At 55.4% G+C, this 57,671-nt stretch carries 54 protein-coding genes (1 of these 54 running past the window's edge); 26 read left to right on the top strand and 28 right to left on the bottom strand.

Annotation, left to right across the window (positions count from 1 at the left end):
* The 6 genes from ETG88_RS14125 to cpxP all read right to left on the bottom strand — a co-directional run.
* A protein-coding gene (locus ETG88_RS14125; protein WP_129035616.1) for an SLC13 family permease crosses the window boundary here: on the bottom strand, positions 1-836 show its 5' portion. It extends 469 nt beyond the left edge of the window; 836 of the gene's 1,305 nt are visible here — the first part of the coding sequence; the start codon lies at positions 834-836; the stop codon falls past the left edge of the window.
* 73 nt (positions 837-909) lie between these two features.
* Entirely contained in the window at positions 910-1,653 is a 744-nt protein-coding gene (locus ETG88_RS14120; protein ID WP_129035615.1) for a CDP-diacylglycerol diphosphatase, read from the bottom strand.
* Positions 1,654-1,758: 105 nt separating this feature from the next.
* The gene (locus ETG88_RS14115) at positions 1,759-2,748 is read right to left on the bottom strand and encodes a sulfate ABC transporter substrate-binding protein (RefSeq protein ID WP_102105682.1); all 990 of its coding nucleotides are present in this window, start codon (positions 2,746-2,748) and stop codon (positions 1,759-1,761) included.
* Between the two features lie 212 nt (positions 2,749-2,960).
* Positions 2,961-3,923, bottom strand: coding sequence for a 6-phosphofructokinase (pfkA, locus tag ETG88_RS14110; protein WP_100778363.1), 963 nt, complete (start codon positions 3,921-3,923; stop codon positions 2,961-2,963).
* Between the two features lie 175 nt (positions 3,924-4,098).
* Positions 4,099-5,004 carry a CDF family cation-efflux transporter FieF gene (gene fieF / locus ETG88_RS14105; RefSeq protein WP_102105683.1) on the bottom strand — a complete coding sequence of 302 codons (906 nt, stop codon included), beginning with the start codon at positions 5,002-5,004 and terminating at the stop codon, positions 4,099-4,101.
* A 152-nt stretch (positions 5,005-5,156) separates the two neighbouring features.
* Complete coding sequence (gene cpxP / locus ETG88_RS14100) at positions 5,157-5,657, bottom strand: cell-envelope stress modulator CpxP (RefSeq protein ID WP_100778361.1); 501 nt, start codon at positions 5,655-5,657, stop codon at positions 5,157-5,159.
* Between the two features lie 150 nt (positions 5,658-5,807).
* Here cpxP and cpxR point away from each other — a divergent pair, with 150 nt between their 5' ends.
* The gene (cpxR, locus tag ETG88_RS14095; RefSeq protein ID WP_006179159.1) at positions 5,808-6,506 is read left to right on the top strand and encodes an envelope stress response regulator transcription factor CpxR; all 699 of its coding nucleotides are present in this window, start codon (positions 5,808-5,810) and stop codon (positions 6,504-6,506) included.
* Entirely contained in the window at positions 6,503-7,876 is a 1,374-nt protein-coding gene (gene cpxA, locus ETG88_RS14090) for an envelope stress sensor histidine kinase CpxA (RefSeq protein ID WP_100778360.1), read from the top strand. The genes cpxR and cpxA overlap by 4 nt, the downstream gene beginning before the upstream one ends.
* 86 nt (positions 7,877-7,962) lie before the next feature.
* Here cpxA and yiiM read toward each other — a convergent pair whose 3' ends face one another.
* Positions 7,963-8,637 (bottom strand): 6-hydroxyaminopurine reductase, encoded by a 675-nt coding sequence (gene yiiM, locus ETG88_RS14085; protein ID WP_129035614.1) that lies wholly within the window; start codon positions 8,635-8,637, stop codon positions 7,963-7,965.
* Positions 8,638-8,711: 74 nt separating this feature from the next.
* Entirely contained in the window at positions 8,712-9,332 is a 621-nt protein-coding gene (gene sodA, locus ETG88_RS14080; RefSeq protein WP_010436906.1) for a superoxide dismutase [Mn], read from the bottom strand.
* 289 nt (positions 9,333-9,621) lie between these two features.
* On the opposite strand from sodA, the gene rhaT reads away from it, so the two are divergent.
* A complete protein-coding gene (gene rhaT, locus ETG88_RS14075; RefSeq protein WP_102105684.1) occupies positions 9,622-10,656 on the top strand; it encodes an L-rhamnose/proton symporter RhaT in 1,035 nt (344 codons plus the stop codon).
* On the opposite strand, the gene rhaR is transcribed toward rhaT, so the two are convergent.
* Positions 10,657-11,505, bottom strand: coding sequence for an HTH-type transcriptional activator RhaR (gene rhaR / locus ETG88_RS14070; RefSeq protein ID WP_100778357.1), 849 nt, complete (start codon positions 11,503-11,505; stop codon positions 10,657-10,659). It lies immediately after the preceding gene.
* Positions 11,506-11,577: 72 nt separating this feature from the next.
* Positions 11,578-12,414, bottom strand: a complete 837-nt coding sequence (rhaS, locus tag ETG88_RS14065) for an HTH-type transcriptional activator RhaS (RefSeq protein ID WP_100778356.1) — start codon at positions 12,412-12,414, stop codon at positions 11,578-11,580.
* Between the two features lie 301 nt (positions 12,415-12,715).
* Here rhaS (ETG88_RS14065) and rhaB point away from each other — a divergent pair, with 301 nt between their 5' ends.
* The 9 genes from rhaB (at position 12,716) to rhaM (ending at position 22,582) form a co-directional block, all read left to right on the top strand.
* The gene (gene rhaB / locus ETG88_RS14060) at positions 12,716-14,185 is read left to right on the top strand and encodes a rhamnulokinase (protein ID WP_129035613.1); all 1,470 of its coding nucleotides are present in this window, start codon (positions 12,716-12,718) and stop codon (positions 14,183-14,185) included.
* On the top strand, positions 14,182-15,441 hold the full coding sequence (rhaA, locus tag ETG88_RS14055; protein ID WP_100778354.1) for an L-rhamnose isomerase: 1,260 nt from the start codon (positions 14,182-14,184) through the stop codon (positions 15,439-15,441). Before rhaB ends, rhaA begins: the two co-directional genes overlap by 4 nt.
* A gap of 97 nt (positions 15,442-15,538) precedes the next feature.
* Complete coding sequence (gene rhaD / locus ETG88_RS14050) at positions 15,539-16,369, top strand: rhamnulose-1-phosphate aldolase (protein WP_100778353.1); 831 nt, start codon at positions 15,539-15,541, stop codon at positions 16,367-16,369.
* 83 nt (positions 16,370-16,452) lie between these two features.
* A complete protein-coding gene (gene rhaS / locus ETG88_RS14045; RefSeq protein WP_100778352.1) occupies positions 16,453-17,439 on the top strand; it encodes a rhamnose ABC transporter substrate-binding protein in 987 nt (328 codons plus the stop codon).
* A gap of 68 nt (positions 17,440-17,507) precedes the next feature.
* Complete coding sequence (locus tag ETG88_RS14040; protein WP_129035612.1) at positions 17,508-19,019, top strand: sugar ABC transporter ATP-binding protein; 1,512 nt, start codon at positions 17,508-17,510, stop codon at positions 19,017-19,019.
* Positions 19,019-20,023 (top strand): ABC transporter permease, encoded by a 1,005-nt coding sequence (locus ETG88_RS14035; protein ID WP_129035611.1) that lies wholly within the window; start codon positions 19,019-19,021, stop codon positions 20,021-20,023. The genes ETG88_RS14040 and ETG88_RS14035 overlap by 1 nt, the downstream gene beginning before the upstream one ends.
* Positions 20,020-21,024: an ABC transporter permease gene (locus ETG88_RS14030; protein WP_100778349.1), complete on the top strand. Its 1,005-nt coding sequence runs from the start codon at positions 20,020-20,022 to the stop codon at positions 21,022-21,024. Before ETG88_RS14035 ends, ETG88_RS14030 begins: the two co-directional genes overlap by 4 nt.
* A gap of 98 nt (positions 21,025-21,122) precedes the next feature.
* Positions 21,123-22,271, top strand: a complete 1,149-nt coding sequence (fucO, locus tag ETG88_RS14025) for a lactaldehyde reductase (RefSeq protein ID WP_129035610.1) — start codon at positions 21,123-21,125, stop codon at positions 22,269-22,271.
* Entirely contained in the window at positions 22,268-22,582 is a 315-nt protein-coding gene (gene rhaM, locus ETG88_RS14020; RefSeq protein WP_100778347.1) for an L-rhamnose mutarotase, read from the top strand. The genes fucO and rhaM overlap by 4 nt, the downstream gene beginning before the upstream one ends.
* A gap of 40 nt (positions 22,583-22,622) precedes the next feature.
* Here the strand turns inward: rhaM and ETG88_RS14015 are convergent, their stop codons facing one another.
* The 4 genes from ETG88_RS14015 to ETG88_RS14000 all read right to left on the bottom strand — a co-directional run bounded on the left by ETG88_RS14015 (position 22,623) and on the right by ETG88_RS14000 (position 27,725).
* Positions 22,623-23,888, bottom strand: a complete 1,266-nt coding sequence (locus tag ETG88_RS14015; protein WP_129035609.1) for an MFS transporter — start codon at positions 23,886-23,888, stop codon at positions 22,623-22,625.
* Positions 23,889-23,932: 44 nt separating this feature from the next.
* Positions 23,933-26,056: an alpha-galactosidase gene (locus ETG88_RS14010; protein WP_129035608.1), complete on the bottom strand. Its 2,124-nt coding sequence runs from the start codon at positions 26,054-26,056 to the stop codon at positions 23,933-23,935.
* A gap of 104 nt (positions 26,057-26,160) precedes the next feature.
* Positions 26,161-27,156 carry a LacI family DNA-binding transcriptional regulator gene (locus ETG88_RS14005; protein ID WP_102105693.1) on the bottom strand — a complete coding sequence of 332 codons (996 nt, stop codon included), beginning with the start codon at positions 27,154-27,156 and terminating at the stop codon, positions 26,161-26,163.
* Between the two features lie 20 nt (positions 27,157-27,176).
* Entirely contained in the window at positions 27,177-27,725 is a 549-nt protein-coding gene (locus tag ETG88_RS14000; RefSeq protein ID WP_100778343.1) for a helix-turn-helix domain-containing protein, read from the bottom strand.
* A 102-nt stretch (positions 27,726-27,827) separates the two neighbouring features.
* Here ETG88_RS14000 and ETG88_RS13995 point away from each other — a divergent pair, with 102 nt between their 5' ends.
* Both ETG88_RS13995 and ETG88_RS13990 read left to right on the top strand, forming a co-directional pair.
* Positions 27,828-28,487, top strand: coding sequence for an AzlC family ABC transporter permease (locus ETG88_RS13995; RefSeq protein ID WP_107702601.1), 660 nt, complete (start codon positions 27,828-27,830; stop codon positions 28,485-28,487).
* On the top strand, positions 28,487-28,810 hold the full coding sequence (locus ETG88_RS13990; RefSeq protein ID WP_129035607.1) for an AzlD domain-containing protein: 324 nt from the start codon (positions 28,487-28,489) through the stop codon (positions 28,808-28,810). Before ETG88_RS13995 ends, ETG88_RS13990 begins: the two co-directional genes overlap by 1 nt.
* 158 nt (positions 28,811-28,968) lie before the next feature.
* Here ETG88_RS13990 and ETG88_RS13985 read toward each other — a convergent pair whose 3' ends face one another.
* Both ETG88_RS13985 and fdhD read right to left on the bottom strand, forming a co-directional pair.
* Positions 28,969-29,181 carry a YdgH/BhsA/McbA family protein gene (locus tag ETG88_RS13985; RefSeq protein ID WP_129035606.1) on the bottom strand — a complete coding sequence of 71 codons (213 nt, stop codon included), beginning with the start codon at positions 29,179-29,181 and terminating at the stop codon, positions 28,969-28,971.
* Between the two features lie 112 nt (positions 29,182-29,293).
* Positions 29,294-30,130, bottom strand: a complete 837-nt coding sequence (fdhD, locus tag ETG88_RS13980) for a formate dehydrogenase accessory sulfurtransferase FdhD (protein WP_102105695.1) — start codon at positions 30,128-30,130, stop codon at positions 29,294-29,296.
* 502 nt (positions 30,131-30,632) lie between these two features.
* Between fdhD and fdnG the strand changes: the two genes are divergently transcribed.
* The 5 genes from fdnG (at position 30,633) to ETG88_RS13955 (ending at position 37,258) form a co-directional block, all read left to right on the top strand.
* Positions 30,633-33,683, top strand: coding sequence for a formate dehydrogenase-N subunit alpha (gene fdnG, locus ETG88_RS13975; RefSeq protein ID WP_100778338.1), 3,051 nt, complete (start codon positions 30,633-30,635; stop codon positions 33,681-33,683).
* A gap of 12 nt (positions 33,684-33,695) precedes the next feature.
* On the top strand, positions 33,696-34,598 hold the full coding sequence (gene fdxH, locus ETG88_RS13970) for a formate dehydrogenase subunit beta (protein ID WP_100778337.1): 903 nt from the start codon (positions 33,696-33,698) through the stop codon (positions 34,596-34,598).
* Positions 34,595-35,230 (top strand): formate dehydrogenase cytochrome b556 subunit, encoded by a 636-nt coding sequence (fdoI, locus tag ETG88_RS13965; RefSeq protein ID WP_100778336.1) that lies wholly within the window; start codon positions 34,595-34,597, stop codon positions 35,228-35,230. The genes fdxH and fdoI overlap by 4 nt, the downstream gene beginning before the upstream one ends.
* Positions 35,227-36,156, top strand: a complete 930-nt coding sequence (gene fdhE / locus ETG88_RS13960) for a formate dehydrogenase accessory protein FdhE (protein ID WP_100778335.1) — start codon at positions 35,227-35,229, stop codon at positions 36,154-36,156. Before fdoI ends, fdhE begins: the two co-directional genes overlap by 4 nt.
* A gap of 169 nt (positions 36,157-36,325) precedes the next feature.
* Complete coding sequence (locus ETG88_RS13955) at positions 36,326-37,258, top strand: alpha/beta hydrolase (protein WP_129035605.1); 933 nt, start codon at positions 36,326-36,328, stop codon at positions 37,256-37,258.
* Between the two features lie 3 nt (positions 37,259-37,261).
* Here the strand turns inward: ETG88_RS13955 and fabY are convergent, their stop codons facing one another.
* The 5 genes from fabY to typA all read right to left on the bottom strand — a co-directional run bounded on the left by fabY (position 37,262) and on the right by typA (position 42,137).
* The gene (gene fabY, locus ETG88_RS13950) at positions 37,262-38,203 is read right to left on the bottom strand and encodes a fatty acid biosynthesis protein FabY (protein WP_157809219.1); all 942 of its coding nucleotides are present in this window, start codon (positions 38,201-38,203) and stop codon (positions 37,262-37,264) included.
* A 44-nt stretch (positions 38,204-38,247) separates the two neighbouring features.
* Positions 38,248-38,685: a D-aminoacyl-tRNA deacylase gene (gene dtd, locus ETG88_RS13945; RefSeq protein WP_100778332.1), complete on the bottom strand. Its 438-nt coding sequence runs from the start codon at positions 38,683-38,685 to the stop codon at positions 38,248-38,250.
* Positions 38,682-39,554: a virulence factor BrkB family protein gene (locus ETG88_RS13940; RefSeq protein WP_100778331.1), complete on the bottom strand. Its 873-nt coding sequence runs from the start codon at positions 39,552-39,554 to the stop codon at positions 38,682-38,684. The genes dtd and ETG88_RS13940 overlap by 4 nt, the downstream gene beginning before the upstream one ends.
* Positions 39,548-40,147 carry a glucose-1-phosphatase gene (gene yihX / locus ETG88_RS13935; protein WP_129035604.1) on the bottom strand — a complete coding sequence of 200 codons (600 nt, stop codon included), beginning with the start codon at positions 40,145-40,147 and terminating at the stop codon, positions 39,548-39,550. Before yihX ends, ETG88_RS13940 begins: the two co-directional genes overlap by 7 nt.
* A 166-nt stretch (positions 40,148-40,313) precedes the next feature.
* Entirely contained in the window at positions 40,314-42,137 is a 1,824-nt protein-coding gene (typA, locus tag ETG88_RS13930; protein ID WP_100778329.1) for a ribosome-dependent GTPase TypA, read from the bottom strand.
* Positions 42,138-42,526: 389 nt separating this feature from the next.
* Here typA and glnA point away from each other — a divergent pair, with 389 nt between their 5' ends.
* From glnA to glnG, 3 genes are all read left to right on the top strand, one after another.
* On the top strand, positions 42,527-43,936 hold the full coding sequence (gene glnA / locus ETG88_RS13925) for a glutamate--ammonia ligase (RefSeq protein WP_095284040.1): 1,410 nt from the start codon (positions 42,527-42,529) through the stop codon (positions 43,934-43,936).
* A gap of 196 nt (positions 43,937-44,132) precedes the next feature.
* Positions 44,133-45,182, top strand: a complete 1,050-nt coding sequence (gene glnL / locus ETG88_RS13920; protein ID WP_129035603.1) for a nitrogen regulation protein NR(II) — start codon at positions 44,133-44,135, stop codon at positions 45,180-45,182.
* Between the two features lie 11 nt (positions 45,183-45,193).
* Positions 45,194-46,606, top strand: coding sequence for a nitrogen regulation protein NR(I) (gene glnG / locus ETG88_RS13915; protein ID WP_102105701.1), 1,413 nt, complete (start codon positions 45,194-45,196; stop codon positions 46,604-46,606).
* Between the two features lie 77 nt (positions 46,607-46,683).
* On the opposite strand, the gene hemN is transcribed toward glnG, so the two are convergent.
* Positions 46,684-48,057: an oxygen-independent coproporphyrinogen III oxidase gene (hemN, locus tag ETG88_RS13910; protein WP_129035602.1), complete on the bottom strand. Its 1,374-nt coding sequence runs from the start codon at positions 48,055-48,057 to the stop codon at positions 46,684-46,686.
* Positions 48,058-48,245: 188 nt separating this feature from the next.
* Complete coding sequence (gene yihI / locus ETG88_RS13905; RefSeq protein WP_100778324.1) at positions 48,246-48,761, bottom strand: Der GTPase-activating protein YihI; 516 nt, start codon at positions 48,759-48,761, stop codon at positions 48,246-48,248.
* Between the two features lie 582 nt (positions 48,762-49,343).
* Between yihI and yihA the strand changes: the two genes are divergently transcribed.
* The gene (gene yihA, locus ETG88_RS13900) at positions 49,344-49,970 is read left to right on the top strand and encodes a ribosome biogenesis GTP-binding protein YihA/YsxC (RefSeq protein WP_102105704.1); all 627 of its coding nucleotides are present in this window, start codon (positions 49,344-49,346) and stop codon (positions 49,968-49,970) included.
* A 98-nt stretch (positions 49,971-50,068) separates the two neighbouring features.
* Here the strand turns inward: yihA and spfP are convergent, their stop codons facing one another.
* Together spfP and polA are read right to left on the bottom strand one after the other, a co-directional pair.
* On the bottom strand, positions 50,069-50,116 hold the full coding sequence (spfP, locus tag ETG88_RS22700; RefSeq protein WP_071892919.1) for a small protein SpfP: 48 nt from the start codon (positions 50,114-50,116) through the stop codon (positions 50,069-50,071).
* A gap of 166 nt (positions 50,117-50,282) precedes the next feature.
* Positions 50,283-53,075 carry a DNA polymerase I gene (polA, locus tag ETG88_RS13895; protein WP_129035601.1) on the bottom strand — a complete coding sequence of 931 codons (2,793 nt, stop codon included), beginning with the start codon at positions 53,073-53,075 and terminating at the stop codon, positions 50,283-50,285.
* Between the two features lie 438 nt (positions 53,076-53,513).
* Here polA and yihG point away from each other — a divergent pair, with 438 nt between their 5' ends.
* Positions 53,514-54,422: a 1-acylglycerol-3-phosphate O-acyltransferase, YihG family gene (yihG, locus tag ETG88_RS13890; protein WP_100780791.1), complete on the top strand. Its 909-nt coding sequence runs from the start codon at positions 53,514-53,516 to the stop codon at positions 54,420-54,422.
* 15 nt (positions 54,423-54,437) lie between these two features.
* On the opposite strand, the gene dsbA is transcribed toward yihG, so the two are convergent.
* The 3 genes from dsbA to ETG88_RS13875 all read right to left on the bottom strand — a co-directional run bounded on the left by dsbA (position 54,438) and on the right by ETG88_RS13875 (position 56,419).
* Positions 54,438-55,061 (bottom strand): thiol:disulfide interchange protein DsbA, encoded by a 624-nt coding sequence (gene dsbA, locus ETG88_RS13885; RefSeq protein ID WP_102105706.1) that lies wholly within the window; start codon positions 55,059-55,061, stop codon positions 54,438-54,440.
* Between the two features lie 26 nt (positions 55,062-55,087).
* Positions 55,088-56,074: a serine/threonine protein kinase gene (locus ETG88_RS13880; RefSeq protein ID WP_129035600.1), complete on the bottom strand. Its 987-nt coding sequence runs from the start codon at positions 56,072-56,074 to the stop codon at positions 55,088-55,090.
* Positions 56,075-56,149: 75 nt separating this feature from the next.
* Entirely contained in the window at positions 56,150-56,419 is a 270-nt protein-coding gene (locus ETG88_RS13875; protein ID WP_102105708.1) for a YihD family protein, read from the bottom strand.
* 68 nt (positions 56,420-56,487) lie between these two features.
* On the opposite strand from ETG88_RS13875, the gene mobA reads away from it, so the two are divergent.
* Positions 56,488-57,072: a molybdenum cofactor guanylyltransferase MobA gene (gene mobA / locus ETG88_RS13870; protein WP_129035599.1), complete on the top strand. Its 585-nt coding sequence runs from the start codon at positions 56,488-56,490 to the stop codon at positions 57,070-57,072.
* Positions 57,069-57,575 carry a molybdopterin-guanine dinucleotide biosynthesis protein MobB gene (mobB, locus tag ETG88_RS13865; RefSeq protein WP_129035598.1) on the top strand — a complete coding sequence of 169 codons (507 nt, stop codon included), beginning with the start codon at positions 57,069-57,071 and terminating at the stop codon, positions 57,573-57,575. Before mobA ends, mobB begins: the two co-directional genes overlap by 4 nt.
* The last annotated feature ends 96 nt before the right edge of the window (positions 57,576-57,671 follow it).

Below are 57,671 nucleotides of genomic sequence, written 5' to 3'. Positions count from 1 at the left end.
TCTTCGCCGGTAATAAAGCCAATGCGCGGCAGCATGACGATCACTGACGCCGCCAGCCCCGTCCAGGCCGGGCCTACGCCGTGCCAGCTCTCCGTCACCCACATCACCAGCACTACCGCCAGCAGCCACGCCAGGCGCTTCTCATCACGCCCCATTGGGGCGGATGGCGCAAGATCCCGCGCGGGTTTTGGCGAGCCAGGGAACAGCCAGCAGATCAGGCCAATCAGAATCAGTCCTTTGAGAATGCCGAGCACCGGCGTGTGCAGCAGCAGGTAGGGCACGTAGTTCAGGTGAATGCCGTAAGAGCCTTCCGCCGCGCCGCTCATCACCAGATTGGGCACGTTAGCGGGAAGGATGGTCGCAGAGAGCTGAAAAGTACCGAATCCGACCGCCAGCGCCAGGCCAAACCACGCCCGCGAGCCGTCCGCAATGCTGGCCCGCTTCGCCATCGCCGCCACAATCGGCATAAGCAGCGCGATGCGCCCCATGTTTGATGGCATCACGAACGCCAGGGCATAGCTCAGCAACACCACGCTTGCCACCATCAGCGGCCACGAGTCGGTGAGTTTCGCCGAGAGCGCCCGCGCGGCCCTGTCCGCCAGCCCGGTTTTGCGGATCGCGACGCCAAGCACAAAGCCGCTGAACACCAGCCAAAATGCAGATGAGGCAAAGCCGCCGAAAATGACGTCCGGTGGCGCGATTTTGGCGGTCATCGCCGCCGTGAAGAACAGCAGCGCGGTGATAAATTCCGGCAGGAGCGAGGTGGCCCACAGCACGATGGTGACACCAACGATAGCTGAGGGCAGAAACAGAGGGTGAGCAAACCAGAGCGACATACCTGTCTCCTGTAGATTTTTTCAGCAAGTCTACGGCGACAGGCAGCGCGAGTAAACGCTATTTATGGTGGGGTCACTGGAGGATATGACATTGATGATCCTGCAATTCCTCAGCGGAAGCGCGGTTAAGCGTCAGCAGATTGCGCTCCGTTGCCAGCAGCACAAATGACCCGTCGGACTGCTGGGCCATCGCCAGCGCAAAGCGGCCCATATGCTCGCGCGCTTGCGGCAGTTCGTCGGCCAGCATCATAAATGGGCTGCGCTGCACCAGCTCATTTTCTGTCACCCGTCGCGCCAGATATTCATGCCCTTCCAGCCCACCCGGGAAAGGCAGCCATTGAGTGCTGATTTCCCCCTGATGCGCATTGAGCTTTTCACGCACATCGGGACGCAGGCAGGAGATATGGATGTGGAAATGATTTTGCGTGCGCCCGGTTGGGGAGTTGATGGTCAGGGAGACGGCGCTGTCAGGCACATCCGCGCCGCGCTTCATGCTCATAAAATTGCGCGACTGCCACGCCAGCCAGAAGAAATTCGGCGTTTGCGGCTCGGTGAGCAGCGGGCTTTCGGTGCCGTTGATGCGGTAGGTGGGCATCAGGAGATACTGTAGCGGCCCGTTGCGGTCTTTGAAGACCACATAACCGGCGTCCGGTTTCACCTGCGCACAGGGCGCTGGCTGGCGGTTATTCAGCTGATTCGGCAGGCACTGGTCGAGAACGATATGGCGTAACGCGTCCGGATTGCCGGATTTTATCCAGATCCAGCCGCCTGCGGCGAGGAGAATGGCGACCGCCATCAAGACCATCAGTTTTTTCATTACGCGTTCCCTGTTGTCGTCAGAGGCGAAAGAGTAACGCAAAAACATGACCAAATAAAAAAGCCCGGCGGATTTCTCGCGCCGGGCCACCGTGTCATGCGTTGATTAGCGTTTGCTGATCTGGTCGAAAGTGCCGCCGTTAGAGAAGTGCTCTTTCTGTGCTTTCGCCCAGCCGCCAAACTCCTCGTCGATGGTGAACAGCTTCAGTTTCGGGAACGCGCTGTCATATTTCTTCGCCACAGCCTCATCGCGTGGACGATAGAAGTTCTTCGCGGCGATCTCCTGGCCTTCCGGGGAGTAGAGATACTTCAGGTAAGCTTCTGCCACCGCTTTGGTATCTTTCTTCTCGACCACTTTGTCGACGATGGAAACCGTCGGTTCAGCCAGAATCGATTCGCTCGGGGTTACGATTTCAAACTTGTCTTTGCCCAGCTCGTTAGTCGCCAGCAGCGCTTCGTTTTCCCACGCAATCAGTACGTCGCCAATGCCGCGCTCAACGAAGGTATTGGTCGAGCCGCGCGCACCGGAGTCCAGCACTTCGACGTTTTTAAACAGGGATTTGACGAAATCCTGCGCTTTAGCCTGATCGCCGTTGTTGTGATGCAGAGCGTAGCCCCACGCCGCCAGGTAGTTCCAGCGTGCGCCGCCTGAGCTTTTCGGGTTCGGGGTGATGACCGACACGCCTGGTTTGATCAAATCATTCCAGTCATGAATCTGTTTCGGGTTGCCTTTACGCACCAGGAACACGATGGTGGAGGTATATGGCGCAGAGTTGTCCGGCAGGCGTTTGATCCAGTTCTTATCAATACGACCACGTTCAGCAATGGCATCGACGTCATAGGCCAGCGCCAGAGTGACCACGTCCGCTTCAATGCCGTTGATGACAGAAGTCGCCTGTTTGCCTGAGCCGCCGTGAGACTGGCGAATCACCACGTTATCGCCGGTTTCTTGTTTGTAGTGTGCCGCAAAGGCTTTGTTGTATTGATCGTAAAGCTCACGCGTCGGATCGTACGACACGTTCAGTAACTGGATATCCTTAGCCAGAACGCTGGACGATGCCAGCAATAAAGTTAACCCCACGCCCCATTTATTCATCTTCCAACTCTCATTGTGTTGTGTTTGATGAATGCAGCGTGCCAGAAAGCGAACCAATGATTAAAGAATAAAAAAAGATTGGCTATAACTGAGTGGAATAAAAAATATTCAGCAGGCGGGAAAAGCAAAACGGTAATCCGAAGATTACCGTTTTTCGTTCTTTCGCCCTCTTCCTGTTCGGGGGAGGGTTGGCGTGAGGATATCAGGCCGAATCAGTACAGTTTTTTCGCGCAGTCCAGCCAGTCACCTTTGAACGGACGCTTCATGTTTTCAATCGCGTCGATGATGTCATGGTGAACCAGTTTCTCGTTCTGAATACCGACGCAACGGCCGCCGTGGCCCTGCAGCAGCAGATCGATCGCATATGCGCCCATACGGGAAGCCAGGATACGGTCGTATGGCCCTGGGGAGCCACCGCGCTGGATGTGGCCCAGAACCGTAGCGCGGGTTTCGCGTTTGGTTTCGGTTTCGATGTATTTCGCCAGCTCGTCAACGTCACAGATGTGCTCGGTGATAGCAACGATCGCGTGTTTCTTCCCTTTCGCGATGCCTGCTTTGATTTCGTTCACCAGGTCTTCGCGGCTGAATTCTACTTCCGGCACCACGATGAACTCGCAGCCGCCCGCAATCGCTGCCGCCAGGGTCAGGTCGCCACAGTAGCGGCCCATCACTTCCACGATAGAGATACGCTGGTGAGAAGAAGAGGTGTCACGCAGACGGTCAATTGCTTCGACGACAGTACCCAGGGCAGTAAAGAAGCCGATGGTGTAGTCGGTGCCTTTGATGTCGTTGTCGATGGTGCCCGGCAGACCGATGCAAGGGAAGCCCATTTCAGTCAGACGTTTTGCACCCATATACGAGCCGTCACCGCCGATAACAACCAGCGCGTCCAGGCCGCGTTTTTTCATGTTCTCGATAGCCACTTCACGGATGTGTTCTTCACGGAACTCCGGGAAACGCGCAGAACCGAGGAAAGTACCGCCACGGTTAATCATGTCGGATACGCTATAGCGATCCAGCTGAACCATGCGGTCTTCGTACAGACCCAGGTAACCGTCATATACGCCAAAAATTTCCAGACCTTCCGTCAACGCCGCGCGAACAACCCCACGAATGGCTGCGTTCATGCCAGGCGCATCACCGCCGCTTGTCAACACACCGATTTTCTTAATCATGACTACCTCTGAACTTAGGAATGCAAAAATGAAATCTGTTGCCGGAAGACGTCTATTCGACCAACCAATACTGCAAATAGTATATCAACCACTTCCAGCTGAATTGATTCAGGTCAGACCCAATGGCGGTAATTTATCCACAAAATGCTGGCCTGGCTCACTTTTTTACAACGAATTACGAAAGCTCAAAATGTCCTTTGCCTTCCCTGGGGACGACCGAGCAGGGGTCCTGGTGAATAATCACGTCTGAACCCGGGAAACGCTGCAAAATCGCCTGCTCTACCTGCTCAGCCACTAAATGCGCTTGAACGAGCGGTAAATTGTCTTCCATTTCTAAATGAATCTGAATAAAGCGGGTCGGCCCTGACTGCCGCGTACGAAGATCGTGAGCACCACTGACGCCGGGCCAGGAGGTCACGATTTCAAAGATCTCTGCGCGTTCGGCATCGGGCAGCGCGCGGTCCAGAAGCGATTGCACTGCTTCATAACCCATGCGTAAGGCGCTGTATAAAATATAAACCCCAATCCCTAACGCGAACAATGCGTCGGCACGATGCCATCCGTACCACGCCAGTCCGAGCGCAATAAGAATCGCGCCATTCATCATAACATCAGACTGATAATGAAGCATATCTGCCCGTACTGCCTGACTTTGCGTTCGGCGAACCACCCAGCGCTGGAAAGTTACCAGAACAATTGTGCTAATAAGTGCGATAACGGTAACGATAACCCCAACGCCCGGATCGTTCATCGGCGTCGGTGACGCCAGATGCTGGATACCGGTCAAAAACAGGAACAGCGCCGAGCCGGAAATAAACATACTTTGCGCCAGCGCCGCCAGCGATTCCGCTTTTCCGTGGCCAAACGTGTGCTCTTCATCCGCTGGTTGCAGGGAATAGCGCACCACCAGCAGATTGGTAAGGGATGCCGCGATATCCACCAGCGAATCCACGAGCGCGGCCAGAATACTGACCGAGCCGGTATACCACCACGCAAAGATTTTGATGATCAGCAAACACGACGCCATAACCGTCGCGGCGATTGCGGCGCGGCTCACCAGCCGGCCATAGGATTGATTCATAAACACTCCTGTCATGCCATGCCGCTAGTATAACGGATGGAAAAGGAGTCAAGGATGAATAAACGGTTAACAAACTTGAATGAAGGGCAAAAAAAACCCCCTCATCATGAGGGGGAAGACAGGGATGGTGTCTATGGCAAGGAAAACAGGGTCTACTGGTTACTACGGGTATTGCTACTAAAAAGCTTTATCTCAGAGCTTTGTTGCATCCGGGCAACCTCACGCAACTGATCCATACGTTGCTGATGTTTGTCGTTCAAAACCGCTTGCTGCTCGGGCGATAGCAGATGGAACATCTGGTTGCGAACCCTGGCCATTTCGACCTGGCGGGCAACTTGTTCCTGCGCCATCTTTTCTGCCTGAGCGCGCACAGCGCTTTCGTCAAAATTTTCTGCGGTGACAAGGCGATGCATTGTCTCCATTTCGCTAACATTAACAGGGAGTCGATCGTGTCGTGCCCTGTGCATCAGATCTCGCATCTGTTGACGCTGATGTTCGGTTAAACTTATGCCGTCAAACATATTGCTTTGGCCACTGTGCTGCGTAATACCCTCTGCCGAGGGACCGTTATCGCCGGTGATGACTCCAGCAGCCTGGCTAAGAGCACTAAACGCCAGTGTTGAGGCCATGACGGCAGCGGTAACTTTGCGCATCACTTGCTCCCAAAATCTTTCGTGTCGCGATTCAACGAGAGCTAGTTTACGATTCGGGCTGCAAACATGCGTCAGGGGGTGTAAAACAACGTAAAGTCATGGATTAGATAGCCTTGATGTCGTAATTTCTGCCTCGGAGGTATTTAAACAATGAATAAAATCCTGTTAGTTGATGATGACCGAGAGCTCACATCCCTGTTAAAAGAGTTGCTCGACATGGAAGGCTTTAACGTGCTGGTTGCCCACGATGGGGAACAGGCGCTGAGCCTGCTTGATGACAGCATCGACTTGCTTTTGCTTGACGTGATGATGCCGAAGAAAAACGGTATTGATACGCTGAAAGAATTACGCCAGACACACCAGACACCTGTAATCATGCTGACCGCGCGCGGCAGCGAACTGGATCGCGTTCTCGGCCTTGAGCTGGGCGCGGATGACTATTTACCCAAGCCGTTTAACGACCGCGAGCTGGTTGCTCGTATTCGCGCAATCCTGCGCCGTTCCCACTGGAGCGAGCAGCAGCAGAATACTGACAACAGTTCTCCAACGTTAGAAGTGGACTCTCTGAGCCTGAACCCGGGCCGCCAGGAAGCGAGCTTTGACGGCCAGACGCTGGAACTGACCGGCACCGAGTTCACCCTGCTGTATCTGCTGGCCCAGCATCTCGGCCAGGTGGTCTCGCGTGAACATTTAAGCCAGGAAGTGCTCGGCAAGCGCCTCACGCCGTTTGACCGCGCCATCGACATGCACATCTCTAACCTGCGCCGTAAGCTGCCGGAGCGCAAAGACGGGCACCCATGGTTTAAAACCCTGCGTGGTCGCGGTTATCTGATGGTTTCCGCTTCATGATAGGCAGTTTAACCGCCCGCATCTTCGCCATTTTCTGGCTGACGCTGGCACTGGTTTTAATGCTGGTTTTGATGTTGCCAAAACTCGACTCACGCCAGATGACGGAGCTTCTCGACAGCGAGCAACGTCAGGGCGTGATGATCGAGCAACACGTAGAAGCCGAGCTGGCAAACGACCCGCCTAACGATTTGATGTGGTGGCGCAGGCTGTTTCGCGCTATCGACAAGTGGGCGCCGCCCGGACAACGCCTGCTGCTGGTTACCAGCGAAGGCCGCGTGATTGGCGCGGAACGCAATGAAATGCAGATCATCCGCAACTTCATTGGCCAGGCGGATAACGCCGATCACCCGCAGAAAAAGAAATACGGTCGGGTAGAAATGGTAGGGCCATTTTCCATCAAGGATGGGGAAGATAATTACCAACTCTATCTGATTCGACCGGCGAGCAGCTCCCAGACCGACTTTATCAACCTGCTGTTTGACCGACCGCTGCTGCTGCTGATTGTGACCATGCTGCTGAGTTCTCCGCTGCTGTTATGGCTGGCGTGGAGCCTGGCAAAACCCGCGCGTAAGCTGAAAAATGCCGCTGATGAAGTGGCGCAGGGTAACCTGCGACAGCACCCGGAACTGGAAGCCGGGCCGCAAGAATTCCTCGCCGCGGGAGCCAGTTTTAACCAGATGGTGACAGCACTTGAACGGATGATGACCAGCCAGCAACGCCTGCTGTCGGACATCTCCCACGAGCTGCGCACGCCGCTGACGCGCTTACAGCTGGGCACCGCCCTGCTGCGTCGTCGCAGCGGTGAGAGCAAGGAGCTGGAGCGTATTGAGATGGAAGCGCATCGTCTGGACAGCATGATCAACGATCTGCTGGTGATGTCGCGCAATCAGCAGAAAAACGCGCTGGTCAGCGAAACGGTGAAAGCCAATCACCTGTGGCACGAGGTGCTGGATAACGCAGCGTTCGAAGCCGAGCAGATGGGCAAATCGTTCACCGTCAACTTCCCGCCAGGCCCGTGGCCGCTGTACGGTAACCCCAACACGCTTGAGAGCGCGTTGGAGAATATCGTGCGTAACGCCCTGCGCTATTCGCATACGAAGATTGAGGTGGCGTTCTCGGTCGATAAAGACGGCATCACCATCAACGTGGATGATGACGGTCCAGGCGTCAGCCCGGAAGACCGCGAGCAGATTTTCCGTCCGTTCTATCGCACCGATGAAGCGCGCGATCGCGAATCCGGTGGGACAGGGCTTGGGCTGGCGATTGTTGAGACCGCCATTCAACAGCATCGCGGCTGGGTGAAAGCCGACGATAGCCCGCTGGGTGGATTACGTTTGACGCTATGGTTGCCACTGTATAAGCGTTCCTAGTGACTGTGGGGCCGGGCGGCGGCGACGCCTCACCCGGCCTACGGTTTTCCTCCCCTCGCCTTGTGGGAAGAGGAACCGCGTGGGGATTATTTGCCCCACAATCTCCGCGAATTATCTTCGATCTGCCCACTGATGCGGCGCTTCTGCATCGTTCTCGACCAACTTGTCGATAACCCTGCTGCTGACAACAAACGGCGATACTGCTCGTCATCAAAGGGCATATGCCAGGCGATCGCACAGGCATCATAAACCGACACCTCGCTGAGGCGTGACGCAAGTTCCAGCGGCGCATCCGCCGATACCTGCCCGCCCTGAATCACCCGATACAGCCAGCCAGTTTTGCCTGCCGTTTGCAGCTGCGCGGACATATCGCTGAGACCAAAATGGTAGTTGAGCTTAAAACACGGCGAGCGCGGCTGTGTGACCTGAATCAGCGCTTCGCCCCAACGGAAAATATCGCCGATAAAGACGTTCTTTTCGGTCAGCCCGTCCGTCGACAGATTCTCGCCAAATGCCGGCGCAACGAACAGATCCGCCTGCTCAGGAAACTCACGCGCCCAGTGCAGATAGTGTTCGCGCGGATAGTGGCACAGCGCGCGCTCCGGCCCGCCGTGGATTTTTTTCTCGGCCTGCTCATCCCCCGCCAGCCCGAGTTCGGTCAGCGTCAGTTCACCGTCGACCTGCACTTTGGCAATCGCGCTCGGACGGCTGCCGTCGTACTCCCTGATCTTGCCTGTAAACACATTCACCGGATGTTGCATGTATCATGGCTCCTTTCTGCAGATACAAAAAAAGCGAGTCATCAGACTCGCTTCTCACAGGCTATCGTGCAACCTTATTTTTTAGCTGCGAAACGTGCCGCTGCTTCGTCCCAGTTCACCACGTCCCAGAACGCTTTGATGTAGTCCGGGCGACGGTTCTGGAATTTCAGGTAGTAAGCGTGTTCCCACACATCCAGACCCACGATTGGGAAACCAGACGCGCCAGAAATCGCTTCACCCATCAGCGGGGAATCCTGGTTCGCGGTAGAAACCACAGCCAGTTTGTCACCTTTCAGTACCAGCCATGCCCAGCCAGAACCGAAACGGGTCGCTGCTGCTTTTTCAAACTCAGCTTTGAAGTTGTCCACGGAACCGAAATCACGCTCGATAGCGGCTTTCAGATCGCCCTGCAGGGTGGTGCCGGTTTTCAGGCCTTTCCAGAACAGGCTGTGGTTCGCGTGACCGCCAGCGTTGTTACGCAGAACGGTTTTCTTGTCTGCTGGCAGTTGATCCAGTTTGGTGATCAGCTCTTCAGCAGACAGGTTGGCGAATTCTGGCAGGCTTTCCAGCGCCGCATTCGCGTTGTTCACGTAAGTCTGGTGGTGTTTAGTGTGATGGATTTCCATCGTCTGCTTGTCAAAATGCGGTTCCAGTGCGTCATAGGCATACGGCAGGGATGGCAGTGTATAACTCATAATCCTCTCCATTATTGTCGGGCGGCACAGCTGTTAATGCCGCGTAAGCAGTTGGTTCATTATAGTTAATTAAATGATATTGAAAATGATTATCAATGCCGTACTTTTTATAAGGTTATCCATTTTTGTGCCAATGCCGAATTTGTGAGTCTGCTCACGTGGTTAACGCGCTGATTGCCATGGACAAGAAAAGTGCGGCAACCTTCTGAAGGTTCGCTCGCCGCTTAATTTTTACACTCATCGGGTCGGAGGGAAGCCACCGGCCTATAAAAACGATGAGGACGTAAAAATGAATCATGCGATTACGATGGGTATTTTCTGGCATTTGATAGGCGCAGCCAGTGCAGCCTGTTTCTATGCCCCGTTTAAAAAGGTCAAACATTGGTCATGGGAAACCATGTGGTCCGTGGGCGGTACGGTTTCCTGGCTGATCCTGCCATGGACCATCAGCGCCATGCTGTTGCCCGATTTCTGGGGGTACTTCTCCTCCTTTAGCGCCTCCACGCTGCTGCCGGTCTTTCTGTTCGGCGCGATGTGGGGCATCGGCAATATCAACTACGGTCTGACCATGCGCTATCTCGGGATGTCGATGGGCATCGGGATCGCCATTGGTATCACCTTGATTGTCGGCACGCTGATGACGCCAATCCTGAACGGTAATTTCGACGTGCTGATCAACACCAAAGGCGGCCAGATGACGCTGCTCGGCGTGCTGGTAGCGGTGATTGGCGTGGGGATAGTCACCCGCGCAGGCCAACTGAAAGAGCGTAAAATGGGCATCCGCGCCGAAGAGTTCAACCTGAAGAAAGGGCTGATTCTGGCGGTGATGTGCGGCATTTTCTCCGCCGGGATGTCTTTCGCCATGAACGCCGCCAAGCCGATGCACGAAGCCGCAGCAGCGCTGGGCGTGGACCCGCTCTATGTTGCGTTGCCAAGCTACGTGGTGATTATGGGCGGCGGTGCGCTGGTGAACCTCGGCTTCTGCTTTATTCGTCTGGCAAAAGTGAAGAACCTGTCTGTAAAAGCCGACTTCTCACTGGCAAAACACCTGATCATCACCAATGTGCTGCTGTCGGCACTGGGCGGCCTGATGTGGTATCTGCAGTTCTTCTTCTACGCCTGGGGCCACGCCAGCATTCCACCGCAGTATGACTACATGAGCTGGATGCTGCACATGAGCTTCTACGTGCTGTGCGGCGGGATTGTGGGGCTGGTGCTGAAAGAGTGGAACAACGCCGGACGGCGTCCGGTGAGCGTGCTGAGCCTGGGCTGCGTGGTGATTATTATTGCCGCCAACATTGTTGGCCTTGGCATGGCGAACTGATCACGCCGCTTTTCGACTGTGATGACGCCACTGAACCGGCGTCATCCCCACCTCGCGGTTAAACACCACGGAAAAGTAGTTACTGTCCTCAAAGCCACAGCGCGTCGAGACTTCACTCACCATCAGTTCCGTATGTTGCAGCAGATACTGTGCGTGGCAGATACGCAGCTGGCGCAGATAGTGGTTCACCGTCATCCCCGTCTGGGTACGGAACTGCTGGCGCAAGGTACGCTCACTGCACTGCTCCTGCTCGCAAAATTTCTCCAGCACAAAGCTGCGATTCAGGCTGCCCGCAAGCGTGGTAATCAGCTTATCAAGCAGCGCTTCCTGCGCCGTGGCAGAAGGATTATCCGTTGCGTAGCGATAGCGTTTGAGGGTCATCACCAACTGGGCAAACAGCAGCTCGGCCATCTCGTTCGCCCCCGGCTCGGCCTTCAGGCTCTCCTGTTCTAGCTGGGTGATGACGTGGCGTACCTGAGTCATGCCGTTGCTGCTCAATCGCCAGTGCGGCGCAGTGTGCGCCTCATTAAACCCGGGAATATGCCCCGCCCAGTCGACGTTGAGCTTTAGCCTGTCCGGGCAGTAAATCACGTTCTGCAAAACCAGGTCGTTGACCGAGGCGTAGGAGTGTTTATCTTCCGCGCGGATATAAAACAGATCGCCGCGGGTGATGCGGTAGGGGCGGTCATTGAGGACGTGCAAACCGTTGCCGCGCCACACCAGCACCAGCTCGCAAAACTCGTGCGTGTGCTCGGCAAAGACGTTTTGCGGATAGCGATCGGCCACCGCGACAGCCTGCCCGGCACTGGCAAAAAAATCGGATTTGCGAAGGATTAACGGAGCGCCCACAACTCACCTCAACGGCTAATAACCTGACATTATTAGCTGTTTTACGGCAAAAAAACGGTGATTCTCCTCGCGTTACTGAAGTGACGCATCCCGGCCCTGACGAATTTCGCGCGGCGACCAGCTGAATTCACGACGGAACAGCGTCGAAAAGTGGTTACTGTCGCCAAATCCGCAGCGATAAGCGATATCCGTCACGCTATCGTCCGTATGACGCAGCAGGTGTCGCGCTTTGATCAGGCGCAGCCGGTTGAGATAGCGCTGCGGCGTCAGGCCCGTGTGCTGCTTGAGCTGGCGATGCAGCGTGCGCAGGGAAAGGGAAAAATTATCGGCAACTGTTTCCCAGCACACCTCTTCCGCGAAGTGTTCTTCGAGCCAGGCCATCATCAGATTAAGGCGCGCATCATTGTTTTCGGCCCCTTCCACCAGGCTGCTGCGACGCAGCAGAACCAGCAGTTGCATGAACAACAGTTCACGGCTGGCGCGCGTATGCGTTTCCGCATTTTCCTCTACCGTTTCCATCTGCCCCACCAGCTGGCGCACCTGCTGCAGGGTGGACTGATTCACTCGCCAGTGCGACGGATAGTGCCCATCCTTCTCCTGCGGCAGAAGCTGGTTCAGCCCGGAGAGAAACTGGAACGCATCCGGTGAACGGTAGAGCACGTTGGTCAGGCACAGGTTATCCGTATGTTCATACAAGTGCCGATCGTGGTCGCGCACAAAGCACACGGTTCCACCGCTGATGGTGTAGGGCTGGCCGTTAAACACGTGAATGCCCGTACCGTGCTCAACAATCACAATCTCATGAAAATCATGATGATGTTCAGGAAAAGCCGCCTGAGGAAGCCGTGGTTCGATCGCCACCGGCGAACTTCCGTGAGGGAAAAAATCCACGCTGTGCAGTACGGTCATATCGGCCACCACCAATGAGAAATGTTCTCAAAATAGTAATTAAGGGCCGGGTTTCTCACCTTCAATTTTCGACACCAAAGCGTGCAAAGCCTGTCAGTTTTTCAAGAAACAGCGGGAAAGATCCGGAAATGCGGCAACGGTCACATGGGCTGAAATCCCCGCCATAACAGGAAACTGTGAACTTCCTCACGTTCATCTTTGCTTTCTTGCCAGCGCGCGATTTTGCCTGTCAGTGGCAAGAAGGTGCGTTTTTCTTCCCTTTCTTAGACTGTTTCGCAATGACTCCAAGAAGGACCGAATTATGACCTCTCGCCATTGTGTGGCTGTCGATTTAGGTGCATCCAGCGGGCGCGTAATGCTTGCCAGCTATACGCCTGCACAGCGCGCACTTTCGCTTCGTGAAATCCATCGCTTCGGTAACTGCCTACAAAAGCAGGACGGCGTCGAGACCTGGGATATTGACAGCCTGGAGGCGGAAATCCGCACTGGCCTGAACAAAGTCTGCGACGACGGCATTCTGATCGACAGCATCGGGATTGATACCTGGGGCGTCGATTTTGTGCTGCTCGACCGCCACGGCGAGCGCATCGGCCTGCCCGTCTCCTATCGCGACAGCCGGACCGATGGCGTGATGGCTCGCGCCATTGATCAGCTCGGTAAAGCCGATATCTACGGGCGCAGCGGCATCCAGTTTTTACCCTTTAACACCCTCTACCAGCTGCGCGCTCTGGTGGAACAGCAGCCCGAACTGGTGGCAAACGTCGCCCACGCGCTGCTGATCCCGGATTACTTCAGCTATCGCCTGACGGGCAAGATGAACTGGGAATACACCAACGCCACCACCACCCAGCTGGTGAATATCAACTCCGATAACTGGGATGAAAACCTGCTCAACTGGACGGGCGCTTCCGCCAGCTGGTTTGGCACCCCGACCCACCCCGGCAATGTGATCGGTCACTGGATTTGTCCGCAGAAGAATGAAATCCCGGTCGTCGCCGTCGCCAGTCACGATACCGCCAGCGCGGTGATTGCCTCTCCGCTGGCAGACCACGACGCGGCCTATCTTTCGTCCGGCACCTGGTCGCTGATGGGCTTTGAGAGCAAAACGCCGTGCACCTGCGAAAAGTCGCTGGCGGCAAACATCACCAACGAAGGCGGCGCGGAAGGCCGCTACCGGGTGCTAAAAAATATCATGGGGCTGTGGCTGCTCCAGCGCGTGCTGAAAGAGCAGAACGTCACCGACCTGGCGCGCCTTATCGCCGAGACAGAAAAACTGACTGCCTGCCGCTTCGTGATCAATCCGAACGACGACCGCTTTATCAATCCGCACAACATGAGCGATGAAATTCAGGCCGCCTGCCGTGAGAGCGCCCAGCCCGTGCCGCACAGCCCGGCGGAACTGGCGCGCTGCATTTTTGACAGCCTCGCCCTGCTCTACGCCGACGTGCTGAACGAACTGGCGGCTCTGCGCGGCAAACCGTTCAGCCAGCTGCACATTGTCGGCGGCGGTTGCCAGAACCAGCTGCTGAACCAGCTTTGCGCCGACGCCTGCGGCATCACCGTGGTCGCCGGCCCTGTTGAGGCCTCGACGCTCGGCAATATCGGCATCCAGCTGATGACCCTGGACGAGCTTTCGAACGTTGACGATTTCCGAACGCTGGTGACGAACAACTACCCGCTCACCACGTTTACCCCTAATCCCTGCCATGAAATTGCCCGCTATCAGGCGCAGTTTCAGCAAAAACGACTGACAAAGGAGCTTTGCGCATGACCACTCAACTTGAACAAGCCTGGGAACTGGCTAAACAGCGTTTCGCCGCCGTGGGCGTGGATGTCGAAGAGGCGCTGCGTCAGCTCGACCGTCTGCCGGTCTCCATGCACTGCTGGCAAGGCGACGACGTCGCAGGTTTTGAAAATACCGGCGGCGCACTGACGGGCGGCATCCAGGCGACGGGCAACTACCCTGGCAAAGCGCGCAATGCCACCGAACTGCGTGCCGATCTGGAGCTGGCGCTCAGTTTAATTCCGGGACCAAAACGCCTGAACCTGCACGCGATTTATCTCGAATCCAGCGAGCCGGTCGCGCGTAACGAAATCAAACCGGAACACTTTAAGAACTGGGTGGAGTGGGCAAAAGCCAACAAACTGGGTCTGGATTTTAACCCGTCCTGCTTCTCGCATCCGCTGAGCGCCGACGGTTTTACCCTCTCCCATTCCGACGACGAGATTCGCCAGTTCTGGATCGACCACGTCAAAGCCAGCCGCCGCGTTTCAGCGTATTTCGGTGAACAGCTCGGCACGCCGTCGGTGATGAACATCTGGATCCCGGACGGCATGAAAGATATCACCGTTGACCGCCTGGCTCCGCGCCAGCGCCTGCTGGACGCTCTCGACGAGGTGATCAGCGAAAAGCTGAACCCGGCGCATCACATTGATGCGGTGGAGAGCAAGCTGTTCGGCATCGGCGCTGAGAGCTACACCGTGGGCTCCAACGAGTTCTACATGGGCTATGCCACCAGCCGCCAGACGGCGCTGTGCCTGGATGCGGGCCACTTCCATCCGACTGAGGTGATCTCCGACAAAATCTCCGCCGCCATTCTGTACATCCCGCGCCTGCTGCTGCACGTGAGCCGCCCGGTTCGCTGGGACAGCGACCACGTGGTCCTGCTGGATGACGAGACTCAGGCCATCGCCAGCGAAATTATTCGCCACGATCTGTTCGACCGCGTGCATATCGGTCTCGACTTCTTCGACGCCTCGATCAACCGCATTGCGGCGTGGGTGATCGGTACTCGCAACATGAAGAAAGCCCTGTTGCGCGCGCTGCTGGAGCCGACGGCGGCCCTGCGCGCGCTGGAAGAGCAAGGCGACTACACGGCGCGTCTGGCGCTGCTGGAAGAGCAGAAATCCCTGCCGTGGCAGGCCGTGTGGGAAATGTACTGTCAGCGCAACGATGCGCCAGCGGGCAGCCAGTGGCTGGACAACGTGCGGGCGTATGAGAAAGAGGTGTTAGCGACTCGCAGCTAAAACAGCGCCCGGCGGCGCTTCGCCTGCCGGGCTTACGAACACTTGTCAGCGGGGATCGCTACGCGTCGCCCGACATTTTCAAAGGAATCACAAGACTATGCACACCATCACCAACGCCTGGTTCGTCCAGGGCATGATCAAAGCCACCACCGACGCCTGGCTAAAAGGCTGGGACGAGCGCAACGGCGGCAACCTGACCTTGCGCCTGGACGACGCCGACATTGCGCCGTTCGAAGCGGATTTCCACCCGAAACCACGCTATATCGCCCTGAGCCAGCCGATGCCGCTGCTCGCCAATACGCCGTTTATCGTCACCGGTTCCGGCAAGTTCTTCCGCAATGTGCAGCTCGATCCGGCAGCGAATTTAGGCGTGGTAAAAGTGGACAGCGACGGCGCGGGCTACCACATTCTTTGGGGGCTGACGAACGAAGCGGTGCCGACCTCTGAACTCCCGGCGCACTTCCTCTCCCACTGCGAGCGCATCAAAGCGACGGACGGCAAAGACCGCGTGATCATGCACTGCCACGCGACCAACCTGATCGCCCTGACCTACGTGCTGGAAAACACCACGGATTTCATCACCCGCAAACTGTGGGAAGGGAGCACCGAATGTCTGGTGGTCTTCCCGGACGGCGTGGGCATTCTGCCGTGGATGGTGCCAGGCACCGATGAAATCGGCGAAGCCACCGCGCAAGAGATGCAAAAACATTCCCTGGTACTGTGGCCATTCCACGGTGTCTTCGGCAGTGGTCCGACGCTTGATGAAGCCTTTGGCCTGATCGACACCGCTGAGAAGTCGGCTGAAGTGCTGGTTAAGGTCTATTCCATGGGCGGAATGAAACAGACCATCACTCAGGAAGAGCTGATTGCGCTGGGTAAACGCTTTGGCGTCACCCCACTGAAATCGGCATTAGAGCTGTACAAATAAAAACATCGCGCCCCGCTCACTGAGACGGGGCGAAAAAACACCTGCAAACCCTACACAACACTCAATTCAGTGGAGTAAAAGCAATGAAAATAAAGACAAGCTTAATCCTCACCGTTGCCGCTCTGGCGTTGTCCGGTTCCGCTTTAGCAGAAGTAAAAATCGCCCTGGTGGCGAAATCTCTGGGAAATGGATTCTTCGAGGCAGCGAACGTGGGCGCGCAGGAGGCCGCCAAAGAATTGGGTGATGTGAAAGTCATTTATACCGGCCCGACCACCACCACCGCCGAAGCGCAGATCGAAGTGCTGAACGGCTTGATCGCGCAGGGGGTGGATGCGATCGCCATCTCCGCGAACGATCCCGATGCGCTGGTGCCGGTGCTGAAAAAGGCGATGCAGCGTGGGATCAAAGTGGTTTCATGGGATTCCGGCGTGGCAAAAGCCGGGCGTCAGATCCACCTGAATCCGTCTAATAACGCGTTGATCGGTGAAACCAACGTTAAGCTGGCCGCCGATGCGCTGAAAGCCCTGAACGTCGAAAAAGGCGACGTGGCGGTGTTGAGCGCCACCCCGACCTCCACAAACCAGAACACCTGGATTGCCGAGATGAAAAAGGTGCTGCCGCAGTATCCGTCCGTCAATCTGGTGACCGTAGCCTATGGCGACGATCTGTCGGATAAGAGCTACCGCGAAGCGGTTGGCCTGCTGAAAACCTATCCCGACCTGAAAGTGATCGTCTCCCCGTCGTCGGTCGGGATCGTGGCTGCCGCGCAGGCGGTGAAAGACCAGGGCAAAATCGGCAAAGTGTATGTGACGGGGTTAGGCCTGCCGTCTGAAATGGCCGGCGCGGTGAAATCCGGGGCGAGCAAAAGCTTCGCGATCTGGAACCCGATCGATCTGGGTTACGCTGCCACCTATCTAGCCGACGACCTGGTGAAAGGTACCGCCACCAAAGATGAAGCCAGCATGGGCAAACTGGGCAAAGTGAAGCTCGATGCCGACGGTAGTGGCGCGATGGCTGAGCCGTTCGTCTACGATGCGAGCAATATTGATAAGTTCTCAAAAATCTTCTGATGCGTTTTGTTGGCCGGAGAAGCGTCGCGCCATCCGGCCCACAAGATCCCCTTTGATGGAGAACTCTCATGAACGCATCCACACCGCTGCTGGAGCTTAAGGGCATCACCAAGGTTTTCCCTGGTGTGCGCGCCCTTGAGAACGTACAGCTTGAGCTTTGGCCCGGCAAAGTCACCGCACTTATCGGTGAAAACGGCGCGGGCAAATCGACGCTGGTCAAAGTGATGACCGGGATTTATCAGCCCGAAGAGGGCGAAATCCTCTATAAAGCCATCCCCATTCATCTCCCGACGCCGGAATCGGCACACAAAGTCGGGATTACCGCTATTCATCAGGAAACCGTGCTTTTTGATGAGCTGTCGGTGACCGAAAATATTTTTGTCGGCCAGTATCTGCATAAAGGCTTTTTCAGAAAGCTCGACTGGCCGGAGATGCATCGCCGGGCGCAGGAGATCCTCACCCGCCTGGAGGTGCAAATCGACCCGCGCGCGACGCTTAAAACACTGAGTATCGCCCAGCGTCATATGGTGGCCATTGCCCGCGCTCTGTCGTTTGAGGCGCAGGTGGTGATCCTCGACGAACCCACCGCCGCCCTGTCGCAGCACGAAATCCTCGAGTTTTATCAGATCGTTGAGCGCCTGAAACAGGAAGGCAAAGCGATCCTGTTTATCTCGCACAAGTTCGACGAAATTTTCGAGCTGGCGGATCACTACACCATTTTGCGCGACGGCGTGTTCGTCGGCGCAGGGGCGATCAACGACATCACCGAAGAGCGGATGGTGGCAATGATGGTAGGCCGGGCTATCACCCAGACCTTCCCGAAAGTGGCGTGCGAAAAAGGGGCGACGGTGCTGGAGGTCAAAGACCTCTGCCATCCGACCGAATTCGCGCACATCTCATTCTCCCTGCGCAAAGGCGAAATCCTTGGCTTTTACGGACTGGTCGGCGCCGGGCGTACCGAGCTGATGCAGGCGCTCTCCGGCGTCACCCGTCCCTCCTCCGGCGAGATTGTGCTGAACGGTCAGGCGCAGAATTTCCGCCAGCCGGCCGATGCCATCCGCGCGGGGATTGTCTGCGTGCCGGAAGAGCGGCAGAAGCAGGGAGCGATTATCGAACTGTCGATTGCGCAGAACATCAGCCTGCCGCAGCTCAGCAGGCTCAATCCCGGCGGGGTGTTAAATCAGGAGCGCGAATGGGCGCTGGCCGATGAATACGCCAGACGGCTGCAGGTGAAGGCGTTTAGCTGGAAACAGCCGGTCGAAACCCTCTCCGGCGGCAATCAGCAAAAAGTGGTCATCGGTAAATGGCTCGCGACGCATCCTGAGGTGATCATTCTCGATGAGCCGACAAAAGGCATCGATATTGGCTCGAAAGCGGCCGTTCATCAGTTTATGTCCGAGCTGGTTGGACAGGGGCTGGCGGTGATTATGGTGTCGTCGGAACTGCCGGAAGTGATGGGCATGGCCGACCGTATCATCGTGATGCATGAAGGGCTGATGGTGGCGGAATACCCGGCGGGCGGGGCGACGGCGGAAACCATCGTCAGCGCGGCCAGCGGTGCAAAACAGGAGGCCGCGTAATGGTGAAGCAACTCCTGAAACACCGCGAAGCCCTGCTGGGGGCGGTGATCGTACTGATGATCATTGCCATCGGCAGCCGCGTGCCGTCGTTTATCGCACCGGGAAACCTGGTGGAGATGTTTAACGACACCTCGATTCTCATCATTCTCGCCCTCGGCCAGATGATGGTTCTGCTGACCAAAGGCATCGACCTGTCGATGGCGGCGAATCTGGCGCTGACGGGGATGATTGTCGCCCTGATCAACTTCCATTATCCCGCCGTGCCCGTCTGGGCTCTGCTGATTCTGGCAACGGCGCTCGGTCTGCTGATGGGCGTCATCAACGGTCTGCTGGTGTGGAAACTGGGTATTCCGGCGATTGTGGTGACGCTCGGCACCATGAGCATCTATCGCGGGATTATCTTCCTGCTCACCGGCGGTGGCTGGGTGAACTCCAACCAGATGGGCGCGGATTTTCTCGCCCTGCCGCGCGCGTCACTGCTCGGTCTGCCCGTTTTGAGCTGGTGCGCGATTGCGGCCCTGCTGCTGGTCGGCTATTTCCTGCGCTACAGCCGCACCGGGCGCGCCTTTTACACAGCAGGCGGCAACGCCACGGCGGCGTATTACACCGGGATCAACGCAGGCAAAATGCAGTTCGTCAGTTTCTGCCTGTCAGGCGCGCTGGCCGGATTCTGCGGCTATCTGTGGATTTCACGTTTCGCTGTCGCCTACGTCGATGTCGCCAACGGTTTTGAGCTGCAGGTGGTCGCCGCGTGCGTGATCGGCGGTATCAGCACCATGGGCGGCACGGGCCGGGTGTTGGGCTGTCTGTTTGGCGCGCTGTTCCTTGGCGTGATCAATAACGCGCTGCCGGTGATTGGCGTCTCTCCGTTCTGGCAGATGGCGATTTCCGGGACGGTGATTGTGATTGCGGTGCTGCTCAATGAACGCGGCAACAAACGCAAAGGACGGCTGATCCTGCGCGATGCGGCGCTGGCGCGTCAGAAACAGGCGGTGAACTCATGAGCAAAATGATGACTACGGAAGAGATCAAAAATCGTCCGGCCGCGACGGGGATTTTCCAGCGTCTGTTGTGCTGGGAGGGCTTCCTGCTGGCGGTAACGCTGGCGGTGTTTATCGTCAACGCCCTCGCCTCGCCCTATTTCCTCGATATCTGGAACCTTTCTGACGCAACGTTCAACTTCACCGAAAAAGCGATCATTGTGCTGCCGATGGCGATGCTGATCATCGCCCGTGAAATCGACCTGTCGGTGGCATCGACCATCGCGCTCAGCTCGACAGCGATGGGCTTTTGCGCGGCGGCGGGTGTAGATACGCCGCTGCTGGTCTGTGTGGGATTAGGCGTCGGGTTGCTGTGTGGGCTGTTCAACGGCTTTCTGGTCACACGCTTTAACCTGTCGTCCATCGTGATCACCATCGGCACCATGAGTTTGTATCGCGGCATTACCTACATTTTGCTCGGCGATCAGGCGCTGAACACCTGGCCCGAGAGCTTCGCCTGGTTCGGGCAGGGCTATGTGTGGGGCGCGCTGTCGTTTGAATTCGCGCTGTTTATCCTGCTGGCGGCGGTGTTTGCCTTCGTGTTGCATCGCACCAATTTTGGCCGCCGGACGTACGCCATTGGCAATAACCCGACCGGGGCGTGGTTTTCAGGCATCAACGTGAAGCGCCACAACCTACTGCTGTTCGCGCTGGTCGGGCTGATGTCGGGGCTGGCCTCGGTGCTGCTCACCTCGCGCCTTGGCAGTACGCGCCCGACGATTGCGATGGGCTGGGAACTGGCGGTGGTGACGATGGCGGTGCTCGGCGGCGTCAATATTCTCGGCGGCTCCGGCAGCATGGTGGGCGTGATTATCGCCGCCTTCCTGATGGGCTTGGTGACCTTTGGCCTGAGCCTGCTCAACGTGCCCGGCATTGTGATGTCGGTGATTATCGGTGCGATGCTGATAGTGGTGATTTCGCTGCCAATTATCACCCGACGGATTATGCAGCGAAGACGGATCTAATGCCGGGTGGCGCTTCGCTTATCTGGCCTGCCTGACCGCAGGCCCCGCAAGCGTCGCGCCGCCGGGCATAAAAATCACAGTAATTAAGGAGAATTATCATGAGTTTTATGTTGGCACTTCCCAAAATCAGCCTGCACGGCGCGGGCGCGATCGGTGACATGGTTAATCTGGTGGCGAGCAAACAGTGGGGCAAGGCGCTTATCGTCACTGACGGACAGCTGGTGAAAATGGGGCTGCTCGACAGCCTGTTTACCGCCCTGGACGCCCATCAGATGTCGTATCACCTCTTTGACGAAGTGTTCCCGAATCCGACGGAAGCGCTGGTACAGAAAGGGTTTGCGGGCTATCAGAGCGCCCGCTGCGATTACGTCATCGCCTTCGGCGGCGGCAGCCCGATTGATACGGCGAAAGCGATTAAAATCCTCACCGCCAACCCTGGCCCGTCGACCGCCTATTCCGGCGTCGGCAAAGTCAAAAACGCCGGTGTGCCGCTGGTGGCCATTAACACCACAGCAGGTACTGCGGCGGAGATGACCAGCAATGCGGTGATCATCGACAGCGAGCGTCAGGTAAAAGAGGTGATTATCGACCCCAATATTATCCCGGATATCGCCGTGGATGATGCCAGCGTGATGCTCGATATCCCTGCCTCCGTCACCGCCGCAACGGGGATGGACGCCCTGACGCACGCTATCGAAGCCTATGTTTCCGTGGGCGCTCACCCGCTCACCGATGCCAATGCCCTTGAGGCGATTCGCCTGATCAGCCTCTGGCTGCCGAAAGCCGTCGATGACGGGCACAACCTCGAAGCACGCGAACAGATGGCATTCGGCCAGTACCTGGCAGGCATGGCGTTTAACAGCGCCGGGTTAGGGCTGGTTCACGCGCTGGCGCATCAGCCGGGGGCGACGCACAATCTGCCGCACGGCGTCTGCAACGCCATCCTGCTGCCGATCATCGAAAACTTTAACCGCCCGAACGCGGTGGCGCGTTTCGCCCGCGTGGCGCAGGCGATGGGCGTGGAGACGCGCGGGATGAGCGATGAAGCGGCCAGCATGGAGGCGATCAACGCCATTCGCACCCTGAGTACGCGCGTCGGTATTCCTTCTGGCTTCAGCCAGCTTGGCGTGACCAAAGCGGATATCGAAGGCTGGCTGGATAAAGCCCTCGCCGATCCGTGTGCGCCCTGTAACCCACGCACTGCCAGCCGCGACGATGTGCGCGAGCTGTATCTGGAGGCCCTATGATCCGCAAAGCCTTTGTGATGCAGGTGAACCCTGACGCTCACGAGGAGTATCAGCGCCGCCACACCCCGATCTGGCCGGAGCTGGAATCGGTGCTGAAAGACCACGGTGCGCACCATTACGCCATTTATCTCGACAAGGAACGCAACCTGCTGTTTGCCAGCGTTGAGATTGAATCGGAAGAGCGCTGGAACGCGGTGGCGAATACCGACGTGTGCCAGCGCTGGTGGAAACACATGCGCGATGTGATGCCCGCAAACCCGGACAACAGCCCGGTGAGTGCGGAGCTGAAAGAGGTGTTTTTCCTCGAGTAACCGTTCACGCTGCCGCACTCGCGGCAGCGTTTTCCTTTATTTAGCTTGCCTCCAGCGTGCCGCGTCCTGCCGCGATTTGCTGCCTGCTGCTCAGCGTAAACGCCGAAATCACCGTCACCGCCAGCACAATGCATCCGAGCATCAGATAGGTGTCCTGGAAGCCGATCCGGTCATACATATTCCCTGCAAACGCCGACAGGAAAATGGCCGCCGACTGTTTGGCAAAGTTAAAGCCAATCAGATAGATGGTCGCAGACAAGCGGGTATCAAACACGCCAGTGATGTATTTAAACGCCCCCACCAGCAGGAAGGGCACTTCCAGCGCGTGAAGCATTTTCAGGGCGATGACTTCCGTCACGGTAGTGGCGAAGGACGAGCCGATAATGCGCGTGGCCATAATCAGCCCGGCAATCAGCAGGGTGTTTTTCGCGCCGATGCGGTTAATGATCCACGGCGAGCAGAACATAATGATCGCGTTACAAATTTCTCCGGCCGTGGTCGCAAAACCAAAGGCGCGCGTCCCCTGTTCCGGCGTCGCAAAGAACGATTTAAAGAAGGTGGCAAACTGCTGATCAAACACGTCATACACGCAGGCCACGCCAACCACATACAAAATAAACATCCACATTTTGCGCTGGCGGAACAGGGTGAAGACGGTTTTGGCGGTGATTTGCGGCTGATTGGCGCCCAGCGCGTTCATCACTTCGGCGGTCTGGTTTGGCTTTGGTTTGGCGACCACCAGCAGGAGCATCAGCAATAGCGCCGCGCCTGAGCCCATCCAGAAAACAAACGACGGATCGATACTGAACAGCACGCCGCCCGTGGAGGCGCACAGTCCCCAGCCCAGGCAGCCGAACATTCGCGCTTTACCGTATTCGAAGAAGCTGTTGCGACTCACTCGCTCGATATAGGCTTCAATCGCCCCGGAGCCCGCCGAGAAGACAAAGCCGATATACAGCCCGCCGCTCAGCGCCCCGAGCCAGATATTTATTTTCAGCAGCGGCGCGAAAACGTAGAGGAAGAAGGGGGCGAACAAGAACAGCAAAATGGCGATGATCCATAACAGGTGCTTTTTCAGCCCCAGCTTGTCAGAGATCACCCCCAGCACCGGCTGGAACGCAATCGCCGAGAGCGAAATGCAGGAGAAAACAATCCCCGTATGGGTTTTATTCAGGCCGATGATATCCGACAGCCAGATCGGCAGGAACGGAAAGCAGGTGGCCATAATGAAGAAGTAGAGAAAGAAGAACGCCCCGAAAATCCAGAAATTGGGGTTGTCTTTGTGGGTACAGGCAGTCGTGTTCATTATTTTTATCCTCAACTCAGGGCCGGTCGCCCGGCCCATCACCCTTACACGCGTTCAACGCCAATCAGAATGGCGGTTTCCGGGTCCAGAATCGGCAAGACCAGTCCCGCCTGCATCAGCCATTCTCCGCTCACCGTTTGTGGCGCTTCCATCCATGCCGGGAGTTTGCGCATGGTGTGGCCCCCTTCGCCGGTGAGGCGGATATTCGGATGATCGAGCAGGGTGATACGGTACTGCGCGTTCGCTGCAAGCCCCGGCATGCGCAGCGGCATCATCAGGGTGTAATCCGGCATCGCCAGCTGGCTGACAATAAACAGCCCCTGCCGTTGGTCTTCGCTCACTATACCCTGCACCTGGGTCGTGACGTCCGGCATATCCACGCGCCACTGGGTACCGTGGTGAATCACATCGCGCCATTGCTTATGCAGCGCGGCGTAACGGCGGTAGCCTTCACGTTCGTTCTCATCGACGGTGAGCGGGTCCAGCTCAAGCCCCATGTGCCCAAACAGCGCGGTCAGCCCGCGAAACTCGATGCTGTGCTGGCGGAACGTGGCGTGGCATTTATGATGACCGATATGTGCGCCCATCACCTCCGGCGGGAAGAAGTAGCTCATTCCACGCTGGATGGTGTTGCGCTCAAGCGCATCGTTGTTATCGGATGCCCAGAAGCGGTGGCAACGGGTCAGGACTTCGTAATCAATGCGTCCGCCGCCGGACGAACAGGATTCAAATTCCACGTGCGGGAAGCGCTGGCCGAGTGTCTCAAGCAGGCGATAATAGTGGCGCGTTTGCGCGTCGGCAGCGGCCTTACCGAGATGGCCCGGCTGCACCAGCTCGCGGTTCATGTCCCACTTCACGTAGTCCACCGGATGTTCGCCCAGCAGCCAGCTCATGCGTTCCAGCAAATACTCAAAAGCTTCAGGAATATTCAGATTCAGCACCAGCTGGTGTCGCCCCGTCGCCTGCGGGTAGCCCGGCAGCGCCAGCACCCAGTCGGGATGCGCGCGGTAAAGATCGGAATCGGGGTTAATCATTTCCGGCTCCACCCAAATACCAAATTCCATGCCGAGATTTTTGACATGATTGATCACCGGCATCAGGCCGTTGGGGTATTTTTTCTCGTCGAGAGTCCAGTCACCCAGGGCGGCGTGGTCGTCGTTGCGCCCCTTAAACCAGCCGTCATCGATGATGAAGCGCTCCACGCCCAGCGCCGCCGCTTCGTCGGCCATCCGCATGATGTAGTCCGGATCGTGGTTGAAATAGATCCCTTCCCAGGTATTGAGGTGCACCGGTCGCGGCTTTTTTTGCGGGAAGCGAATGATGTTCTCGCGCAGATAGCGGTGGAACTGCTGACTCATCCCGTTCAGCCCCTGCGCGGAGTAGCTGGCGTACAATTTCGGCGTCCAGAGGGTTTCGCCCTCGGCAATCGCCATTTCGCCCGGCAGATAGAGCGCTTCGGCCTGCACGTAGCGGCGGCCATCGGTTTTCACTTCAGCACGCAGGCGGTGGTTGCCGCTCCAGCCGAGGTGCATGCCCCACACATCGCCCTGCATTTCACTGAACGCAGGTGTGCCGGTCATCAGCGCCGGGAAATGTTCGTGGGAGGTGCGCCCGCGCCGGTTTTCAATCACAAAACTGTCGTGCTCAAGGGTCAGGCGATGCGGCTGGAATTCGCGTATCCAGCGACCATGGAAAGCCATCACCTCTTTCGCGCGCTCCGAGACCGGCAGCGTCACGGCCAGCCGATCCACCTGCCACGGCTGCGCCCGCAGATTGGTCAGACCGTGCCTTACCACCAGCACACAGCTCTCATCGAGGACGAGTTCGCTTGTCAGCCGCAGCCCGGCGTGCGCATCTTCTGCGGTAATCGTCAGGCTTTGACGCTGCTGTTCGACGGCAACGGTCCTGAACACCGGAGACCCATCCAGCCCCTGGCGGTGGCCTTCAATGCCCGGCGCCCCAAACAGACCGTGGCCCAGCTCGGCCATCAGCGTCACCGGGGTATCCACGTCCAGCCTGCCGTTAGCCACCGGGCGAACCAGACTTTGCGCATCCTGCGGCGAAAAGTGGTGAAGGTGTGGCCCCCAGTAGACAATTTCGGCGAACGGGTGCGTTTTGATCACCACGTCTACCGTCGTGCTTTCGAGTCGTAAAATGGAATTTTGCATCGGACATCTCCTGTCATCGGATGTCCTGAGTGTTGATCCGAACCGTTTCGGATACCAACCCAAACGTTTCGGATCTGTGATCGACTTTAGAGTTTTGCGATGATTTAGGCCGTCTGGCCCGGTGAAAATTCAGGCTGCCAGAGCACCTGAAGGCGGGAGAGATCATCGCCATTGATGAGCTGGCGCACCATGTCGGCGATCTGCTTGCCCACGCCCTCGCGGGTGGACTGGATCACCGCTGCTACGTCGGCGTCGACAATGCTGTCCTGCGGCAGACCGTCATACACCACCAGCGAAACCGGGTCGCTGCCTGTCAGCCGCCCCTGCTGCGCCAGCGCCATTGCCGCGCCGTCGCCGTGGGTGTTGCAGTCAGTCACAATCGCCGTCGGCGGGTTTGGCAGTGCAAGCAGTTCAAGCGTCGTGGTATAGCCCGCGCGGCGTGATGGCGGCATCGCGCGCAGCCATTCGCTGGATAACCCCGCTTCGCGCAGGGCGTCGAGATACCCGAGACGGCGCTGGGTGATAAACGCCTGATTATTACTTTCGCCCAGCAGGGCGATGCGCTGATGGCCCTTGTCGATCAGCCAGCGCGTGGCACGATAGGTCCCGGCATAGTTATCAAAATCAAACCATGCGTAGGGTTTTGGCAACTGGCTGCGGCCCAGGGCGAGGAACGGAAAACCGGCGTCCTGAAGCTGCGCAAGACGCGGGTCCTGATCGAGGGTATGCGCGACAATCAGCGCATCCACACGGCGGCTTTGCACCATGCGCATGTAGCTGTGTTTATCGGCGAGATCATCGTCGGCGATCAGCAGTAAATCAATCTCATGTCGCGCCAGTTCGTGGCTAATTTCGCCGACCATGTCCATAAAAACGCTGTTATTGAGCGGAACCGGATGCACGGGAAACACCAGCCCGACGGCGTCGATTTTGCCCATCTTCAGGCGGCGGGCAAAGGTGTTTGGCCGATAGCCACGGCGCTGCGCTTCGGCTTCCACCCGCGCACGGGTTTCGCGAGAAACGTCGTCATATCCGTTGAGGGCGCGGCTGACCGTCGTAACAGACAGCCCCAGTTCTTTGGCAATGGCTTTGAGCGACATGATTTTCCGTGTCCGAGAGGTTAGTTTTGTTCCGCCACCAAAAGCGCGTGGGTATCCGGTTCCAGCGCCTTGAAGATATGCGGTTGATCGGCGGGATAGCAAATGTAATCACCCTCGCCCAGCTCTTCCGGAGCGTCAGTGAGACCGATCAGCGCCCGCCCCTGGGTGACGATAATGTGCTCTACGGAACCCGGCGGATGCGGCTGCGAAATGCGGTCTGCACCCGGCTGGGTCATCAGCAGATAGACATCGCGGCGTGCGCCCGGCGGGCAGGCCGCCAGTAAAATCGCCTGATAGTTCGCCTGCTCGGCAATCACTTTGGTCCCCTCACCCCGGCGGATCACCTGAGTGGTGGGCTGCTGCGGCTCTAACAGGCGCGCAAACGGGATCCCCAGCGCCACGCACAGCGACCAGAGCGTTTCCAGGCTGGGATTGCCATTCCCGGATTCCAGCTGCGAAAGGGTGGATTTAGCAATCCCGGCGCGGCGTGCGATTTCTGCCAGCGACAGCCCGGTTCGCAGGCGCTCCCGCACCAGGCTTTTCGCGATCACACTGATTGGCTGCGTCATAAAACGGCCTCTTGTTCTATAAATCGAACGAATCGTTCATCTTGAAAAACGATATTGATGCGTTCATTATAATGGATACTCGTTCGATATGGCTAAAAATGTATGAAGAACTCTCTCTCCTGTCTGAAAGGTGACACGGTCAAAGCGATCGTTCTGGTGTGTCTCGCCGTGGGAGTCGTCGGCATGTCCTACGGCTCGCTGGCGATGGCTTACGGCTTCCCGGTGTGGGTGCCGTTTGTGCTCTCCATTACCGTGCTCGCGGGCGCGTCGGAATTCATGTTTATCGGCATCGTGGCCAGCGGCGGTAATCCGCTTGCGGCGGCGGCGGCGGGTTTGCTGGTGAATGCCCGCCACGTTCCGTTTGGCGTCACGGTGCGCGAGCTGGTAGGTAAGCGCGGCCTGAGCTTCCTCGGCTGCCACATCATGAACGACGAAAGCGTGGTGTTTGGTCTGTCACAAAAAACCCCCGAGCAGCGCAAAGCCGCCTACTGGCTGTGCGGGCTAGGCGTAGCGATCATCTGGCCGCTGGGGACACTGCTGGGGGCGATGGTCGGCAAGCTGCTGCCTGCGCCGGAAACCATCGGTCTCGACGCCGTATTCCCGGCGATTTTGCTGGCGTTAGTCGTCCCGGCCTTTAAAAACCGCACCACGCTGATCCGCGCCTGCAGCGGCGCAGCGCTGTCGCTGGCCGCAGTGCCATTCGCGCCGGTCGGTTTGCCGGTGCTGCTGTCGTTACTGGGTCTGGCGGCGAGGAAAAAATAATGGACAACATGACCTTCTTTATTCTCGGCATTGCGATTTTATCGGCGGGAACCTATCTGATGCGCCTCGGTGGTGCAAAGCTTGGCAACCGCCTGGCGCTGTCCGAGCGCTCGCAAGCGCTGCTGTCGGATGCGGCAACGGTGCTGCTCTTTTCCGTGGCACTGGCGACCACCTTCTACGAAGGAGAACACTTTGCCGGCATGGCGCGAGTCTTAGGCGTGGCCTTCGCCGTGTTCCTGGCGTGGCGTAAAGTGCCGCTGATCGTCGTGATTATCTCCGCTGCAGTCGTGACGGCGCTGTTGCGCGTGGCCGGTTTGCATTGATGAAAGAGATTCGCTCTCATGGCACGCGAGTCGACAAGATCGCGTCATTTTTAGCGTTCTGTTGAGCGGAAAAGATGGGCTACGAGGGGGGATGGCGTTACTGCGGAGAGGGGAAAACCTGTCCCTGCCCGGATGAGCAGGGGACAGTGGCTATGCTCTTATTTGTTCAGTTCAGCGGTCATGTGAACACGGTTACCTGAGAAAGCCTGGGTAATGGTGTAAGAAGCAGCACCGGTCTGTTCTGCCTGAGCGGCAATTTTCGCTTCTGCGCCGTCAATGGTCGAGGCGGTTGCGGTTACGGTCTGAGCTGCGAAAGAACCGAAAGAAGCGGCAAGAGCGATAACTGCAACAAAAGTTTTGATGTTTTTCATGATGTAAATCCTTCAGTAAGTTGTTTAGATAAGGCGTTGTGCCTTGATGTGATAATAATAGGCCTCATCATCAACAACTAAAAGCGGAAGGATTTGCTAAAGTCTTTCAAATTTACTGATCAATAATTAAGCGCTGCGGATGCGTATAAATGGTGACGCGACCCGGTTTGCAGAACCCCACCAGCGTCAGGTTGCAGCGCTGTGCCACCTCCACCGCCAGGGTGGTCGCCGCCGAGACGGCAAACAGAATTTCGACGCCACACATGGCCGCCTTTTGCACCATCTCATAGCTCGCCCGGCTCGATACCAGCGCCGCACCCTGCAGCCAGGTTTCGCTTTCTCCGGCGCGACGTCCCAGCAGTTTATCCAGCGCGACGTGACGCCCAACATCCTCATGACCGCCTGCAATATTCCCCGACGGAAGAACCCATGCGGCCGCGTGCGTACAACCGCTCAGTTGCCCTATCGGCTGGACGTCGTTGAGATGCTCCAGGGCGTGATCGAGATGTTTAAGATTGAAGGTCTGGGTAAACGGCAGCGGGACAATCGGCTTACCGATATCGTTCAGTTGCTCGACGCCACATACGCCGCAGCCTGTGCGCCCGGCCAGCGCGCGTCGGCGCTCTTTCAGCCCCATAAAACGACGGCTGGAGAGTTCGATTTGCACTTCCAGGCCGTTACAGACCTGAACGACATCCATGCCGAAGATCTCCTGCGGGTGTTCGATAATGCCTTCCGAAAGCGAAAAACCGATCGCGAACAGCTCAAGATCTTTGGGCGAGGCCATCATCACGACGTGGGAGATACCGTTGTAGACCAGGGCAACAGGCACTTCTTCCGCCAGAAAATCGGGGATTCCGTGGGTAATGTGAGGGGGTCTGTGTACCACTTGCTCCACCACGCCCGCAGGCAAGGGAGACGAATGGGTATCACGATTCTGTTTTGACACAACGGTATTCCTGAGCAACCACAAAGGTGAGCCTGCTATTGCATCATAAACCGCAGGCCGTGCGCATAGTATGGATCAACTTTTCGGCAGCCATACTCCACAAGTTTACCTACTCATTTGGGAGTGGCACAACAGACGCGCTGATACACGCCTTTAACAAGCCAGGGTCACAATGTGATCAATGTCACACTTTATAATCATCAGAGTGATAATACGTTCACTTTGTATTAACCGCACCGGAACAGGCTTACCGACATTGTGGTATTCTGAAATCATATCCCTCGTGGAATTGAGGGAATACATCAAATTTTAAGCGTTATGGTTGTTTTGCAATCATGCGCAAAAACAATAACCTCCCTAAATAGTTCGTGTTGCTGGAAGGCGGCAATTGAGCGAATCCCCAGACGCTTACCTACGTAAGCGGCTGAGTAAGAGAACGCAGCCAACGCACCTGCAGCGCGAAATATGAAGAGGGAGCAATGTCGTAAACAAGGAGTGACCCATGCAGGTCAGCAGAAGGCAGTTCTTTAAGATCTGCGCTGGCGGTATGGCAGGCACGACGGCAGCGGCGCTGGGCTTTGCCCCTGGTGTAGCGCTGGCGGAAACGCGGCAGTACAAACTGCTGCGCACCCGTGAAACCCGTAATACCTGTACGTACTGCTCTGTCGGTTGTGGGCTGTTAATGTATAGCCTCGGCGACGGCGCGAAAAACGCTAAAGCATCCATCTTCCATATCGAAGGTGACCCGGATCATCCGGTCAACCGTGGTGCGCTGTGCCCGAAAGGGGCCGGTCTGGTGGACTTTATCCACTCCGAAAGCCGCCTCAAATTCCCGGAATATCGCGCCCCTGGCTCCGATAAATGGCAGCAAATCAGCTGGGAAACGGCATTTGACCGTATCGCCAAACTGATGAAAGAAGACCGTGATGCGAACTTTATCGCGCAGAATGCCGATGGCGTCACCGTTAACCGCTGGCTCTCCACGGGCATGCTTTGTGCCTCCGCATCCAGCAATGAAACCGGGTATTTAACCCAGAAATTTACGCGCGCACTCGGTATGCTCGCGGTCGACAACCAGGCGCGTGTCTGACACGGACCAACGGTAGCAAGTCTTGCTCCAACATTTGGTCGCGGTGCGATGACCAACCACTGGGTCGACATCAAAAACGCTAACCTCATCATTGTGATGGGTGGGAACGCGGCAGAAGCGCATCCGGTGGGATTCCGCTGGGCGATGGAAGCCAAAATCCACAATGGCGCGAAACTGATTGTGATCGATCCCCGCTTTACGCGTACAGCGTCAGTGGCGGATTTCTACACCCCTATTCGCTCAGGTACTGACATTACTTTCCTGTCAGGCGTATTGCTGTACCTGATGACTAACGAAAAATATAACCGTGAATATACCGAGGCTTACACCAACGCCAGCCTGATCGTGCGTGAGGACTATAGCTTCGAAGACGGTCTGTTCAGCGGTTACGACGCCGAAAAACGCAAATACGACAAAACCAGCTGGAACTACGAGCTGGACGAAAACGGCTTTGCGAAACGCGATACCACCCTTACCCACCCGCGCTGCGTGTGGAACCTGCTGAAAACGCACGTTTCCCGCTATACGCCAGACGTGGTCGAAAACATCTGCGGCACGCCGAAAGCTGACTTCCTGAAAGTCTGCGAGTACATCGCCGAAACCAGTGCTCACGATAAAACCGCGTCGTTCCTTTACGCGCTGGGCTGGACGCAGCACTCCATCGGGGCGCAGAACATCCGCACCATGGCGATGGTTCAGCTGCTGCTCGGTAATATGGGGATGGCAGGCGGCGGCGTGAACGCCCTGCGCGGTCACTCAAACATTCAGGGGCTGACGGACCTGGGCCTGCTGTCGCAGAGCCTGCCGGGCTACATGACGCTGCCAAGCGAAAAACAGACCGACCTCCAGACCTATCTGACCGCCAACACGCCGAAACCACTGCTGGAAGGCCAGGTGAACTACTGGGGCAACTACCCGAAATTCTTCGTCTCGATGATGAAAGCCTTCTACGGCGATAAAGCGACAGCAGAAAACAGCTGGGGCTTTGACTGGCTGCCGAAGTGGGACAAGGGTTACGACGTTCTGCAGTATTTCGACATGATGCACCAGGGCAAAGTGAACGGCTATCTGTGCCAGGGCTTTAACCCGGTCGCCTCGTTCCCGAATAAGAACAAGGTGGTGGAGTCGCTGTCGAAACTGAAATTCCTGGTGACGATTGATCCGCTCAATACCGAAACCTCGACCTTCTGGCAGAACCACGGTGAATCGAACGACGTCGATCCAGCGAAAATTCAGACGGAAGTGTTCCGCCTGCCATCCACCTGCTTCGCCGAAGAGAACGGTTCTATCGTTAACTCTGGTCGCTGGCTGCAGTGGCACTGGAAAGGTGCGGACGCCCCGGGCATCGCCATGAATGACGGCGAGATTCTGGCCGGTATCTTCCTGCGCATGCGCAAGATGTACGAAGCCGAAGGCGGCGCGACTCCAGAGCAGGTTCTGAACATGACCTGGAACTATTCAACGCCTGAAAATCCTGCCCCTGAAGAGGTGGCGATGGAGAGTAACGGTAAAGCGCTGGCGGATGTGGTTGATCCGGCCACCGGCACTGTGCTTGCGAAGAAAGGCGATCAGCTGAGCACCTTTGCGCATCTGCGCGACGACGGCTCAACCGCCAGTGGCTGCTGGATTTTCGCCGGAAGCTGGACGCCGAAGGGCAACCAGATGGCGAACCGCGACAACGCCGATCCGTCGGGCCTCGGCAATACGCTGGGCTGGGCGTGGGCGTGGCCGCTCAACCGCCGCATTCTGTATAACCGTGCTTCCGCAGACCCGCAGGGTAAACCGTGGGATCCAAAACGCCAGCTCCTGAAGTGGGACGGCGCGAAATGGGGCGGCGTGGATATTCCGGACTACAGCGCCGCCGCACCGGGCAGCGATGTCGGGCCATTTATCATGCAGCCAGAAGGCATGGGCCGCCTGTTTGCCATCGATAAAATGGCTGAGGGTCCATTCCCGGAACACTACGAGCCGTTTGAAACGCCGCTGGGAACCAACCCGCTGCACCCGAACGTGATCTCAAACCCGGCCGCCCGTATCTTTAAAGGCGATTTTGAAGCGCTGGGTAAAAAAGATAAGTTCCCGTACGTCGGCACCACGTACCGTCTGACCGAGCACTTCCACTACTGGACCAAACACGCGCTGCTTAACGCCATCGCGCAGCCGGAACAGTTCGTGGAGATCGGTGAGAAGCTGGCGAACAAGCTTGGCATCGCGCACGGCGATACGGTGAAAGTCTCCTCTAACCGTGGCTACATCAAAGCCAAGGCGGTGGTGACCAAACGTATTCGCACGCTGAATGTTCATGGGCAACAGGTGGATACCATCGGCATCCCGATTCACTGGGGTTACGAGGGCGTGGCGAAGAAAGGCTTTATTGCCAACACCCTGACACCGTTCGTCGGTGATGCGAACACGCAGACGCCGGAGTTCAAAGCCTTCCTGGTAAACGTGGAAAAGGTGTAACGGAGACGACTTATGGCTTATCAATCGCAAGACATCATTCGTCGTTCCGCGACTAACGGCTTCACGCCCGCGCCTCAGGCGCGGGACCACCAGCAGGAAGTGGCGAAGCTCATTGACGTCACCACCTGTATCGGCTGCAAAGCCTGTCAGGTGGCGTGTTCCGAGTGGAACGATATCCGTGACGAAGTGGGTCATAACGTCGGGGTGTACGACAACCCCGCCGATTTGACCGCCAAGTCCTGGACGGTGATGCGTTTCTCGGAAGTGGAACAGGACGACAAACTGGAGTGGCTGATCCGCAAGGATGGCTGCATGCACTGCGCCGATCCGGGCTGCCTGAAGGCGTGTCCGTCCGAAGGGGCTATCATTCAGTATGCCAATGGCATCGTCGACTTCCAGTCAGAACAGTGCATCGGCTGCGGCTACTGCATTGCGGGCTGCCCGTTCAACGTGCCGCGACTGAACCCGGAAGACAACCGCGTCTACAAATGTACGCTGTGCGTCGACCGCGTGAATGTCGGTCAGGAGCCGGCCTGCGTGAAAACCTGTCCGACGGGGGCCATTCACTTTGGCTCCAAAGAGGATATGAAAACGCTGGCGGGCGAGCGTGTCGCCGAGCTGAAAACCCGTGGTTACGACAACGCCGGTCTGTACGATCCGGCGGGCGTTGGCGGTACGCACGTCATGTATGTGCTGCACCATGCCGACAAGCCGAATCTGTATCACGGCCTGCCGGAGAACCCGGAAATCAGCGCGACCGTTAAATTCTGGAAAGGCATCTGGAAACCGCTGGCCGCCGTTGGCTTCGCTGCAACCTTTGCCGCCAGCATCTTCCACTATGTCGGTGTCGGTCCGAACCGCGCGGAAGAGGAAGACGACAATCTGCATGAAGAGAAAGACGAGGTGCGCAAATGAAAAGACGTGACACCATCGTGCGCTACACAGCGCCGGAACGTATCAACCACTGGGTCACCGCCTTCTGCTTCATGCTGGCGGCGATAAGCGGGCTGGGATTTTTCTTCCCGTCCTTCAACTGGCTGATGCAAATCATGGGCACACCGCAGCTGGCGCGAATTCTGCACCCGTTTGTCGGCGTGATTATGTTTGCCTCGTTTATCATCATGTTTTTCCGCTACTGGCACCATAACCTAATCAATCGGGATGATATCTTTTGGGCGAAGAATATTCGTAAGATCGTCGTCAACGAGGAAGTGGGTGATACCGGGCGTTATAACTTCGGCCAGAAATGCGTATTCTGGGCGGCGATTATCTTCCTGGTCCTGTTGCTGGTGAGCGGCGTGATTATCTGGCGTCCGTATTTTGCGCCCGCGTTCTCAATCCCGGTGATCCGATTTGCGCTGATGCTGCATTCATTTGCCGCAGTCGCGTTAATTGTGGTTATCATGGTGCATATCTACGCCGCCCTATGGGTGAAAGGCACTATTACCGCGATGGTGGAAGGATGGGTTACCAGTACGTGGGCGAAGAAACATCACCCGCGCTGGTACCGTGAGGTCCGCAAGACAACGGAAAAGAAAACTGAATGAGTATTCGCATAATCCCGCAAGATGAGCTGGGTTCGAGCGAGAAACGCACGGCGGAGTACATTCCGCCGTTGTTATTCCCCAGACTCAAGAACCTCTACAACCGCCGCGCAGAGCGTCTGCGCGAGCTGGCAGAGAACAATCCGCTCGGTGAATTTCTGCGCTTTGCCGCGCTGATCGCCCATGCGCAGGAAGTGGTGCTGTACGACCACCCGCTGCAAATGGACCTCACCGCGCGCATCAAAGAAGCCAACGAGCAGGGCAAACCGCCGTTGGATATTCACGTTCTGCCGCGCGACAAGCACTGGCAAAAGCTGCTGCACTCGCTGATTGCCGAGCTGAAACCAGAGATGAGCGGCCCTGCACTGGCGGTGATCGAGAATCTGGAAAAAGCCTCCGATCTGGAGCTGGAAGAGATGGCGAGCGCGCTGTTTGCCTCCGATTTTTCCCTGGTCAGTAGCGATAAAGCGCCCTTTATCTGGGCTGCCCTGTCGCTCTACTGGGCGCAAATGGCGAGCCTGATTCCGGGTAAAGCGCGTGCAGAATACGGTGAAGCCCGTCAGTTCTGCCCGGTGTGTGGCTCGATGCCCGTGACCAGCATGGTGCAAATCGGCACCACGCAAGGCTTGCGTTATCTGCACTGCAACCTGTGTGAAACTGAGTGGCACGTGGTGCGCATCAAATGCAGCAACTGCGAGCAGACCCGCGATCTGAACTACTGGTCGCTGGAAAACGAGAATGCGGCCGTTAAAGCCGAAAGCTGCGGTGACTGCGGGACCTACCTGAAAATTCTCTATCAGGAAAAAGACCCGAAAGTGGAAGCCGTCGCCGACGACCTCGCCACGCTGGTACTCGACGCGCGGATGGAGCAAGAGGGCTTCGCCCGCAGCTCAATCAACCCGTTCTTGTTCCCGGGTGAAGGGGAGTAGTTTTCTGTAACAGTGCCGGGCAACGCAAAGTTGCCCGGCCTGCAACTGCCTTCATGCTCCATTTTGCGAGCCGCGTTCGAGATTCCAACCCCCACCAAAATCCCCCGTTTTCTTTTGCATCAAACCAGGCTATAACGCTGTATATCCATACAGATAACCGGGAAGAATTATGGCACTGGAAAAAGGAATTGCTGAACTGGTTCAGGGGTTTATCGCGGCCGGGCGCCCCTCTGCACGAGAGCAGAATATTGATGACCGGCGTGCAGGGTATGTCGCGAGCACGGTGCTGGCAGGCGAAACGGAAACGCGCGTTCACGTCGAGTCTGTCGAACTTGAAGGGATGCGGTTTAGGGTTTATTCGCCGCTCAATGCCCCTGAGATTTTACCGACGGTTGTCTATTATCACGGCGGATGCTTTATCAGCGGCGGCTTTGAGACTCATGATGGCCAATTACGTCAGTTGGCTTACTACAGCCGCTGTCGGATCGTTGCCGTGCAGTATCGTCTGGCTTCGGAACACACCTTCCCCGCCGCCCATGACGATGCTGAAAAAGCCGCGTGCCTGGTCTGGCACTATGCCGATCGGTTTGGCATCGATAAAAATCAAATTACCCTCGCCGGTGACAGCGCGGGAGGGCATCTGGCGCTGGTGACTGCGCTGCGACTCAAGGCGGCAAAAGAATGGCAGCCGGCACAGTTAATTCTGATCTATCCCATGCTCGACTCGACGGCGTATTTTGAAAGCTATATCCGCAACGGTGCGGACTATGTCATTACCCGCGATACGCTTCTTAGCGGCTATGAGCTATATCTTGCGGGAACCGACCGGCTTCATCCTGAAGCCAGTCCGCTATGGCGTGACGACCTTAACGGGCTGCCCCAGACGCATATCATCACCGCCGAGTTTGATCCGCTTTGTGATGAAGGCGAAGCACTCTTTCAGCGAATGACGGAACAGGGCGTCACCTGTACATGTCAGCGCTGGTCGGGTGTCATACATGGTTTCTTTCAGTTAGGCGGAGTTAGCCAGTCAGCGCGAGACGTGATGCGGGATGTGGCCTGGCGAGTCAGCTCACCAGGCCGGGAGAGGTCGCAAGAATGAGGGTTATTCCTCCTCGTTCCCGCCCTCTTCGTAAGGGCCAAATGGTTTCGCTGGCAGCACGAGATAGGTGCCTTCGAAAATGGCGCCTGGCGCTTCATCGCCAAACAGCTCGACCTGCATCTGCACGCGGGCTTTACGGCCACGCGCCAGACGGTCCAGGTCACCGCTGAGGGAGCCTAAGTCCGCGACTGCGCTCGGTTTACCACTGATAGGGCTGCTGTAGCGGATATGCGCATCGGCGAGAATAATGGTGCCGCCAAGATGCCTTTCGCGCAGCATCAGCCAGATCAGCCCCCAGCCGGTCAAGGTGGCCAGCGAGAACAGGCTGCCAGCGAACAGGGTATGGTGCGGGTTCTGATTGCCGATTTCCGGCATGGTGGTGATGAATTTTTGCCCGGTGTATTGCTGGATGCGCACGCCCATCTTTTCGCTCAGCGGAATATGCTGATACCAGGCCTGCTGCAGCTGCCCGCACCAGTCGGCGCGGTGGAGAATATCATCAAGGGTGGCGATGGGTTTGATCATCAAAAAATGACGAATCGGGGTGGTTTGCGGCGCGGTGATTTCGCCTTCATTGACGAAACCCAGCTTGGAGAAAAACTCCACAGCGTCTTCGCGGGCGCTACAGGTGACGCGTTTAACGCCCTCCTGACGGGCTACGGACTCAAGAGTCATCGCCATCAGGGTGCCAAGCCCTTTGTCCTGTACGGACGGATGCACAGCCATAAAACGGATTGAGGCTTCATTGTCGGCATTGATATACAAACGCCCGACGGCAACCAGGTTGCCCTCTTCGTCGACCACCATCTGATGATGCGCCATCGCATCCCAGGCGTCGCGCTCGGAGCCTTTCGGCTGATGTAACGGCTTACGCAGCATTTCCCAGCGAAAATGGTAGTAAACCTCTAATTCTTCTTCTGTTTGCGGTACTCGAAGGTGATACATAGCTGTACTCTCTCTTGTTACCCGCGGCCATGCCGCCAGCTGGCTCATACCTGGAGCCAGAATGTGACGGGGCCATCGTTCACCAGCGACACCTGCATATCTGCAGCGAATCGTCCGGTTTGCGTATTCATTTCCTGTTGACGACACCGTTCAACAAAGTATTCGTAAAGTGCTTCAGCACGGTCGGGCGCGGCACCTCTGGAGAAACCCGGACGCATGCCGCGTTCCGTGTCGGCGGCCAGGGTAAACTGAGACACCACCAGCACGCTACCCCCCGCCTGCTGAACGTTCAGATTCATCTTCCCGTCGGCATCGCCGAAAATGCGATACCCGAGCACGCGCTCACACAGACGATTCGCTTTTTGTTCGTCGTCATCCTTTTCGACACCTAACAACACCAAAAGTCCTGGGCCAATTTCACCCGTCACCTCATCCTCCACGGTGACGCTGGCACGGGTTACGCGCTGAATCAATGCAATCATGGTTGGTCTGCTTCTTCTTGTTCTGCGGCTTGTTTGAGTTTGCGGTATTCACCGAGAGTGACAGTTATTTCGGCACCTAGCAAGACGATACACCAGGTCCAGTATACCCAGACAAACAAAATCGGGATCACCGCCAGCACGCCATAAATCAGCTGATACGACGGGAACATGGTGATGTAGAGCGCAAACCCTTTTTTGCCAAGCTCGAACAGGATTGCCGCCACCAGCGCCCCAACAATAGCGTCCCGGTTAGGCACCTGTGTGGTCGGCACCACGCTGTAAAGCAGCCAGAATGAGAGCCAGGAGAGGATCAGCGGGAAGATGCGTAACACATTGTCGATGACGCTGTTTAAATCGCTCGCCCAGCGTAATGACAGAAGATAAGAGCTGATCGCCAGACTGGCCCCGGCCAGCAGCGGCCCCAGCGTCAGAATCATCCAGTAGACGGCAAACGAATAAACTTTTGGCCGCACGCGCTTACTGTGCCAGATGGTATTCAGCGCGCTATCGATGGCATACATCAGTAGCAGTGCGGTCACGATCAGCCCGCAGGCGCCCACGGCGGTCATCTTGCTGGAGTTGGCAACGAACTGCTCGATATACCCCTGAATTACGTCCCCAGTGGCGGGAATAAAGTTAGCAAACACAAAGTGGCGCAGCTGCAGACTCACATCGGCAAACATCGGAAACGCAGAGAACAACGCGAAAATCACCGCCACCAGCGGAACCAATGAGAGCAACGACACGTAAGCGAGATTGCCCGCCAGCGTGGTCATGTTGTCCTCATCAATCCTCTGCCAGAGCAGTTTGATCCACGCCCGAAACGGACGCGTATGGTGTGTGGCTTTTTGATGAACGGTTTTTAACATAACTGCTTCGCAAAGTAGTTCGGTATCGTCTCTTTCCCGGTGACCAGGATCGACGTGATACCCAACTGGTTAGCTCCCTCTATATTATCGGCGTTATCGTCAAAAAAGACCGTATCGGCGGCAGAGAATCCTTCTGCCTGCAAGACGGCCTGATAAATTCGCGCCTCAGGTTTGCGCATGCCCATCTCCTGAGACAGGTAAATTTTATCTGCAGCGTACTGGATTTGCGGATACTCACCAGGCCAGAACGTGGTGTGCAGACGGTTGGTATTGGACAGCACGACCACGCGATGCCTCTGTTCGCGAAGCTTGTTCATGGTGTCGATGACCTCCGGACGAAGTGCCACAAATACCGCCTGCCAGCCGTGAGCGAACTGCTCGTAGCTCAAGGGCAGATCCATCTCGTGACACATAGCTTCAGCGAAGGCTTCATCGCTGATTTCCCCCCGCTCATGCTGGTGAAACGCCTCTCCCATGGTGAAATTCTGTTTCAGGGTCGCCAGCGGCACACGGCTAAAATCGCTCCATGCACCCAGCACTCGATTAAAATCGATATCGACGATGACATTTCCTAAGTCAAAGATATAAAGCATGTTTATCTCCTTCGCGCCGTGGAGAAATAACTGTAGCGGGAAAGATAAGCTTTGGCTATGCGTCAGATTCAGCTTAGCGCATGAGAGCGTTAGGGAATTCACTCCAATAAAAAAGCCGCTGATATTCAGCGGCTTTTCGCACGACGTACCTCAGAGAGGAGTCGTATTAGTCTTTGCTGCCACGGCCCGCACGTTTACGGTCGTTCTCAGTCAGGTGACGTTTACGGATACGTACGGAGGTAGGAGTAACTTCTACCAGTTCGTCGTCATCGATAAATTCCAGAGCCTGCTCAAGAGACATTTTCTGTGCTGGAACCAGCGTGGTGGCTTCGTCAGTACCGGAAGCACGCATGTTGGTCAGTTTCTTACCGGTCAGGCAGTTTACAGTCAGGTCGTTAGAACGACTGTGAATACCGATGATCTGGCCTTCGTAAACTTCTGCACCGTGACCCAGGAACAGCTTACCGCGGTCCTGCAGGCTGAACAGTGCGAACGCAACTGCTTTACCCTGGCCGTTAGAGATCAGCACGCCGTTCTGGCGCTGGCCGATTTCACCCGGTTTAACGTCATCGTAGTGGCTGAAGGTGGAGTACAGCAGACCGGTACCGGAGGTCATGGTCATGAACTCGGTACGGAAGCCGATCAGGCCACGTGCCGGGATCAGGTAATCCAGACGAATACGGCCTTTGCCGTCAGGGATCATGTCTTTGACATCGCCCTTACGCTCGCCCATTGCCTGCATCACAGAACCCTGGTGCTGTTCTTCGATATCCAGCGTCACGTTCTCGAACGGCTCTTGCATACGGCCATCGATCATACGGTTGATAACTTTCGGACGGGACACAGCCAGTTCGAAGCCTTCACGACGCATGTTTTCGATAAGAACGGACAGGTGCAGCTCACCACGACCGGATACACGGAACGCGTCCGCATCTTCGGTTTCTTCAACGCGCAGCGCAACGTTGTGCACCAGCTCTTTGTTCAGGCGGTCAAGGATCTGACGAGAGGTAACGTATTTACCCTCTTTGCCACAGAACGGAGAGGTGTTGACGTTGAAGAACATGGTTACAGTCGGTTCATCAACAGACAGCGCTGGCAGTGCTTCAACATTTTGCGGATCGCAAAGGGTGTCGGAGATGTTCAGCTCGCCCAGACCGGTGATCGCGATGATGTCGCCTGCTTCGGCTTCGGTGGATTCAATACGCTCCAGACCGAGGTGAGTCAGAACTTTGCCGACTTTACCGTTGCGGGTTTTACCTTCGCTGTCGATGACAGTGACTTGCTGGTTAGGCTTCACTTTACCGCGCTTGATGCGACCGATGCCGATTACGCCAACGTAGTTGTTGTAATCCAGCTGGGAGATCTGCATCTGGAACGGACCATCGAGGTCAACGCTTGGTGCTTTAACGTGGTCAACAATCGCCTGGTACAGCGGGGTCATGTCTTCCGCCATATCAGTGTGGTCGTTGCCCGCGATACCCATCAGTGCTGATGCATAGATGATTGGGAAATCGAGTTGCTCGTCGCTTGCGTCGAGGTTAACGAACAGGTCAAACACCTGATCCACAACCCAGTCAGGACGCGCGCCAGGACGGTCAACTTTGTTGATAACCACGATTGGCTTCAAACCATGGGCGAATGCCTTTTTGGTTACGAAGCGCGTCTGCGGCATTGGGCCATCCATTGCGTCAACGACCAGCAGAACGGAGTCTACCATGGACATTACACGTTCAACTTCACCACCGAAGTCGGCGTGGCCTGGGGTATCAACGATGTTGATACGGTAGTCATTCCATTTGATAGCGGTGTTTTTAGCGAGGATGGTAATCCCACGCTCTTTCTCCAAATCGTTGGAGTCCATCACGCGTTCGGTGGCTTCAGCACGTTCATTACTGAAGGTACCGGATTGCTGCAGCAGCTTGTCAACCAGGGTAGTTTTACCATGGTCAACGTGCGCGATGATGGCGATATTACGCAGATTTTCGATCACAACTTTGCCTCAGGCATTTAGAAATAGCGCGTTATTGTACACGGATTAATCGCAGGACTAAACAGGATCACAAACATCCTCCGCAAACAAGTATCGCAGAGTTGCTTTGTGATCGCTTTCACGCAGCGTAAAAAGTGCACTTTAACGGAAATTGCACCAATATGGTGCTCAATGTTCACACTGAAGCACTATACTGGTGCAAGATGACTATCGTGGTGCAGCTCATTTGCACTATGACGTGCATGATAACGCCTTTTTGGGGTGATTTAAAAGTTGGCACAGATTTCGCTTTATAAAAATACGGCAAAAACATGGCGACCACGCCAGCCTTACACAGAATTGAAGACCTCGTTACCACGACGACAATGACCAATCCGGGAGAGTTACGTATGTCCGCTGAACACGTTTTGACGATGCTGAACGAACACGAAGTGAAGTTTGTTGATCTGCGCTTCACTGATACCAAAGGTAAAGAACAGCACGTCACAATTCCTGCTCATCAGGTAAATGCCGAATTCTTTGAAGAAGGCAAAATGTTTGACGGCTCCTCAATCGGCGGCTGGAAAGGTATCAACGAATCCGACATGGTTCTGATGCCAGACGCAACCACTGCGCTCATTGACCCGTTCTACGAAGAGTCTACCCTGATTATTCGTTGCGACATCCTCGAGCCAGGCACGCTGCAGGGCTACGACCGCGACCCACGCTCCATCGCTAAACGCGCGGAAGAGTACCTGCGTTCTACCGGTATCGCGGACACCGTGCTGTTCGGGCCAGAACCAGAATTCTTCCTGTTTGACGATATTCGCTTTGGTGCGTCTATCTCCGGTTCTCACGTAGCTATCGACGATATCGAAGGCGCATGGAACTCCTCCACCAAATACGAAGGTGGTAACAAAGGTCACCGTCCAGGCGTGAAAGGCGGTTACTTCCCGGTTCCTCCGGTCGACTCTTCTCAGGACATCCGTTCTACCATGTGTCTGATCATGGAAGAGATGGGCCTGGTTGTTGAAGCACATCACCACGAAGTGGCGACTGCGGGTCAGAACGAAATCGCAACCCGCTTTAACACCATGACCAAAAAAGCGGATGAGATTCAGATCTACAAATATGTGGTTCACAACGTTGCACACCGCTTCGGTAAAACTGCGACCTTTATGCCAAAACCTATGTTCGGCGATAACGGTTCCGGTATGCACTGCCACATGTCTCTCTCCAAGAACGGGACTAACCTGTTCTCTGGTGACAAATATGCGGGTCTGTCCGAGCAGGCGCTGTTCTACATCGGTGGTGTCATCAAGCACGCTAAAGCGATCAACGCCCTGGCGAACCCAACCACCAACTCCTACAAGCGTCTGGTCCCAGGCTACGAAGCTCCAGTAATGCTGGCTTACTCTGCCCGTAACCGTTCTGCTTCTATCCGTATTCCAGTGGTTGCGTCTCCAAAAGCGCGTCGTATCGAAGTGCGCTTCCCGGACCCAGCGGCTAACCCATACCTGTGCTTCGCAGCGCTGCTGATGGCTGGTCTTGATGGTATCAAGAACAAGATCCACCCAGGCGAAGCGATGGACAAAAACCTGTACGACCTGCCTCCAGAAGAAGCAAAAGAGATCCCACAGGTTGCCGGTTCTCTGGAAGAAGCACTGAACGCGCTGGACGCTGACCGTGAGTTCCTGACTGCTGGCGGTGTGTTCACTGACGACGCTATCGATGCTTACATCGCACTGCGTATTGAAGAGAACGACCGTGTTCGCATGACGCCACACCCGGTTGAGTTCGAACTGTACTACAGCGTTTAATTTTCATCTGATTCACCGTCTTTCTTGTCGCTGCGGTGGCAGGAAAGACGCAGAAGATTTTTTTGTTGCCGTGGAAACTTTTAGCCCATCTTCGGATGGGCTTTTTTCTCCACCAACAACCTGATCTCACGCGCTTTTTACCACTAAAACGCTATACTGCACTAAATTAGTGCACCCAACTCCAGGAGACTGCTTAATGGCAACTGGCACGCTGCCCGATGCTGGGCAGATCCTCAATTCTTTAATCAACAGTATCTTACTGGTCGACGACGAGCTGGCGGTTCATTACGCCAACCCTGCGGCGCAGCAGCTGCTCGCCCAAAGCTCGCGTAAATTATTCGGTACCCCACTCCCGGAACTGTTGAGCTATTTTTCGCTGAATATTGCGTTGATGCAGGAAAGTTTATCGGCAGGCCAGGGCTTTACCGATAACGAAGTGACCCTGGTGATCGACGGGCGCTCGCACATTCTCTCCCTCACGGCGCAACGTCTGCCGGAAGGATTAATTCTGCTGGAAATGGCGCCGATGGATAATCTGCGCCGTTTGAGCCAGGAGCAGCTCCAGCACGCACAGCAAATCGCCGCGCGCGATCTGGTGCGGGGGCTTGCCCATGAGATTAAAAACCCGCTGGGAGGCCTCCGAGGCGCTGCACAGCTGTTAACCAAAGCACTGCCGGACCCGGCGCTGGCCGAATACACCAACGTCATCATTGAACAGGCCGATCGTCTGCGCAATCTGGTGGACCGTCTGCTTGGGCCGCAGCAGCCAGGCATGCACGTTACCGAGAGCATCCACAAAGTGGCTGAGCGGGTGGTGAAGCTGGTGTCGATGGAGTTGCCTGCCAACGTCACGCTGGTGCGCGATTACGATCCGAGTCTGCCGGAATTGCCGCACGATCCCGACCAGATTGAACAGGTTCTGCTGAATGTGGTGCGTAACGCGCTGCAAGCCTTAGGCGCGGATGGCGGGCAAATCATTCTGCGTACGCGTACCGCGTTCCAGCTGACGCTGCATGGCGTGCGCTATCGCCTCGCCGCCCGAATCGACGTAGAAGACAACGGGCCAGGAATTCCGCCGCATCTGCAGGACACGCTTTTCTACCCGATGGTGAGCGGCCGCGAGGGCGGAACCGGGCTGGGATTGTCCATCGCCCGTAATTTGATTGACCAACACTCCGGCAAAATTGAATTTACCAGTTGGCCGGGTCATACCGAGTTTTCGGTTTACCTGCCAATAAAAAAATAAAGGTGACGACGATGCAACGAGGGATAGTCTGGGTAGTCGATGATGATAGCTCCATCCGCTGGGTGCTTGAACGCGCGCTTACCGGAGCAGGATTAAACTGCACCACCTTTGAAAGCGGTAGCGAAGTGCTTGATGCGCTCATCACTAAAACCCCGGACGTGCTGCTTTCGGATATCCGGATGCCGGGGATGGATGGGCTTGCGCTGTTAAAGCAGATTAAGCAACGTCATCCGATGCTTCCGGTCATCATAATGACTGCTCACTCCGATCTGGATGCCGCCGTTAGCGCCTATCAGCAGGGCGCATTTGATTACCTGCCAAAACCCTTTGATATCGATGAAGCCGTGGCTCTGGTGGAACGCGCCATCAGCCACTATCAGGAGCAGCAGCAGCCGCGAAACGCGCCGGTGTTTGGCCCGACGACCGATATCATTGGCGAAGCGCCCGCGATGCAGGATGTGTTTCGCATCATTGGCCGCCTGTCGCGTTCATCCATCAGTGTGCTGATTAACGGCGAATCCGGGACCGGTAAAGAGCTGGTTGCGCACGCCCTCCATCGCCACAGCCCGCGCGCGAAAGCCCCGTTTATCGCCCTGAATATGGCCGCCATTCCGAAGGATTTGATCGAGTCGGAACTGTTTGGCCATGAGAAAGGCGCATTTACCGGCGCAAATACCATTCGTCAAGGCCGCTTTGAACAGGCAGACGGCGGAACGCTTTTCCTCGATGAAATCGGCGATATGCCGCTGGACGTGCAAACACGTCTGCTGCGCGTGCTGGCCGATGGGCAATTTTACCGCGTCGGCGGCTACGCCCCCGTTAAAGTCGACGTGCGCATTATCGCCGCCACGCACCAGAACCTTGAACAGCGCGTGCAGGAAGGCAAATTCCGTGAAGACTTGTTCCACCGTCTGAACGTGATTCGCGTCCATCTCCCGCCGCTACGCGAACGCCGGGAAGATATTCCGCGTCTGGCGCGCCATTTCCTGCAGGTGGCGGCTCGCGAACTGGGCGTGGAAGCCAAACTGCTGCACCCGGAAACCGATGCCGCGTTGACGCGACTGGCGTGGCCAGGCAACGTGCGTCAGCTGGAAAACACCTGCCGCTGGCTCACCGTTATGGCTGCCGGGCAGGAAGTGCTGATTCAGGATTTACCGGGTGAACTGTTTGAATCTACCGCGCCCGAAAGCAGCACCGGACAGTCGTTACCTGACAGCTGGGCGACGCTGCTGGCGCAGTGGGCGGATCGCGCGCTGCGTTCCGGTCATCAAAACCTGCTTTCCGAAGCACAGCCTGAAATGGAGCGTACGTTACTGACGACCGCGCTTCGCCATACTCAGGGGCATAAACAGGAAGCGGCACGGCTGCTGGGTTGGGGGCGAAATACCCTGACACGGAAGCTGAAAGAGCTGGGAATGGAATAGCACTTATACGCCTGTTGGCGCAGCGCTGATCAGAACTACGCCTGGTAGTCCCGGTTAGCGCTGCACCACAGGGAGTTTTAGATCACGCGAGAAAATTGCTGCAAGCGGGCTTTCTGGCGCAGGTAAGCGTCAAAGCACATGCAGATATTACGAATCAACAAGCGCCCTTTTGGCGTCACCTGAATCGCTTTATCGCTCACATCCACCAGCCCATCCTTCGCCAGCGGCGCGAGCAGCTTCAGATCTTCAGCAAAGTAGTCGGCAAAGGTGAGTTCCCACTGGGATTCGATGTCGGCAAAATCGAGGCGGAAGTTGCAGATTAACGCCTTAATCACATCCCGACGGATGCAGTCATCGCGCGTAAGCGCAATGCCGCGCCACAGGGCATTTCCGTTTTCATCCACCTGCTGATAATACTGTTTCAATTCTTTCTGATTCTGCGCATAGCAGTCGCCAATCATGCTGATCGCCGAGACTCCCATCCCCAGTAAATCGGTGTCGCCCTGGGTGGTGTATCCCTGGAAATTACGGTGCAGCACACCTTCGCGCTGGGCAATGGCCAGCTCGTCATCAGGACGGGCGAAGTGGTCCATGCCGATAAACTGATAGCCGGTTTCCGTCAGGGACGAGATGGTTTCCTGCAGGATATCCAACTTCTGCTGAGCAGAGGGCAAATCGGCATCTTTTATCTTGCGCTGGGCGGCAAAAAGCGTCGGCAGGTGCGCATAGTTAAAGACGCTCAGACGATCGGGATTCAGCTCTGCCACGCGTTTCAGCGTGAAGGCAAAGCTTTCCGGCGTCTGTTTCGGCAGGCCGTAGATCAGGTCGATGTTGGTCGAGGTAAAACCGATTTCGCGCGCGTGGTTCAGCAGCGCAAAAATAAATTCCTCATCCTGCTCGCGATTGACCAGGCGCTGAACCTCTTTGTTAAAGTCCTGCACGCCCATGCTCAGGCGATTAAAGCCCTCGGCTCGCAGGTGATCGAGCACATCCAGCTCGATTTCACGCGGATCGACTTCAATAGATATTTCAGCATCGGCCTCAAAACGGAAGTTGGCCCGCAGAAGATCCATCAGACGGCTGATTTGCGCTTTATTGAGATAGGTTGGCGTACCGCCGCCCCAGTGGAGCTGGCTTACGTTTCGCCCGGCAAACAGCGGCGCACGGTGCAGGATTTCCTGCTCGAGGGCGTCCAGATACTGATCGGCTTTGTGCTGCTGGCGGGTGACGATTTTATTGCACCCGCAGAAATAGCAGAGCTTGTGACAGAAAGGAATGTGAACATAGAGCGACAGCGGGCGTTCAGGATATCGCGCAACTGCCTGCAAAAAATCGGCCTCGCCGAAGGTTTCAGCAAACTCCAGCGCGGTCGGGTATGAGGTATAACGCGGCCCGGAATAGTTATATTTCTGGATCAGGGCCAGATCCCAGTCGATATTTGGTACAGACATGCTCACTCCTTCCGTTGGTGTCGCGTTCGTATACGGCGGCCCGTTTTGACCCCATTGCGGGTCAATATTCGGGTGCGCAGCCACCTCTGTCGCCGCGACAACCGCCGTAGTTTAACGAATAACCACACCAGATAACATATAACCGGAAGGGTTATAAGAAGGACTATAGAGCCCGCTGGGTGCAAATGTTAGTTTCCACCTTTCAGCAGACGCATCATGTCGTCCTGCTTTTCTTCTTCTTCGTCTTCTTCATCGTCGTAAGAGAGACCGAGCTGCTGCATCAGTTCATCGATACGATCCAGTTTGGCATCGACCCATTTCTGCTCTTCAGCGTTCAGGGCTTCACCGCCCTCAAGACGTTCCAGCAGCGCGTCCAGGCGCTCATCGTTCTCCAGCATATCCAGCTCAGCCTGCGGTGAAAGCATAGGTTTCTCGCTCTTTTTAGGTTTTTGCTGCTTGATAACCGGGGCGTCCGTCACGCCCAGGGGAATTGGCGTTTTGCTCCCGATACGCGGATCTTTCTGTTTGGACTGTTGCGCAGCGGAACCTGAAGCACTGCTGCCGTTCGCACGGCTACCCGAAGCATGACCACTATGCTTTTTCGCACGTTTGCGATCGCGAGCTTCCTGATTCAGTTCTTCACGGGTTTTGCGGTGCGCTTTTGCCGGGCGTTTAGCGCCCGCTGTGGATGTCGGTTTTTTCATGATGCCTTGTCTTTAAGCCATTTTCTTCAGTATAGAATTGCGGCGAAATCTAGCAGAAAGCAAGCAAAGAAAAAAGGCGACAGAGCAATCTGTCGCCTTTTTTCCTGACTCTCAACCCTTAACGGGTTATTCAATCCCTGTTTGCTAACAACTCACCCTGTTTATCCCTTAGCGAATATCATCCTTAATAGGGTCCATTTCCTTTTTTGAACGCCTCCTGGCGCTAACCATCCTGGTCGTCTTCCTGAGTCTTCGCCTCCTGGCGCTCCTGACCCTTATCCCTAAGTCGTTATCCTGTTGGCATCCTCGCCTTGGGTGCTACTTTACCTTTTTCAGTACTTCTGACAAGCCATCAAACTGGCCAAAATGGTATTTTCAGATAATTCTAAATCCTCAACATTATGATTTTAAATGATATGTTATTTTTACCGCATGAGGATTCTCTTAAATGTCCCATAGAGATTATGGGCAATGTCTCACAAACCCAATGGGTTTAATCTACATCCCGGAAGCGAAGTGAAAAGCCTTTTGCCTGCATTCAGGTATACTCCCCTTCAGATTAAGATTTTTGGAGACGACCACGTGACTACCTGGAACTACCAACAGACGCATTTTGTCACCAGTGCGCCTGATATTCGCCACTTACCGCCTGATACAGGTATCGAAGTGGCATTTGCTGGCCGCTCCAACGCGGGCAAATCCAGCGCCCTGAATACACTGACGAACCAGAAAAGCCTGGCGCGTACCTCTAAAACCCCAGGTCGTACTCAGCTGATTAACCTGTTTGAAGTCGCTGATGGTAAGCGCCTGGTGGATTTACCCGGTTACGGCTACGCAGAAGTGCCAGAAGAGATCAAAATCAAATGGCAGCGCGCGCTGGGTGAATACCTGGAAAAACGCCAGTGCCTGAAAGGGCTGGTTGTGCTGATGGATATCCGCCATCCGCTTAAAGATCTCGATCAGCAGATGATCCACTGGGGCGTCGCCAGCGAAATCCCTGTTCTGGTGCTGCTGACCAAAGCCGATAAACTGGCGAGCGGTGCGCGTAAAGCACAGTTAAAACTGGTGCGTGAAGCCGCGGTAGAATTTGGCGGTGACGTGCAAATTGAGACGTTTTCATCGCTGAAAAAGCAGGGTGTGGACGTTTTACGTCATAAGCTTGATAGCTGGTTTAACGATCTGGAACCCGCGACAGAAGCGGAAGAGTGATAAAAAGCGCGGCGATGTCCGCGTTTTTTTGGTCCAAATATTTTCTTTTCCGCAATAAAAAACGCCCCAGTCATTACTGACTGGGGCGGCTAAAATATTCAGCCAAATCCGATTACGTGAAGTAAAAGGTCTGAAAGATAGAACATCTTACCTCTGTACCCTACGTCGTTAACTCTACTCTTTTTTTATCGCTGGACAAAGCACTTTTTGTAGTTTTTTTTCACTCTTTACATAGGTAAATCTAATGATCGTCACAAAAAGCACGCTGTTATGTTGCTTACTTACATAAACAGCGTCTTAGTCATCGGACCTTTAGTGAGCCTGATCCCAGTTGTCTCCGCTCCCAACTTCCACCAGCAGTGGCACATCTAATTTCATGCTGCTTTCCATCAGTTCGTGGATCTTTTTCGAGACCGCTTCCAGATCATCCTTGTGCACTTCGAACACCAGTTCATCGTGTACCTGCATGATCATTTTCACGCGTGGTTTGTCCTTTTCCAGCCAGGCATCAACCGCAATCATCGCGCGTTTGATGATGTCAGCTGCAGTCCCCTGCATTGGTGCGTTGATTGCCGCACGTTCAGCACCGGCGCGGCGCGCAGCGTTGCTGGAGGTGATATCCGGCAGATAGAGACGACGGCCATCGAGAGTTTCCACATAGCCTTTTTCCTTCGCCTGAGCGCGAGTTCGCTCCATGTATTCCAGCACGCCCGGATAGCGCTCAAAGTAGAGATCCATGTACTTCTGCGACTCTTTGCGTGGAATATTGAGCTGGCGGGAGAGGCCAAAAGCGCTCATGCCGTAGATCAGGCCGAAGTTGATCGCCTTCGCGCTGCGGCGCTGCTCCCCGGTCACGCTGTCCAGTGGCAGACCGAACACTTCTGCCGCCGTGGCGCGGTGGATATCTTTGCCTTCCGCAAACGCCGTCAGCAAACCTTTATCACGCGACAGGTGCGCCATGATGCGCAGTTCGATTTGCGAGTAGTCGGCAGAGACGATCAGATAATCTTCCGGGGCAATAAATGCCTGACGAATGCGTCGCCCTTCTTCGTTACGAACTGGAATGTTTTGCAGGTTAGGATCGGTCGATGATAAACGCCCGGTCGCCGCAACCGCCTGGTGGTAAGAGGTATGAACGCGGCCGGTTTTTGGATTGATCATCAGCGGGAGCTTATCGGTGTAAGTCGATTTTAGCTTCGCGAGGCCACGATATTCCAGAATCACTTTCGGCAGCGGGTAATCCAGCGCCAGCTCTTCCAGCACCTCTTCCGAGGTGGACGGCGCGCCGCCAGGTGTTTTCTTCAGCGGTTTAATGCCCTGTTTTTCAAAAAGAATAGTTTGCAGCTGTTTGGTGGACGCGAGGTTAAAAGGCTCGCCGGCAATGTCATGCGCTTTCAGTTCAAGTTCATTCAGACGCAGGCTGATCTCTTCCGAATGTTTGTGCAGTACCGCAGGATCAATTTTGACGCCATTACGCTCAATACGAGACAACACCGGCACCAGCGGCATTTCGACATTTTCGAAAATATTCAGCGGCCCTTCCTGCTTTTGCAGTTTCGGGTACATCTTCAGGTGCAGTTGCAGAGTTACGTCCGCATCTTCCGCCGCATAGCGGCCCGCCTCTTCCAGGGCGATCAGGTTGAAGGTCAGCTGGTTTTTGCCCTTTCCGGCAATCTCTTCAAAGGTGACGGTTTTATGCTTGAGCCAGCGATCGGACAGTGAATCCATATCGTGGCGGCCCGCCACGCTGTTCAGGATGTAAGACTCCAGCATGGTGTCGAAGGCAATACCGCGCAACTCGATGCCGTAGTTCTGCAAAATACCGCGGTCATACTTCAGGTTTTGCCCGACCTTAAGCGCTTTGTCATCTTCCAGCAGCGGTTTGAGTAGCTCAAGTACGCGGTCTCGGGAGATTTGATCCGGAGCATCCAGATAATCATGCGCGACCGGGACATAGGCGGCGATGCCTGGCTCGGTGGCAAAGGAAAGGCCAACCATATTGGCGGAGATGTTATCCAGACTGTCGGTTTCGGTGTCAAAGGCGAAGACCGGCGCTTTTTTCAGTTTCTCGATCCAGGCGATAAGCTGCGCTTCTTCCAGCACCGTTTCGTAGTTTTCGAAGGAGAGCGTACTGGCGGCCTCTTCAACGTCCTCATCGGCATCAACAACGATTGTCTCTTTTGGCTTCGCGGCAGGTTTTGCGCCCTTCGCCTGCATCCATTTACCGGCTTCGAGGTCTGTTATCCAGCGTTTGAACTCATAATGCTTAAACAGGCCGAGAAGCTCTTCCGCCACCGGCTGCTGAACCTCGAGCTGCTCACAGGTAAGCTCTAGCTCGACGTCGGTTTTAATGGTGGCCAGCTTATAGGAGAGGTAGGCCACCTCTTTGTTCTGCTCCAGCTTCGCCGCCATGGTTTTTGCACCACGGAACGTCAGGCCGGCGATTTTGTCTGATTCGGCATACAGCGTATCCAGCCCACCCAGGCCTTGGAGCAGGGCCTGCGCGGTTTTTTCGCCTACACCAGGCACACCTGGAATGTTATCCGAGGAGTCGCCCATTAAGGCGAGAAAATCAATGATGAGCTCTGGCGGCACGCCATATTTGGTGACGACTTCTTCCGGCCCAAGAATGGTATTGGTCATGGTATTGATGAGGGTGATCCCAGGCGTAACCAGCTGCGCCATGTCTTTATCACCCGTACTGATCAGCACCGAACGGCCCATTTTCTCTGCTTCACGAGCCAGCGTACCGATGACGTCGTCCGCTTCTACCCCAGAAACTGCCAGCAGCGGCAGGCCCATCGCTTTTACCATCGTGTGCAACGGCTCGATTTGCGCGCGCAGATCATCCGGCATCGGCGGGCGATGGGATTTGTAATCCTCAAAAAGCTCGTCGCGGAAGGTTTTACCCTTCGCATCGAATACCACCGCCGCATGTGACGGCTGGTATTGCAGGATCAGACTGCGCAGCATATTCAGCACGCCATACATCGCGCCGGTTGGCTCCCCTGCGCTATTGGTCAGAGGAGGAAACGCATGATACGCCCGATACAGGTATGAAGAGCCGTCGACGAGAATAAGAGGGTTTTCTGGAATCTGAACCATAATGTCCGTGCCTTTAATCAATTTATGGCTAAAGGATGCCACAGAAGGATGAAAACATCAGTTTTTAGCACCGAATACAGGAAAAGATTTTGCGATCGTCGGGATCGCTCGCAAAATCAAACTGTGGATAAGTTTGTGCATACTTTTAATTCATATGAAGAATATTGTCATTTCCAGATCGCGTATGATTTTTTTATAGAATATTATCAGTTAGTTATAAATAGATCCGATCGGTATATTTCCATTTGATGACTATTTGCTCTATGTGGATATAAGAAGAGCCTAATAAGGTATGACAGACAAATAATCTGTTAAGGTGCAGATCCTGCGGTATCGTGGAGTGAAAGCCCCTGCTTTTATTTGTTTTCTGGTAAAATCAGCGCCCTGCGGCACCGGTTTGGCTGCCAGATTACAGCTAACTACCTGAAAAAGCTCATCATGTCGAGATTACTCGCTGCAGTAACATTACTGTTAAGCATCTTTTTAACGATCCTGGTTACCATCGCCTGTTCAGTGCCGATCATCGTCGCCGGAATCATTAAACTATTACTGCCTGTCCCTGCTGTCTGGCGTGCGGTATCAGCCTTCTGCAATTTTATGATGTACTGCTGGTGTGAAGGGCTGGCATGGCTGCTACGCCTGAACCCGCATCTGCAATGGGATATCGAAGGGCTGGAAGGCCTGAACAAGAAAAACTGGTATTTACTGCTCTGTAATCACCACAGTTGGGCAGATATCGTGGTGTTATGCGTGCTGTTTCGCAAACATATTCCGATGAACAAATACTTTCTCAAGCAGCAACTGGCTTGGGTGCCGTTTATCGGGCTGGCCTGCTGGGCGCTGGATATGCCGTTTATGAAACGTTATTCACGCAGCTATCTTATTCGTCATCCCGAACGCCGTGGGCGTGATGTTGAAACGACACGTCGCTCCTGTGAGAAATTTCGGGCTCACCCAACGACAATCGTTAACTTCGTTGAAGGCTCACGTTTTACGGAACTGAAACGTCAGCAAACTCGCTCCCCTTATAAGAATCTACTGCCGCCAAAAGCGGCGGGAATTGCGATGGCCCTTAATGTACTGGGATCGCAGTTCGATAAATTGCTGAATGTGACGCTGTGCTATCCAGAAAATGACGAGACACCTTTTTACGATATGTTAAGCGGTAAACTGACGCGTATTGTGGTGAGGATAAACCTGGTGCCGGTGAATGAAGAGCTGCACGGCGATTACATCAATGATAAGAATTTCAAACGTCGTTTCCAGCTTTGGCTGAACACGCTGTGGAATGATAAAGATGTGCTGATAAACGATCTTAAGTATGCAAACAAAAACGCCGGTCTCTGACCGGCGTTTTCACTTTTATTTCTTCTCAACCAGATATTTCACGGTGTCAGCGTACTGCTGCACGAAGATATCCATATTGCTGGTATCCATACCCTGCGGATTAACCTGGTATTTACCATTGACGAACATTGCCGGAACGCCCTGCAGCTGAAGGTCTGCGGCCGCTTTTTCCTGCTGCGCGACCAGAGATTTCACGACAAAGCTGTTCCATGCTGCGTCGTAATCTTCGCCTTTCACACCCGCATCAACAAAGACTTTACGGATATCAGCAACGGTCTGAACAGTTTGAGTTTTCTGTACAGCTTCAAACATAGGTGCTGTGACTTGATCTTCCACGCCCAGCGCCAGCGCAACAGCCCAGGCTTGCGTCAGATCTTTACCCAAAGGACCCAGGAATTCGACATGATACTTGGTCATTTTGGTGCCTTCAGGCAGCTTTTTCTTCACGTTATCAGAAACGTGCAGAACTTCTTCAAACTGGTAGCAGTGCGGGCAATAGAATGAGAAGAACTCAAGCACCTGCGGCTCACCGGCAACCGGCTTTTCGAGGGTAGTGAACTGCTTGCCATCGCTGAATTGAGCAGCAGATGCGCTAAATGCCAGAATCATACCTGCCAGCGCCAGCCATATTTTTTTCATGATCAACTTTCTCCTGATGTGTCCGATTAATACATTGGCGTTAATTGAAGTGGCGGTTCCTGCAGAACCTTAACTTGCTGAATAAAGGTGGTTGTCTGGCTGCGCCAGTAATCTTCCCCGGTAAGCCACGGGAAGTTTTTAGGAAACGCGGGATCGTCCCAACGCCTGATTAACCATGCGAGATAATATACAAAACGCATGGCGCGTAAAGGTTCAATCAGGGCAATTTCGTCTGAATTGAAGGGACTAAATTCTTCGTAGGCTTCGATGATGGTTTCAAGCTGCATCCGCTGTTCGGCTTTATCACCATTCAGCAGCATCCACAGATCCTGAATCGCTGGCCCCATGCGGGCATCATCGAGATCAACAAATAGCGGGCCGTCGCGCCAGAGAATATTCCCCGCGTGGCAGTCGCCATGTAAACGCAGAATATCGGTTTGATCATCCCAGCGCTCAGTTACGGCAGCAATAAGGGCATCGGTGGCTTTCAGGAAATTCGCTTTCAACGCTTTCGGAATCAGCGTAGATGTTTCAAACACCTGGCGCGGCTCCGTTAAATATTCCTCAAGCCCAATAACAGGTCGTGCGCTGAATGCTTTTTTGCGCCCTGTCTGATGCATGCGTCCCAGGTAACGAGCGACCCACTCCATCTGATCGATATTATCAGACTCAAACTGGCGCCCACCCAGGCTCGGGAAAACAGCAAAGAAATATCCCTGATGCGTGAGCAGCGACTGGTGATTAAACTGAATGGGTGCGGCGACCGGAACGTCGTCATTCACCAGATCGAGAGCGAACTGGTGCTCTTCCTGAATTTGCTCCGCCGACCAGCGTTGGGGACGGTAGAATTTGACGACAAAGCGCTGACGATCCTCGTCCTGGAATTGATAGACGCGGTTTTCATAGCTGTTTAAAGGGGTTAGTCCGGAATCCACTCGAATGCCCTGTTCAAACAGAGCATCCATAATGGTATCCGGGTTTAATGTCTGGAAAGTAAAAGCCTTGTCGTTCATCCGATCATCCGGAAATTATACGAATGATTCAGGATATCATTTCACAGCGATTTCGGTGGCGCCGCTTACAAGGTTTTACTCTTTAATTACGCCACGGGCGCGCAGCAGCGCGGTTTTGAAATCTTCCTCGTAATCTTTCTTAATCCCTGGAATCGCGGCATCTTTATCAGAATCACGCATTTTAAGATGGTAGATCAGGATGTCATCAGAAAGGTCGGCCAGTTCGCCGTCATAACCTGACTCTTTCGCCAGTTTCTGTAAAAATTGCATCAGGTTAAGCTCTGGCTCTTTTTGCCAGGCAGGCTGGAGAAGTTCGATAACTTCGTTCAGACGTTTACATTTCATCGTAGTGCTCCTTTCATTGATAGGAACACGTTAGCAGGGTCAATCCCACAATAAAAGAGGCGACATTCGTGAATCAGTGCCGGGGAGTGCTCGGCGTCGTGCTTGCAGGGGGAAGAGCGACGCGGATGGGCGGAAAAGATAAGGGCTTACAGGAGCTTAATGGAAAGCCATTATGGCTGCACGTCGCCGATGCGCTGAGAGTCCAGGTGGGAGCAATCGCCGTTAACGCTAATCGTCACATTGATATTTATCAGCAAAGTGGATATTCCGTCTATCAGGATGCGTTAGCTAACTACCCTGGGCCTCTGGCTGGCATGCTGAGCGTGATGCAGCAGGCAGATGATGAATGGTTTCTTTTCTGCCCATGTGATACGCCGTTTATCCCCTCTACGCTTGCTGAGCGCATGATAGAACACCGAAAAGACGCTCCCGTCGTCTGGGTACATGACGGAGAGCGCGATCACCCTGCGATTACGTTGATTAGCAGGAAACTTTGTCCAGATTTACGCGCTTACCTGTCCTCAGGGGAGAGACGCGTTATGGTATTTATGCGCCAGTCAGGCGGTCATTCCGTTGATTTTAGCGATCTGAAAGAGGCTTTTGTTAACGTGAATACCACGGAAGATTTGCAAACACTGCAGGGGAAAGTATGAAACCTGTTTTAGCGATTGCTGCCTGGAGTGGGACGGGGAAAACATCACTTCTGAAAAAGCTGATCCCGGCCCTGTGCGCGCAGGGTATTCGTCCAGGATTGATTAAGCATACTCACCACAATATGGATATTGATAAGCCCGGTAAAGACAGCTACGAGCTGCGAAAGGCGGGTGCGGCTCAAACCATGGTAGCCAGCGCGCAACGATGGGCATTGATGACGGAGACGCCGGGAGAAGAGGCGCTGGATTTGGATTATCTGGTGAGCCGAATGGATCATTCGACGCTGGATCTGGTGCTGGTTGAGGGATTTAAGCATGAATCGGTAGCGAAGATTTTGCTTTTCAGAAGCGATGCAGGGCATGAAATCGCTGAATTGACCGTGGATCAGCATGTGATTGCTGTCGCCAGTGATATTCCGCTTTCACTTCCGGTGCCGATTCTGGATTTAAATGATGTTGCTGGTGTTGTTGCGTTTATTCAGGAGTGGATGGCAGGGCAATAAACGGGTTGTTTTGCCGGTGTGGGACTATTTTTGTATAAAAACAAAAACGCAAAAAGGCCATCCTTGCGGATGGCCTTTTCACTTGTTTGATGCCTG

This window comes from Lelliottia nimipressuralis, from assembly GCF_004115925.1.
In the GTDB taxonomy this organism is placed as follows: Bacteria; Pseudomonadota; Gammaproteobacteria; order Enterobacterales; family Enterobacteriaceae; genus Enterobacter; species Enterobacter nimipressuralis.
This window is presented reverse-complemented; position numbering and strand designations above follow the sequence as displayed.

Excerpts from the sequence above, each read along its gene's own strand:
- ETG88_RS14120 (WP_129035615.1), bottom strand. The coding sequence starts at position 1,653 with ATGAAAAAACTGATGGTCTTGATGGCGGTCGCCATTCTCCTCGCCGCA.
- ETG88_RS14115 (WP_102105682.1), bottom strand. The coding sequence starts at position 2,748 with ATGAATAAATGGGGCGTGGGGTTAACTTTATTGCTGGCATCGTCCAGC.
- pfkA (WP_100778363.1), bottom strand. The coding sequence starts at position 3,923 with ATGATTAAGAAAATCGGTGTGTTGACAAGCGGCGGTGATGCGCCTGGC.
- fieF (WP_102105683.1), bottom strand. The coding sequence starts at position 5,004 with ATGAATCAATCCTATGGCCGGCTGGTGAGCCGCGCCGCAATCGCCGCG.
- cpxP (WP_100778361.1), bottom strand. The coding sequence starts at position 5,657 with ATGCGCAAAGTTACCGCTGCCGTCATGGCCTCAACACTGGCGTTTAGT.
- cpxR (WP_006179159.1), top strand. The coding sequence starts at position 5,808 with ATGAATAAAATCCTGTTAGTTGATGATGACCGAGAGCTCACATCCCTG.
- cpxA (WP_100778360.1), top strand. The coding sequence starts at position 6,503 with ATGATAGGCAGTTTAACCGCCCGCATCTTCGCCATTTTCTGGCTGACG.
- yiiM (WP_129035614.1), bottom strand. The coding sequence starts at position 8,637 with ATGCAACATCCGGTGAATGTGTTTACAGGCAAGATCAGGGAGTACGAC.
- sodA (WP_010436906.1), bottom strand. The coding sequence starts at position 9,332 with ATGAGTTATACACTGCCATCCCTGCCGTATGCCTATGACGCACTGGAA.
- rhaT (WP_102105684.1), top strand. The coding sequence starts at position 9,622 with ATGAATCATGCGATTACGATGGGTATTTTCTGGCATTTGATAGGCGCA.
- rhaS (WP_100778356.1), bottom strand. The coding sequence starts at position 12,414 with ATGACCGTACTGCACAGCGTGGATTTTTTCCCTCACGGAAGTTCGCCG.
- rhaB (WP_129035613.1), top strand. The coding sequence starts at position 12,716 with ATGACCTCTCGCCATTGTGTGGCTGTCGATTTAGGTGCATCCAGCGGG.
- rhaA (WP_100778354.1), top strand. The coding sequence starts at position 14,182 with ATGACCACTCAACTTGAACAAGCCTGGGAACTGGCTAAACAGCGTTTC.
- rhaD (WP_100778353.1), top strand. The coding sequence starts at position 15,539 with ATGCACACCATCACCAACGCCTGGTTCGTCCAGGGCATGATCAAAGCC.
- rhaS (WP_100778352.1), top strand. The coding sequence starts at position 16,453 with ATGAAAATAAAGACAAGCTTAATCCTCACCGTTGCCGCTCTGGCGTTG.
- ETG88_RS14040 (WP_129035612.1), top strand. The coding sequence starts at position 17,508 with ATGAACGCATCCACACCGCTGCTGGAGCTTAAGGGCATCACCAAGGTT.
- ETG88_RS14035 (WP_129035611.1), top strand. The coding sequence starts at position 19,019 with ATGGTGAAGCAACTCCTGAAACACCGCGAAGCCCTGCTGGGGGCGGTG.
- ETG88_RS14030 (WP_100778349.1), top strand. The coding sequence starts at position 20,020 with ATGAGCAAAATGATGACTACGGAAGAGATCAAAAATCGTCCGGCCGCG.
- fucO (WP_129035610.1), top strand. The coding sequence starts at position 21,123 with ATGAGTTTTATGTTGGCACTTCCCAAAATCAGCCTGCACGGCGCGGGC.
- rhaM (WP_100778347.1), top strand. The coding sequence starts at position 22,268 with ATGATCCGCAAAGCCTTTGTGATGCAGGTGAACCCTGACGCTCACGAG.
- ETG88_RS14015 (WP_129035609.1), bottom strand. The coding sequence starts at position 23,888 with ATGAACACGACTGCCTGTACCCACAAAGACAACCCCAATTTCTGGATT.
- ETG88_RS14010 (WP_129035608.1), bottom strand. The coding sequence starts at position 26,056 with ATGCAAAATTCCATTTTACGACTCGAAAGCACGACGGTAGACGTGGTG.
- ETG88_RS14005 (WP_102105693.1), bottom strand. The coding sequence starts at position 27,156 with ATGTCGCTCAAAGCCATTGCCAAAGAACTGGGGCTGTCTGTTACGACG.
- ETG88_RS14000 (WP_100778343.1), bottom strand. The coding sequence starts at position 27,725 with ATGACGCAGCCAATCAGTGTGATCGCGAAAAGCCTGGTGCGGGAGCGC.
- ETG88_RS13995 (WP_107702601.1), top strand. The coding sequence starts at position 27,828 with ATGAAGAACTCTCTCTCCTGTCTGAAAGGTGACACGGTCAAAGCGATC.
- ETG88_RS13990 (WP_129035607.1), top strand. The coding sequence starts at position 28,487 with ATGGACAACATGACCTTCTTTATTCTCGGCATTGCGATTTTATCGGCG.
- ETG88_RS13985 (WP_129035606.1), bottom strand. The coding sequence starts at position 29,181 with ATGAAAAACATCAAAACTTTTGTTGCAGTTATCGCTCTTGCCGCTTCT.
- fdxH (WP_100778337.1), top strand. The coding sequence starts at position 33,696 with ATGGCTTATCAATCGCAAGACATCATTCGTCGTTCCGCGACTAACGGC.
- fdoI (WP_100778336.1), top strand. The coding sequence starts at position 34,595 with ATGAAAAGACGTGACACCATCGTGCGCTACACAGCGCCGGAACGTATC.
- fdhE (WP_100778335.1), top strand. The coding sequence starts at position 35,227 with ATGAGTATTCGCATAATCCCGCAAGATGAGCTGGGTTCGAGCGAGAAA.
- ETG88_RS13955 (WP_129035605.1), top strand. The coding sequence starts at position 36,326 with ATGGCACTGGAAAAAGGAATTGCTGAACTGGTTCAGGGGTTTATCGCG.
- fabY (WP_157809219.1), bottom strand. The coding sequence starts at position 38,203 with ATGTATCACCTTCGAGTACCGCAAACAGAAGAAGAATTAGAGGTTTAC.
- dtd (WP_100778332.1), bottom strand. The coding sequence starts at position 38,685 with ATGATTGCATTGATTCAGCGCGTAACCCGTGCCAGCGTCACCGTGGAG.
- ETG88_RS13940 (WP_100778331.1), bottom strand. The coding sequence starts at position 39,554 with ATGTTAAAAACCGTTCATCAAAAAGCCACACACCATACGCGTCCGTTT.
- yihX (WP_129035604.1), bottom strand. The coding sequence starts at position 40,147 with ATGCTTTATATCTTTGACTTAGGAAATGTCATCGTCGATATCGATTTT.
- glnA (WP_095284040.1), top strand. The coding sequence starts at position 42,527 with ATGTCCGCTGAACACGTTTTGACGATGCTGAACGAACACGAAGTGAAG.
- glnL (WP_129035603.1), top strand. The coding sequence starts at position 44,133 with ATGGCAACTGGCACGCTGCCCGATGCTGGGCAGATCCTCAATTCTTTA.
- glnG (WP_102105701.1), top strand. The coding sequence starts at position 45,194 with ATGCAACGAGGGATAGTCTGGGTAGTCGATGATGATAGCTCCATCCGC.
- hemN (WP_129035602.1), bottom strand. The coding sequence starts at position 48,057 with ATGTCTGTACCAAATATCGACTGGGATCTGGCCCTGATCCAGAAATAT.
- yihI (WP_100778324.1), bottom strand. The coding sequence starts at position 48,761 with ATGAAAAAACCGACATCCACAGCGGGCGCTAAACGCCCGGCAAAAGCG.
- polA (WP_129035601.1), bottom strand. The coding sequence starts at position 53,075 with ATGGTTCAGATTCCAGAAAACCCTCTTATTCTCGTCGACGGCTCTTCA.
- yihG (WP_100780791.1), top strand. The coding sequence starts at position 53,514 with ATGTCGAGATTACTCGCTGCAGTAACATTACTGTTAAGCATCTTTTTA.
- dsbA (WP_102105706.1), bottom strand. The coding sequence starts at position 55,061 with ATGAAAAAAATATGGCTGGCGCTGGCAGGTATGATTCTGGCATTTAGC.
- ETG88_RS13880 (WP_129035600.1), bottom strand. The coding sequence starts at position 56,074 with ATGAACGACAAGGCTTTTACTTTCCAGACATTAAACCCGGATACCATT.
- ETG88_RS13875 (WP_102105708.1), bottom strand. The coding sequence starts at position 56,419 with ATGAAATGTAAACGTCTGAACGAAGTTATCGAACTTCTCCAGCCTGCC.
- mobB (WP_129035598.1), top strand. The coding sequence starts at position 57,069 with ATGAAACCTGTTTTAGCGATTGCTGCCTGGAGTGGGACGGGGAAAACA.